Annotated in this window: 52 protein-coding genes and 2 pseudogenes; 6 read left to right on the plus strand and 48 right to left on the minus strand. The window is 52.7% G+C overall.

The window, feature by feature from the left end; translation table 11 throughout:
- From gltD to A0129_RS09015, 11 genes and pseudogenes are all read right to left on the minus strand, one after another.
- Positions 1–252 (minus strand): annotated as a pseudogene (gltD, locus tag A0129_RS08965) (glutamate synthase); the annotation flags it as partial.
- 29 nt (positions 253–281) lie between these two features.
- Positions 282–5,006: a glutamate synthase-related protein gene (locus A0129_RS08970; protein WP_291714337.1), complete on the minus strand. Its 4,725-nt coding sequence runs from the start codon at positions 5,004–5,006 to the stop codon at positions 282–284.
- A gap of 146 nt (positions 5,007–5,152) precedes the next feature.
- Positions 5,153–5,857, minus strand: coding sequence for a hypothetical protein (locus A0129_RS08975; protein WP_291714339.1), 705 nt, complete (start codon positions 5,855–5,857; stop codon positions 5,153–5,155).
- A gap of 9 nt (positions 5,858–5,866) precedes the next feature.
- Positions 5,867–7,000, minus strand: a complete 1,134-nt coding sequence (locus tag A0129_RS08980) for a deoxyguanosinetriphosphate triphosphohydrolase (protein WP_291714341.1) — start codon at positions 6,998–7,000, stop codon at positions 5,867–5,869.
- Positions 7,001–7,002: 2 nt separating this feature from the next.
- On the minus strand, positions 7,003–8,097 hold the full coding sequence (gene aroB, locus A0129_RS08985; protein WP_291714342.1) for a 3-dehydroquinate synthase: 1,095 nt from the start codon (positions 8,095–8,097) through the stop codon (positions 7,003–7,005).
- The gene (locus tag A0129_RS08990; protein ID WP_291714398.1) at positions 8,094–8,621 is read right to left on the minus strand and encodes a shikimate kinase; all 528 of its coding nucleotides are present in this window, start codon (positions 8,619–8,621) and stop codon (positions 8,094–8,096) included. Before A0129_RS08990 ends, aroB begins: the two co-directional genes overlap by 4 nt.
- A gap of 79 nt (positions 8,622–8,700) precedes the next feature.
- Entirely contained in the window at positions 8,701–10,782 is a 2,082-nt protein-coding gene (locus tag A0129_RS08995; protein WP_291714344.1) for a type IV pilus secretin PilQ, read from the minus strand.
- A complete protein-coding gene (locus A0129_RS09000) occupies positions 10,779–11,297 on the minus strand; it encodes a hypothetical protein (RefSeq protein WP_291714346.1) in 519 nt (172 codons plus the stop codon). Before A0129_RS09000 ends, A0129_RS08995 begins: the two co-directional genes overlap by 4 nt.
- The gene (locus A0129_RS09005) at positions 11,294–11,908 is read right to left on the minus strand and encodes a type 4a pilus biogenesis protein PilO (RefSeq protein WP_291714348.1); all 615 of its coding nucleotides are present in this window, start codon (positions 11,906–11,908) and stop codon (positions 11,294–11,296) included. The genes A0129_RS09000 and A0129_RS09005 overlap by 4 nt, the downstream gene beginning before the upstream one ends.
- A complete protein-coding gene (locus A0129_RS09010; protein WP_291714350.1) occupies positions 11,895–12,473 on the minus strand; it encodes a PilN domain-containing protein in 579 nt (192 codons plus the stop codon). Before A0129_RS09010 ends, A0129_RS09005 begins: the two co-directional genes overlap by 14 nt.
- The gene (locus tag A0129_RS09015; RefSeq protein WP_291714351.1) at positions 12,464–13,432 is read right to left on the minus strand and encodes a hypothetical protein; all 969 of its coding nucleotides are present in this window, start codon (positions 13,430–13,432) and stop codon (positions 12,464–12,466) included. The genes A0129_RS09010 and A0129_RS09015 overlap by 10 nt, the downstream gene beginning before the upstream one ends.
- Positions 13,433–13,611: 179 nt before the next feature.
- Between A0129_RS09015 and A0129_RS09020 the strand changes: the two genes are divergently transcribed.
- Positions 13,612–16,089, plus strand: coding sequence for a penicillin-binding protein 1A (locus tag A0129_RS09020; protein ID WP_291714353.1), 2,478 nt, complete (start codon positions 13,612–13,614; stop codon positions 16,087–16,089).
- 5 nt (positions 16,090–16,094) lie between these two features.
- On the opposite strand, the gene cyaY is transcribed toward A0129_RS09020, so the two are convergent.
- Positions 16,095–16,421, minus strand: coding sequence for an iron donor protein CyaY (cyaY, locus tag A0129_RS09025; RefSeq protein WP_291714354.1), 327 nt, complete (start codon positions 16,419–16,421; stop codon positions 16,095–16,097).
- Here cyaY and A0129_RS09030 point away from each other — a divergent pair.
- Together A0129_RS09030 and lysA are read left to right on the plus strand one after the other, a co-directional pair.
- Positions 16,420–16,572, plus strand: a pseudogene (locus A0129_RS09030) (lipoprotein); the annotation flags it as partial. The gene cyaY and the pseudogene A0129_RS09030 sit on opposite strands and share 2 nt — an antisense overlap.
- Before the next feature lie 33 nt (positions 16,573–16,605).
- On the plus strand, positions 16,606–17,913 hold the full coding sequence (lysA, locus tag A0129_RS09035) for a diaminopimelate decarboxylase (protein ID WP_291714356.1): 1,308 nt from the start codon (positions 16,606–16,608) through the stop codon (positions 17,911–17,913).
- Between the two features lie 80 nt (positions 17,914–17,993).
- Here the strand turns inward: lysA and ccsB are convergent, their stop codons facing one another.
- The 3 genes from ccsB to A0129_RS09050 form a co-directional block, all read right to left on the minus strand.
- Complete coding sequence (gene ccsB / locus A0129_RS09040) at positions 17,994–19,334, minus strand: c-type cytochrome biogenesis protein CcsB (protein ID WP_291714359.1); 1,341 nt, start codon at positions 19,332–19,334, stop codon at positions 17,994–17,996.
- A complete protein-coding gene (locus A0129_RS09045; protein WP_291714361.1) occupies positions 19,331–21,508 on the minus strand; it encodes a cytochrome c biogenesis protein ResB in 2,178 nt (725 codons plus the stop codon). Before A0129_RS09045 ends, ccsB begins: the two co-directional genes overlap by 4 nt.
- A 105-nt stretch (positions 21,509–21,613) precedes the next feature.
- Positions 21,614–22,216: a c-type cytochrome gene (locus tag A0129_RS09050; protein ID WP_291714400.1), complete on the minus strand. Its 603-nt coding sequence runs from the start codon at positions 22,214–22,216 to the stop codon at positions 21,614–21,616.
- Between the two features lie 224 nt (positions 22,217–22,440).
- On the opposite strand from A0129_RS09050, the gene yihA reads away from it, so the two are divergent.
- Genes yihA through A0129_RS09065 form a run of 3 tightly spaced genes read left to right on the plus strand, consistent with a single transcriptional unit; the run spans position 22,441 to position 25,145 of the window.
- Positions 22,441–23,088 (plus strand): ribosome biogenesis GTP-binding protein YihA/YsxC, encoded by a 648-nt coding sequence (gene yihA, locus A0129_RS09055; protein WP_291714363.1) that lies wholly within the window; start codon positions 22,441–22,443, stop codon positions 23,086–23,088.
- A gap of 12 nt (positions 23,089–23,100) precedes the next feature.
- Positions 23,101–24,096 (plus strand): porphobilinogen synthase, encoded by a 996-nt coding sequence (gene hemB / locus A0129_RS09060; protein ID WP_291714365.1) that lies wholly within the window; start codon positions 23,101–23,103, stop codon positions 24,094–24,096.
- A 5-nt stretch (positions 24,097–24,101) separates the two neighbouring features.
- Positions 24,102–25,145, plus strand: coding sequence for a magnesium transporter CorA family protein (locus tag A0129_RS09065; RefSeq protein ID WP_291714367.1), 1,044 nt, complete (start codon positions 24,102–24,104; stop codon positions 25,143–25,145).
- A gap of 13 nt (positions 25,146–25,158) precedes the next feature.
- Here A0129_RS09065 and dsbD read toward each other — a convergent pair whose 3' ends face one another.
- The 33 genes from dsbD to rpsJ form a co-directional block, all read right to left on the minus strand.
- Complete coding sequence (dsbD, locus tag A0129_RS09070; protein ID WP_291714368.1) at positions 25,159–27,060, minus strand: protein-disulfide reductase DsbD; 1,902 nt, start codon at positions 27,058–27,060, stop codon at positions 25,159–25,161.
- Positions 27,053–27,397 (minus strand): divalent-cation tolerance protein CutA, encoded by a 345-nt coding sequence (cutA, locus tag A0129_RS09075; protein WP_291714370.1) that lies wholly within the window; start codon positions 27,395–27,397, stop codon positions 27,053–27,055. The genes dsbD and cutA overlap by 8 nt, the downstream gene beginning before the upstream one ends.
- Positions 27,394–28,161 (minus strand): ABC transporter permease, encoded by a 768-nt coding sequence (locus A0129_RS09080; protein WP_291714372.1) that lies wholly within the window; start codon positions 28,159–28,161, stop codon positions 27,394–27,396. The genes cutA and A0129_RS09080 overlap by 4 nt, the downstream gene beginning before the upstream one ends.
- Positions 28,154–29,083, minus strand: coding sequence for an ATP-binding cassette domain-containing protein (locus tag A0129_RS09085; RefSeq protein WP_291714374.1), 930 nt, complete (start codon positions 29,081–29,083; stop codon positions 28,154–28,156). Before A0129_RS09085 ends, A0129_RS09080 begins: the two co-directional genes overlap by 8 nt.
- Before the next feature lie 170 nt (positions 29,084–29,253).
- The gene (gene rplQ, locus A0129_RS09090) at positions 29,254–29,652 is read right to left on the minus strand and encodes a 50S ribosomal protein L17 (protein ID WP_008249425.1); all 399 of its coding nucleotides are present in this window, start codon (positions 29,650–29,652) and stop codon (positions 29,254–29,256) included.
- 33 nt (positions 29,653–29,685) lie between these two features.
- On the minus strand, positions 29,686–30,666 hold the full coding sequence (gene rpoA / locus A0129_RS09095; protein ID WP_008249422.1) for a DNA-directed RNA polymerase subunit alpha: 981 nt from the start codon (positions 30,664–30,666) through the stop codon (positions 29,686–29,688).
- A gap of 72 nt (positions 30,667–30,738) precedes the next feature.
- Positions 30,739–31,362, minus strand: a complete 624-nt coding sequence (gene rpsD / locus A0129_RS09100) for a 30S ribosomal protein S4 (protein ID WP_291714376.1) — start codon at positions 31,360–31,362, stop codon at positions 30,739–30,741.
- 76 nt (positions 31,363–31,438) lie between these two features.
- Positions 31,439–31,834, minus strand: coding sequence for a 30S ribosomal protein S11 (rpsK, locus tag A0129_RS09105; protein ID WP_008249418.1), 396 nt, complete (start codon positions 31,832–31,834; stop codon positions 31,439–31,441).
- Positions 31,835–31,861: 27 nt separating this feature from the next.
- Positions 31,862–32,227, minus strand: a complete 366-nt coding sequence (gene rpsM / locus A0129_RS09110) for a 30S ribosomal protein S13 (protein WP_008249417.1) — start codon at positions 32,225–32,227, stop codon at positions 31,862–31,864.
- A 15-nt stretch (positions 32,228–32,242) separates the two neighbouring features.
- The gene (gene rpmJ / locus A0129_RS09115) at positions 32,243–32,356 is read right to left on the minus strand and encodes a 50S ribosomal protein L36 (protein ID WP_008249416.1); all 114 of its coding nucleotides are present in this window, start codon (positions 32,354–32,356) and stop codon (positions 32,243–32,245) included.
- 24 nt (positions 32,357–32,380) lie between these two features.
- The gene (gene infA, locus A0129_RS09120) at positions 32,381–32,599 is read right to left on the minus strand and encodes a translation initiation factor IF-1 (RefSeq protein WP_008249415.1); all 219 of its coding nucleotides are present in this window, start codon (positions 32,597–32,599) and stop codon (positions 32,381–32,383) included.
- A gap of 3 nt (positions 32,600–32,602) precedes the next feature.
- Positions 32,603–33,931 carry a preprotein translocase subunit SecY gene (gene secY, locus A0129_RS09125; RefSeq protein ID WP_291714378.1) on the minus strand — a complete coding sequence of 443 codons (1,329 nt, stop codon included), beginning with the start codon at positions 33,929–33,931 and terminating at the stop codon, positions 32,603–32,605.
- An 11-nt stretch (positions 33,932–33,942) separates the two neighbouring features.
- Complete coding sequence (gene rplO, locus A0129_RS09130) at positions 33,943–34,377, minus strand: 50S ribosomal protein L15 (protein ID WP_291714380.1); 435 nt, start codon at positions 34,375–34,377, stop codon at positions 33,943–33,945.
- On the minus strand, positions 34,377–34,562 hold the full coding sequence (gene rpmD / locus A0129_RS09135; protein ID WP_198006812.1) for a 50S ribosomal protein L30: 186 nt from the start codon (positions 34,560–34,562) through the stop codon (positions 34,377–34,379). The genes rplO and rpmD overlap by 1 nt, the downstream gene beginning before the upstream one ends.
- Positions 34,562–35,077: a 30S ribosomal protein S5 gene (gene rpsE / locus A0129_RS09140; RefSeq protein WP_291714402.1), complete on the minus strand. Its 516-nt coding sequence runs from the start codon at positions 35,075–35,077 to the stop codon at positions 34,562–34,564. Before rpsE ends, rpmD begins: the two co-directional genes overlap by 1 nt.
- An 18-nt stretch (positions 35,078–35,095) precedes the next feature.
- Positions 35,096–35,458, minus strand: a complete 363-nt coding sequence (gene rplR, locus A0129_RS09145; RefSeq protein WP_291714382.1) for a 50S ribosomal protein L18 — start codon at positions 35,456–35,458, stop codon at positions 35,096–35,098.
- An 18-nt stretch (positions 35,459–35,476) separates the two neighbouring features.
- On the minus strand, positions 35,477–36,010 hold the full coding sequence (rplF, locus tag A0129_RS09150) for a 50S ribosomal protein L6 (RefSeq protein ID WP_291714384.1): 534 nt from the start codon (positions 36,008–36,010) through the stop codon (positions 35,477–35,479).
- Positions 36,011–36,022: 12 nt separating this feature from the next.
- Entirely contained in the window at positions 36,023–36,418 is a 396-nt protein-coding gene (gene rpsH, locus A0129_RS09155) for a 30S ribosomal protein S8 (protein WP_138516976.1), read from the minus strand.
- A gap of 12 nt (positions 36,419–36,430) precedes the next feature.
- Positions 36,431–36,736, minus strand: a complete 306-nt coding sequence (gene rpsN, locus A0129_RS09160; protein ID WP_291714386.1) for a 30S ribosomal protein S14 — start codon at positions 36,734–36,736, stop codon at positions 36,431–36,433.
- Between the two features lie 8 nt (positions 36,737–36,744).
- Positions 36,745–37,284: a 50S ribosomal protein L5 gene (gene rplE / locus A0129_RS09165; protein ID WP_105028070.1), complete on the minus strand. Its 540-nt coding sequence runs from the start codon at positions 37,282–37,284 to the stop codon at positions 36,745–36,747.
- Positions 37,285–37,294: 10 nt separating this feature from the next.
- Complete coding sequence (gene rplX, locus A0129_RS09170) at positions 37,295–37,609, minus strand: 50S ribosomal protein L24 (RefSeq protein WP_105028069.1); 315 nt, start codon at positions 37,607–37,609, stop codon at positions 37,295–37,297.
- 7 nt (positions 37,610–37,616) lie between these two features.
- Positions 37,617–37,985 (minus strand): 50S ribosomal protein L14, encoded by a 369-nt coding sequence (gene rplN / locus A0129_RS09175; RefSeq protein WP_008253348.1) that lies wholly within the window; start codon positions 37,983–37,985, stop codon positions 37,617–37,619.
- Between the two features lie 108 nt (positions 37,986–38,093).
- Positions 38,094–38,366 (minus strand): 30S ribosomal protein S17, encoded by a 273-nt coding sequence (gene rpsQ, locus A0129_RS09180; protein WP_008253346.1) that lies wholly within the window; start codon positions 38,364–38,366, stop codon positions 38,094–38,096.
- The gene (gene rpmC, locus A0129_RS09185; RefSeq protein WP_008253344.1) at positions 38,363–38,557 is read right to left on the minus strand and encodes a 50S ribosomal protein L29; all 195 of its coding nucleotides are present in this window, start codon (positions 38,555–38,557) and stop codon (positions 38,363–38,365) included. Before rpmC ends, rpsQ begins: the two co-directional genes overlap by 4 nt.
- A 3-nt stretch (positions 38,558–38,560) precedes the next feature.
- Positions 38,561–38,977, minus strand: coding sequence for a 50S ribosomal protein L16 (gene rplP / locus A0129_RS09190; RefSeq protein WP_008253343.1), 417 nt, complete (start codon positions 38,975–38,977; stop codon positions 38,561–38,563).
- A gap of 14 nt (positions 38,978–38,991) precedes the next feature.
- A complete protein-coding gene (gene rpsC / locus A0129_RS09195; protein ID WP_291714388.1) occupies positions 38,992–39,798 on the minus strand; it encodes a 30S ribosomal protein S3 in 807 nt (268 codons plus the stop codon).
- Positions 39,799–39,807: 9 nt separating this feature from the next.
- A complete protein-coding gene (rplV, locus tag A0129_RS09200) occupies positions 39,808–40,137 on the minus strand; it encodes a 50S ribosomal protein L22 (RefSeq protein ID WP_130557584.1) in 330 nt (109 codons plus the stop codon).
- Between the two features lie 10 nt (positions 40,138–40,147).
- Complete coding sequence (gene rpsS, locus A0129_RS09205) at positions 40,148–40,423, minus strand: 30S ribosomal protein S19 (protein WP_105028066.1); 276 nt, start codon at positions 40,421–40,423, stop codon at positions 40,148–40,150.
- A 15-nt stretch (positions 40,424–40,438) separates the two neighbouring features.
- Positions 40,439–41,266 (minus strand): 50S ribosomal protein L2, encoded by an 828-nt coding sequence (rplB, locus tag A0129_RS09210; protein ID WP_291714390.1) that lies wholly within the window; start codon positions 41,264–41,266, stop codon positions 40,439–40,441.
- 1 nt (position 41,267) lies between these two features.
- Positions 41,268–41,564 carry a 50S ribosomal protein L23 gene (rplW, locus tag A0129_RS09215; protein ID WP_291714392.1) on the minus strand — a complete coding sequence of 99 codons (297 nt, stop codon included), beginning with the start codon at positions 41,562–41,564 and terminating at the stop codon, positions 41,268–41,270.
- Positions 41,561–42,181: a 50S ribosomal protein L4 gene (rplD, locus tag A0129_RS09220; protein ID WP_291714394.1), complete on the minus strand. Its 621-nt coding sequence runs from the start codon at positions 42,179–42,181 to the stop codon at positions 41,561–41,563. The genes rplW and rplD overlap by 4 nt, the downstream gene beginning before the upstream one ends.
- 10 nt (positions 42,182–42,191) lie before the next feature.
- On the minus strand, positions 42,192–42,836 hold the full coding sequence (gene rplC, locus A0129_RS09225; RefSeq protein ID WP_291714396.1) for a 50S ribosomal protein L3: 645 nt from the start codon (positions 42,834–42,836) through the stop codon (positions 42,192–42,194).
- A gap of 99 nt (positions 42,837–42,935) precedes the next feature.
- Positions 42,936–43,247, minus strand: coding sequence for a 30S ribosomal protein S10 (gene rpsJ / locus A0129_RS09230; protein ID WP_008253393.1), 312 nt, complete (start codon positions 43,245–43,247; stop codon positions 42,936–42,938).
- Positions 43,248–43,344 lie beyond the last annotated feature (97 nt).

The raw sequence follows: 43,344 nt of genomic DNA on the forward strand, positions 1-43,344 counted from the left end.
GTGCAGTGTTTGCAACGCAGCCTTCCAGTCTTGCTTGTACACCAGGTCGTTGAAGTCGGGGATGATGTTATTGACCGGACAACCGTTGTTACAAAACGGAATACCGCAGTCCATACAACGTGCACCCTGAATTTTGGCTTCGTCGTCGTTCAGTGTAATTACAAATTCTTTGTAGTGCTTGACGCGCTTTTCCGGAGCCTCACTGGCTTCCTTCAAACGCTCAAACTCCATAAAACCTGTGACCTTTCCCATTTTTCAAATCCTCACTAACAGGTTGGTTCTCAAGCGGCCACAGCAGGTTTGGCCTGCGCTGCCACGTACAGTTCTTTCAAGGCGCGACGGTATTCTGTCGGGAACACTTTGATGAACTTCTTGCGTTCAGTGCTCCAGTTTTCCAGAATTTCCTTGGCGCGTTCACTGCCGGTGTAACGGGCGTGACGTTCGATCAAACCTTTCAAAATCACTTCATCAGGCTGACGGTCTGCACCACGTGCAGGGCTGTGCCAAACTTCACGGTTGCCCAGTGCTTCCTGCTCGGTGGCAGGCACCACTTCTTCCAGTTCTACCTGCGCCATGTTGCAACGCTTGGCGAACAAGCCGTCGATGTCGTACACATAGGCCAAGCCACCACTCATGCCAGCAGCGAAGTTGCGACCAGTTTCACCCAGCACCACAACGGTTCCGCCAGTCATGTATTCACAACCATGGTCGCCAGTGCCCTCAATCACCGCCGCTGCACCCGAGTTGCGCACGGCAAATCGCTCGCCAGCCACGCCGCTCAGGAATGCCTCACCGGCAATTGCACCGTACAACACGGTGTTGCCCACAATCATGTTTTCTTCTGACAAACCGCGGAAATCATTGGTGGGGCGCACGATGATGCGACCACCACTCAAGCCCTTGCCCACGTAGTCGTTGCCTTCACCCACCAAATCAGCAGTTACGCCGTGAGCCAGGAAGGCGCCGAAGGATTGACCCGCAGTACCTGTGAACTGAATGTGAATGGTGTCATCTGGCAAACCAGCGTGGCCGTACTTCTTGGCCACTTCGCCCGACAACATGGCGCCGGCTGTGCGGTTCACGTTTTTGATCGGCGTGATGAAAGAGACGCGCTCGCCTTTTTCCAGCGCAGGCTTGGCCAACTGGATCAGTTTCTGGTCCAGCGCTTTGTCCAAGCCGTGGTCCTGACTGCCGTTGTGCAGCAAAGGCTCGTCGGTGCCTTCGGGCACCCACAGCAAACGGCTGAAGTCCAGACCCTTGGCCTTCCAGTGAGAAATGCCTTTCTTCATGTCAAGCAGATTCGCACGACCAATCAGGTCGTCAAACTTGCGAATGCCCAACTGGGCCATGATTTCGCGCACTTCATTGGCCACGAAGAAGAAGTAGTTCACCACATGCTCTGGCTTGCCGGTGAACTTCTTGCGAAGTTCGGGGTTCTGTGTTGCCACGCCCACGGGGCAGGTGTTCAAGTGGCACTTGCGCATCATGATGCAACCTTCAACCACCAGCGGTGCGGTGGCAAAGCCAAATTCATCAGCGCCCAACATGGCACCGATCACCACGTCGCGGCCGGTTTTCATTTGGCCATCAACCTGTACGCGAATGCGACCACGCAGGCCGTTCAGCACCAGTGTTTGCTGTGTTTCAGCCAAGCCCAGTTCCCAATTGGTACCGGCGTGCTTGATGGATGAGACGGGAGATGCACCAGTACCGCCGTCTTGACCCGCGATCACCAGGTGATCTGCTTTGGCTTTCGACACACCCGCTGCAATCGTACCCACACCAACTTCAGACACGAGCTTCACCGACACAGACGCCTGTGGGTTCACGTTTTTCAGGTCGTGAATCAGTTGGGCCAAATCTTCAATGGAGTAAATGTCGTGGTGCGGGGGTGGGGAAATCAAGCCCACACCAGGCACGGAATAACGCAGCTTGCCGATGTACTCGGACACCTTGCCACCGGGCAACTGACCACCTTCACCAGGCTTGGCACCTTGGGCCATCTTGATCTGGATTTGATCGGCAGATGTGAGGTATTCAGCGGTAACACCAAAACGGCCAGAAGCCACCTGCTTGATGCGTGAGCGCAGTGAATCACCTTTCTTCAAGGGGAAGTCTGCAACCACCACATCGCCCAATTCGCTTTTCAGCGTGGCACCTTCGCCAATCGGGCCTGTGCCAGGACCAAACTTGTCCAAGCCAGCGCGCAGCTCGGCGCTGTAACGCTTTTCGTCTTCGCCGCCTTCACCAGTGTTGCTCTTGCCGCCAATGCGGTTCATGGCCACAGCCAAGGTGGAGTGCGCCTCAGTCGAAATCGAGCCCAGCGACATCGCACCGGTTGCGAAGCGCTTGACGATCTCTTCGGCAGGCTCTACTTCCTCGATCGGAATGGCCTTGCTTGGGTCGATCTTGAACTCAAACAAACCGCGCAAAGTCATGTGACGCTTGCTTTGGTCGTTGATGATCTGCGCATATTCCTTGTAGGTGTTATAGGTGCCGCTGCGTGTGGAGTGCTGCAGTTTTGCAATTGCATCGGGGGTCCACATGTGCTCTTCACCACGGGTACGCCAGGCGTATTCACCACCGGCATCCAGGGCGCCAGCCAGCACAGGGTCAGGGCTGAATGCAGCCTGGTGAATACGAATGGCTTCCTCAGCCACCTCAAACACGCCGATGCCTTCCACCTTGGTGGGTGTGCCAGAGAAATAGGCATCCACGAAAGCCTGGTTCAAACCCACGGCTTCGAAAATTTGCGCGCCGGTGTAGCTCATGTAGGTTGAAATGCCCATCTTGGACATCACTTTCATCAGGCCCTTGCCCACTGCCTTGATGTAGTTGTACACGGCCTTTTCGGGGCTCAGGTCGCCCGGCAGGCCTTTGCTCATGTCAGCAATGGTTTCCATGGCCAGGTATGGGTGTACAGCTTCGGCACCGTAACCCGCCAACAAGGCGAAGTGGTGCACTTCACGGGCAGAGCCGGTTTCAACCACCAAACCTGTGGAGGTGCGCAGACCCACTTTCACCAGATGCTGGTGAATGGCGGACACAGCCAACAACGCCGGAATGGCCACATTGTCGCGGCTCATCATGCGGTCGGTGATGATCAGGATGTTCACACCCTGTTTCACGGCATCGCGGGCTTCGGCACACAGGGAAGCGATTCGCGCCTCAATGCCTTCCTTGCCCCAGGCCACTGGGTAACAAATGTTCAGTTCGTGACTGGTGAATTTGCCGCCGGTGAAGGCTTCAATGTTGCGAATCTTCGCCATGTCTTTGGAGGTCAGCACGGGCTGCGACACTTCAAGGCGCATCGGCGGATTGATGTTGTTCAAATCCAGCAGGTTTGGCTTGGGGCCGATAAAGCTGTTCAAACTCATCACCAGGTTCTCACGGATCGGGTCGATCGGTGGGTTGGTCACCTGCGCGAACAACTGCTTGAAGTAGTTGTACAGGGGTTTGAGCTTGTTGGACATGACTGCCAATGGGCTGTCATTGCCCATGGAGCCGGTGGCCTCTTCGCCGTTTTGCAGCATGGGGGCCATCAGGAATTTCAAGTCTTCCTGGGTATAGCCAAAAGCCTGCTGGCGATCCAGCAAAGTTTCGTTCGGCTCGATTGGCTCAGGCTGACCTTCCACTTCATCCAGCTTGACGCGGATGGTGTCGATCCACTGCTTGTAGGGCTTGGCAGCGCTGAGCTGGTTCTTCAACTCGTCGTCGTTGATGATGCGGCCAGCTTCCATGTCGATCAGGAACATTTTGCCGGGCTGCAGGCGCCACTTCTTGACAATCTTGCTTTCTGGAATTGGCAATGTGCCCGATTCCGAAGCCATCACAACCAGGTCATCTTCGGTCACGATGTAACGTGCTGGGCGCAAGCCGTTGCGGTCCAGCGTGGCACCAATCTGCTTGCCATCGGTGAAGGCCATGGCGGCAGGGCCGTCCCAAGGTTCCATCATGGCGGCATGGTATTCGTAGAAGGCGCGACGATTGTCGTCCATCAAGGTGTGCTGCTCCCAAGCCTCGGGCACCATCATCATCATGGCCTGGGCAATTGGATAGCCTGCCATCACCAGCAGTTCCAGACAGTTGTCGAAACAGGCTGTGTCGGATTGACCTTCAAAAATCAAGGGGTACAGCTTTTGCAGATCGTCACCCAACACGGCGCTCTTCATCACACCTTCACGTGCACGCATCCAGTTGAAGTTGCCTTTCACGGTGTTGATTTCACCGTTGTGCGCCAACATGCGGTACGGGTGAGCCAAAGGCCACTCGGGGAATGTGTTGGTGGAGAAGCGCTGGTGAACCAGTGCGAGGGCAGAAACGCAGCGTGGGTCCTTTAGATCAAGGTAATACTCGCCCACCTGGTTGGCCAACAACAAGCCCTTGTACACAATGGTACGGGCGCTCATCGAAGGGCTGAAGTACTCGGTGCCGTGTGCCAGATTCAGGTTCTTGATGGCGTGTACAGCACGTTTGCGAATTACGTACAGTTTGCGTTCCAGCGCATCGGTCACCATGATGTCGCGTCCACGGCCCACAAACACCTGGCGAATCACGGGCTCTTTGGCGCGCACAGTGGGGCTCATCGGCATGTCAGCATTCACTGGCACATCACGCCAGCCCAGCAGCACTTGACCCTCGGCTTTGATGGCACGTTCAATTTCCTGTTCACAGGCAATGCGTGAAGCAGTCTCTTTGGGCAAAAACAACATGCCCACACCGTATTCGCCCGCGGGTGGCAAAGTCACGCCCTGCTTGGCCATTTCTTCACGGAAGAAGGCATCGGGAATCTGGATCAGGATACCGGCACCGTCGCCCATCAAAGGGTCGGCGCCCACAGCACCGCGGTGGTCCAGGTTTTCCAGAATCTTCAAGCCACCTTCGATAATTTCGTGAGTGCGCTTGCCTTTAATGTGCGCCACAAAGCCAACGCCACAGGCGTCGTGTTCATTGCTGGCGGAGTACATGCCTTTTTCTTCGGCAATCTTTCGGATGTCTTGTTGCATGGAAAAGCCCCTGATTTCGGTACGTGGGTCACTTTACTGCAGTGCGGCAACATTCTCAAGGAAAATAAAAGGGGTCTGACCCTATTTAATACACCCCATCAAAATCAGGGCTTATTAATTAGGGACACACCAAAAAAAGAACGCACTTAAATTGTGCTTTTGATTGTTTTGACGGGTCGCCCACGCGGTCGAGGGCGAACCGGCCGGTTCGCAAGCTCTTGAATTTGCGCGCAAAAAGCATCATCACTCCAAAGCCATCCTTTTTGCAAGCACTGTGACAAACCATGGCTGTCGTGCTCACCCAGGCCCTGTTCACTGAACTGCCTGTAGCGGCTTTGACGCTCAAACGGCGTATTACCCAACTGCCAATACACAGGCAGATCACTCAACCAAGCCTCATTGACCACACCAGCATGTGCAGCAAAACTGCTCCAGGGGTAAGTGGCAAGATCCGGTGCACCCGCGGCGCGCGCTGCCAACTGCTCAACAAACAGGCAGGCCTTGAGGCTGTGCAAACCGGGTTGAACCACGGTGGATTTAAACCGAGGTTCCCACAGTGCACTGGAATGCACTGCTTGCACCTGACGCACGGCGGGCGAAAAATGCCGGTTCAGGTTTTGTACAAAACGACCGGCGCAGCTGGCTTCTGAAGCACTAATCATCAGTAAGGAACCAGCGGGCACCATGCAGTAAGCGTGAATAGCCACGGTTTCCTCGACTGCACTCAATGGCAGTTGACTGTGAAACAAGGAAAACGCCTCACGCGTTTTAAATACCTCTTGACCGGCAATGCCCTGCAACTCCAGAACCATGGGGCAATCAGGAATGAAAAGACGGGGCTGCCGGGCCATGAGGAAGAATTATTGAACGCCGGGCACGGTGAGGCGCTGGTGCTCTTTCATGGCATAGCGATCCGTCATGCCCGCAATGTAGTCTGCGATAGCTCGGGGAATGTCGGCTTCCGAACGACGATAAAACTGGGGGGGCAACAAACGCGGATCCCCCATGAAAATGTGGAACAACTCTTCTACGACCCGTCTTGCTTTGAGTGTGGCCCGCAACACCTGATAATGCTGATACAGGGACTTGCGCAAAAACACCTTCAACTCGTGATTCAACTCAGCCATTTCCGGACTAAAGCCAATCAACTTGTCGGCCAGCTGCACATCAGCCACACAGGTGGGTTTCATGGTTTGAATTCGGCGTTCCGATTCATGCAAAAGGTCTTGAACCAAAGCATTGATAATGCCCCGAACTGTTTCATGAATCAGCCTGCGCCCTTCGATGTTCGGATGTCGGGCCTTGACACGGTCCAGATGCATTTTGAACAGTGACACCTCAGCCGCTTGTTCCAGAGTAATCAGGCCTGAACGCAAACCATCATCAATGTCGTGATTGTTGTAGGCAATTTCATCGGCCAGATTGGTCACTTGCGCCTCGAGTACCGGGCGGCGATTGCTCAAGAACCGGTCCGCCACATCACCCAGCTTCTCTGCATTGGGCTTCGAACAGTGTTTCAAAATACTTTCGCGTGTTTCGAAACACAAGTTCAAGCCATTGAACGCCGCGTACTTTTCCTCCAGCTCATCAACCACCCGCAGGCTTTGTAAATTGTGCTCAAAGCCGCCATGTGGTGCCATGCATTCATTCAGCGCGTCTTGCCCAGCATGGCCAAAAGGCGTGTGCCCCAAGTCGTGGGCGAGCGCCACAGCCTCAGTCAACTCCTCATTCAAGCCCAAATTGCGGGAAATGCTACGCGCAATTTGCGCCACTTCAAGGCTGTGCGTGAGGCGTGTACGGTACAAATCACCTTCGGTGTTTACAAAAACCTGGGTTTTGTACTCAAGGCGACGAAACGCCGCACTGTGAATAATGCGGTCGCGGTCACGCTCAAACTCGGTTCGGCCTTCCGGGCTTTTTTCAGGGTGCAATCGTCCGCGTGTATTCGCGGAGCTGACTGCATAAGGGGCCAAACTGAGTTCGAAGTTGCGCACGGTCAGTCCCCTGCCCCCATTTCCTGTAAGGTTTGCCGCACTAGGGCCTCATCGGCGGGCGAGGTCGAGGCCCCACCCAGACCATTCAAGAGCACATATTTAATCGAGCCAGAGTCTGCTTTTTTGTCATGCGCCATCAGCGCCATGAACTTGTCGACACCCAAGCGTGGCGGAATGGCCGGCAAACGGGCATCAATCACAATCTTTTTCAGCCGCGCAGATTCCTCTGCACTTAAACGCCCCATTCGGCGACACAAATCGGCCGCAATCACCATGCCACAACCCACAGCTTCGCCGTGGTACCACTGACCATAACCCATACCGGCTTCAATCGCATGCCCAAAGGTGTGGCCGAAATTCAGAATGGCGCGTATACCGCCTTCACGTTCATCTTTCGACACCACATCGGCCTTGATCTCGCAAGAACGCTTCACCACAAGCGCCAGCAATCCCGGATCTCGGTTCAACAAAGCAGGCATGTTGCCCTCGACCATGTCGAGGTACTCGGTGTCTGCGATCGCACCATGCTTGATGATTTCAGCCAAGCCGCAGCTCAACTCTCGATCCGGCAAGGTATTCAGGGTAGAAATATCGGTCAACACCATCTGAGGCTGGTAAAACGCCCCAATCATGTTTTTGCCCAAAGGGTGATTGATGCCCGTTTTTCCACCCACCGAGCTGTCTACCTGGCTCAACAAAGTGGTGGGCACCTGAATGAACGGAATTCCGCGCATGAAAGCCGACGCCGCAAAACCACCCATGTCCCCAATCACGCCACCGCCCAAGGCCACCAACACGGTTTTTCGGTCACAATGGTTTTGAAGCAAGGCATCAAACACGCGCTGCAGCGTGGGCCAGTCTTTGTATTCCTCGCCGTCAGGCAAGCTGACCAAGTGCACCAGTTTCGCTCCAGCGCTTTGCAAAGTGGCTCTCAAACGATCTGCATACAATGGCCCCACCGTGGTGTTGGTGCAAATCATCACGGTTTTACCGCTCACGTGCGGCTGGAAAAGGTCGGCATTGTCTAGCAAACCCGCGCCGATGTGAATCGGGTAACTGCGTTCGCCCAAATCAACTTCAAGGGTGTATTGACTCATTCTGTTCCGGTGGCCTTCTGTTCAGTGTCGGGTGCCTTCTGACCCAATTTTAAAGCATGGCCGATTTTGTTCACAATTTGGTAAACCGGTTGCCGCCCGGTTTCAATCACAACATCGGCGCACTCTTTGTAAAGCGGAAGTCGTTGTGCCAACAATTCTTCAATTTTTTTTCGAGGGTTGGGGCCTTGCAGCAAAGGACGATTTTTGTCCAGACGGGTTCGCTGATAAAGCTCAGCTGCTGAAGCACTCAGGTACACCACGGCACCTATTCGTCTGAGGATTTCACGATTCTCCGGCGCCAGCACTATACCCCCGCCGGTGGCTATGACCTGCCGTTCCCGGCCAACAAAGCTGGCCAGCGCAGTCGATTCACGTCGACGAAAACCGGCCTCACCTTCAATCTCGAAGATAACGGGAATGCTGACACCTGTTTGATGCTCGATCAGGTGATCGGTGTCAGTGAATTCCCAGGACAGATGCTTGGCCAAGGCCTTGCCGACTGTGCTTTTGCCGGCACCCATCATGCCCACCAGCACAATGCATTGATTAGACACTTCGTTAAATCTTTGTGAACAATCAAATCATTGTACGGTAAAGCTTGTGCTATTGGCTTGTGAGCACAACCGGCGTCAAAAAGATTAACAATTCGGCCCTGCGCTTGGACTCATTTTTGCCGCGGAACAACACGCCCAATCCCGGCACATCCCCTAAAAATGGTGTTTTGTCATTCAACACATTGTCGTCCTCTTCAAAAATACCGCCCAACACCACAGTGCCCCCATCACTCACCAAAACTTTGGTTTTTACTCGTCGGGTATCAATAGCGGGCCCGTTGGACGTTTCGATTCCGATCGAGTCCTTCGCTACATCTACATCCAGTAAAATTGTGCCGTCCGGCGAAATTTGAGGTGTGACAGCAAGCTTCAGATTGGCCTCTTTGAATTCGGTGGCTGTCGCCCCACTGCTGGTGGCGATTTGATAGGGAATCTCCGTACCTTGCTCAATCAGGGCGGGTTCCTTGTTGGATGTAATCACGCGTGGATTGGACACGGTGCGCACCTTGTTTTCAATTTCAAGGGCCCGAAGTTGCAAATTAATCAATCGCGTTGAATTCGCATTGAACAGCGTGTAGCCAAGATTGGTCGCATTTTCAACGCCGGTGTTCACAAAATTGCCGCTGCCAAACTGATCGCCGACATCATCAAAACCCGGATCTGCCCGTGCTGACAAAGCCCTTAGCCTGACCCCCAAATCCTTGGATACAGTGGTATCCGCCAGTACAACACGTGCCTCGATCATGACCTGCTTCACAGGCTTGTCCAGGCCATTGACAATCATGCTGATTCGCTCAAGCCTGCTGGGTGTGTCTTGAATGAAGATCTGGCTGGTGCGCTCATCTGAAATCAGGGTGCCTCGCGCTGACAAGAGTTTGGAATCCTCTGATTTGATCAACGTCACCAGGTCGGATGTTTTTTGATAGCTCACCTGAAACACCTTGGACACCAAAGGTTCCATTTCGTCCTGAGCACGCCGATTGGCGGTTTGAAACTGGTCGTTGGTGACATCGGTGGGCGTGGAAACCAACAGCACATTGCCCGACTGACTTGACACCAACCCTTTGGAGCGCATCACAATATCCAGCGCCTGGTCCCATGGCACATCTTTAAGAAACACCGACACCTTGCCCTGAACCGAGTCGCTTAACACTAGGTTCATTTTTGTGAAGTCTGCAAACACCTGCATCACAGTTCGTATGTCTGCATCTTTGAAATCCAAAGTAATCGGTCGGCCGGTGTATCGGGCCACCACACTTTGCTCAGAAGTTGCAGGCTTCAGTTCAATCGCCTTTGTTTGCTCAGTGGCCTTTCTCGTCGGGTTGAGCTCTACCTCCACCACCTCTCCACGTTGGCGTACCAAGTGGGTAGCACCATTCAACTTCATTTGAACGGTGAGTGCCAAATCGCCCGGCTTCAACTCAACTTGGGCAACTGGAACGTCCGCAGTGATTGGTAGCTTTAATGGAACCCCGTCCGCCATGCGTGCATGTGCAAACCTGACTTTCAACTGGTCGTTCATCAGCACCGCATCCGCGATCAGATCGGGCCGATCAAACTCCAGCCGAAGCACCCATTTTCCGCCCGTCTTGCTCAGATTCCAGGTTTTCATGACCGGCCCTTCTGCAATCAGGGCAGGCTTGCCCATCAACTGTGCAACAGTGTCTTTGAGCTCACTGTGCTCAGACAACACAGCAGCCTGCCCACCATCGGGCTGAAAGGGTTTTGGCCCGGAGAATGTCAAATCAATAAGGCGATCTTGCTGATTTAACCGTACTTCGTAATTTTGCGCCAACTCCAACACCAAGCGGGTCTTGCCTCCCGCAGCGATCAGCTGAGCCTTTTTGATTCTGCTGTCGGTGGGGAAAATCACGGGCAATGTGCTGTTGCCCAACTCCACCGGAAAATCAAGTACCTGTCTTGCAGGGTTCGTCATCCGAAACAGGCCCAATTTGCCATCCAAAGCCTGATCGAAGAACAGGAGAATTCGAGTCCGGTCAGCCCTCTCTTCCAACTTGGCATCCACCACAGCCAAGGCGTGAACTTGCACATGTATCAGCAAACACGCAATCAGCGCCACTGCTTTAAACCGCGTTCGCAGTAACCCGGTAACAATTGGTTGAGTGTTCATTGGCTAACCTCGAGTGAATTCACGGGCATGAAGCTCAGCTCAAGGCGCTTGCCTCCAGCCCTGGGGTCTAGCGGCGACAGTACAACTTGACCGGGTCCAAACGAGGTCACTCTGTATGTGTCCAATACGTAGCTGCCAACCCCGACAACATGGTCTACCTGACCGTCATTCAAAATGGCGACCTGTTGACCAGCCGATTCAATCAAACCCGTCAGACGTAACGATTGCAGCGACAAATTGACGGCCGCCTGTCGATTGGCCTCATGACCCGACTGGGTGCCCGACCACTGAAACAAACGACCAGTAATCGGCGGCAAATCCATGGCGCGAACACTCAAGGCACTGTCAAGCTGAACATCACCTGAATCCTTGGGCTCAGCTACACTGCCAACTTGCCTCTGACCCGCATTCAGGCGTTGCTCCAACCTGTCCATGGTTGCTGCGTAATTCTCTTGGGGATCGTCCAACTGTGGGAAAAAGGGAACCAGAAGTATTCCAAACAGAAAGTCCATCATGGATTCTTGACCTCCTCAACTGGCGGTGTATTCGTAGGCAATTGTGCAAAGGCATTGAGCTCGCCGGTCATTTGCCAGCCCCCTTCATCGGGCAGATAAGCCATGTCAAACTCCTTCAAACTGACCTGGCGGCTCAGCGCAGCGATGTGATTGGGCAGACGTGATATTGCATCGCCATCACCGCGCACACTGACAGTCACGGGCACTACTCGCATCACCTCACGGTTCAGTGGCTCTTTGGGCGTAAATTCAGACAGCTTCAACTCATGATCCAGAATGACGTCATTAATCCGCGCCAGCAGTGAGGCCAGTTCTCGCTCGGACGGCAGGGCCATCTTCAACAAAGGCAGCTGCGCCTCAAGCTCGGCCAGCTCAGCCTCAATGACAGGCCGATCCAGCAGGAGCTGAGATTGCGCATCCAGTCGCCCCAACGACTCCTGAATATTGGTTTCAAGTTGCGTGCTGATGGTCAAACTGTCTTTCCAGAACAGCACATAACCCAGCACCAGAAACACCAGCCAGAGCACAGCAATCAACAACAGCCTTTTGGAGAAAGGAAGCAAAGGCAACTCATCGACCAAGTCCCGAAAACTCATCTCATCCAGACGCATGCTGAGCACCCCTTAAAATCGCTTTGATCTCAAACAGGTGACGGTTGTCGATCACCCCCTTCACCGTCTTCTTCGGCTCAGTCACAGAGACGAGATCGACCGACTCGAACAAACTATTGCCAGCCTCCATTTGATCGACCCACTGCGCCAAGCTAGACACCGCATCAGTGAACCCATTGATGATCAACACGTCTTTGCTGACAAACAAACGTGTCATCGACACATTGGAAGGCACCGTGCCATCCAGGTATGAAACCCAGCGGCTTGCCAGAATGGATTCTTTTTCCACCGCCTCTAGAGCGCTTACCTGACGATTCAGCACCACAACCTTGTCCTTCATGGCTTGAACCTCCGCCACACGCGTAGCCATTTCTGACTCCATGGCGCTCAAATGTCCAAGAAAAACTTCCTGTCTTGCCGCTCGCTCGGCGAATTCGCTTCCAATCGCATAACAAGCCGCCAAACCAATCACGACACCTACTGTCAACTCTGCAATCAAGCGACGTCTCCTGCGCGTCTCCCGCAGGGCCCGGTAGGGGTAAAGGTTGAATAAAATCACTCGCATGGCATGGCCTCCAAGGCGCCAAATGGCACCACATCGTCATGCCAACGGCCCTGCAGCTCTTTTCGGGGAGAAATGTCAATTAAACGGGGCGACAGGGTCTGACTGCGCTTGACTGTAGACTCACACCCTTTGGCGTACATCAGTTCGCCCCCAAGAATCAGGCGAACCGAGGCCACCTCCTCTGGAGCCCCATCCCTTGTCCAGGTTGACACCAGGCGCTCCAGCGCAGACACGGCCTGCACCACCGAGAAACCATCTTCGCTGTGCTCCCAGCTTTCATTGAACAACACACCCTGTGAAAAAACGGCCAATCGCACATGGTGGCGAGACAATTCACCGTGTAAGAGAAATCGAACATCTGCCGACTTCCACGCAGCAGGGGCCATCTGCCAATAGCCGTTCATGGCAGCCACTGTGTCCAGCGTAATACCCAGACAGGTCACGCCACTGGACTGGCATGCACGGAGGATTTCATCGACCTGTTTTTGATCGATGCCCGCAACAGCCAGACTCACACTGCCGTCGGACAGCTCTGCCTTCACCTGCCAATCGAAAGCCGCTTCTCGCTCCGATTCCCCTGCAGCGGCCTCCATCAACTCCTGAATCTGGAAACGAATCAAATTCTCGCGCTCATCCTTGGCAACCCCAATCTCGCCCAGGTAAGCATGTTTGGAAGGCACGGAGACCACCACGAACTGGGGCTTGACGAAGGCGGCAGGGAGAGCCCCGATTGCATCGACCATCGCTTTTCCAAGTGATTGCGCATCCAACAAGGCATCCCCCTGAGGAGCAACCTCGAAATTGCCCCCACCCGATGCACGAATCGACTTGAACGACAGTCGGCTCTGACGTTCAATTTCACCGTAAACCCAACGCCATCTCGCCCCACTGAAGGAGATCGACAATGCATGGGCGGCGCCTGCGTGCAAACTGAAAATCCAATTTCGAAGTAATTTCATGGATAAACCCTGAGCAAGGTAGAGCTTCAGGGTAGAGAATTCGGCGGGGCCAGCTAACCCTCATTGGAGGGGACAACCACAAGGGGGAGAGTACGAATTCAACACTAGAGTCAACGATCGGAAATTCCCGTGCGTTGGCAGATACAATGTAGCCACCAACACCAATCCTGTTCCGACCTGTGAATTCAAACAAAATCCGCCTCAAGCATCACTCCGATGGCTTTATCGCGACTACGCTCACCGTACTCATCGGCCTTGGCGTGTCTGGCGCACTGCTTGTGGGTGTTGCCCTGGCACTCATTTTCCCGAAGTTGCCCGACCTCGACACCTTGACTGACTACCGGCCCAAGGTACCTTTGCGCGTGTTGACCTCAGATGGCGTACTGATTGGTGAATTTGGCGAGGAACGTCGCCGGCCAGTCGACATCACTGAAGTGCCCTTGGTCATGCAACAAGCGATCCTGGCGGCTGAGGACGACCGGTTCTACGAACATGGCGGCATTGACTTCATGGGCGTTGCGAGGGCCTTGGTGACCAACGTCACCTCGGGTGGGCGCACACAGGGCGCCAGCACGATTACCATGCAGGTTGCCCGCAATTTCTTTCTGACTCGAGACAAAACCTGGACCCGCAAACTGTATGAAGTGCTGCTGGCCTACAAAATTGAAGACAATCTGAGCAAAGATGAAATTCTGGAGTTGTACATCAACCAGATTTATCTGGGTCAACGCGCCTACGGGTTTCAATCTGCCTCGCAGGTTTATTTCGGCAAACCTCTGCGCGACATCAATGCGGCAGAGGCAGCCATGTTGGCTGGTTTGCCGAAAGCACCCTCTGCCTACAATCCGATCGTCAATCCAAGCCGTGCACGCGTACGCCAGGAATATGTGCTGCGGCGCATGAACGACCTCGAGTATCTGGATGATGCACAGTTTGAGGAAGCCTTGAACACCGAGTTGGTGTACCGCAATCGCAAAGCCAACGGCGATGACATCGAGGCCACCACCGGACTGACCATCAATGCCGACTATGCAGCAGAAATGGCACGCCAGGCTGTGGTTGAAATGTATGGCGAAGAGGCCTACACCTCGGGTATCACCGTTACCACAACCTTGATCGCCAAAGAACAGCGCGCTGCCCAGCGCGCCTTGCGCAACAGCGTGATGGATTACGAACTGCGTCAATTTTTCCGTGGTCCTGAAGGCTACATCGAACTGCCCAACGATCCCAAAGAAGCTGAAGAAGTCATCGGTGACAACATCAGTGACTACACCGACTACGGCTTTTTGCAGAGCGCAGTGGTGTTGTCAGCCAGCCCCACTGAAGTGGTAGTGTCGCAAGGCGCTGGTGAACCCCTGAAACTCACTGGGGCAAGCCTGAAGCCTGCAGAAAGCTGGTTAAATGAACGTGCCCCAGCCAATAAACGACTGAAACGCGGTGCGGTGGTTCGCATTCTGAAACGCAAAGACCAGCCACCCATGCTGACACAATTGCCTGAAGTGGAAGCTGCATTCATTGCCATCAGCACCAAAGACGGTGCAATCCGCGCCCTGTCCGGCGGGTTTGAATTCTCCCGCAACAAATTCAACCATGTCACCCAGGCTACTCGCCAACCGGGTTCAGCGTTCAAGCCGTTTGTGTATTCTGCTGCACTTGAAAAGGGAATCACACCCACCACACTGGTGGCCGATGAGCCCATTTTTGTGCCTGCCGACACCCCGGGTGGCAAGGACTGGAGCCCGAAAAACTACGATGGCAAGTACGATGGCCCCATGCTGCTGAAGGAAGGCCTGGCCAAATCGAAAAACATGGTGTCCATTCGTGTGCTGCAAGAAATTACCCCGCAATACGGCCAGCGGTGGGCCACGCAATTCGGATTTCCTGCTGCCAATGTGCCCCCTTACCTCACCATGGCCCTGGGTGCTGTCACCACAAACCCATTACAAATGGCGAGCGCATTTGCCGTATTTGCCAATTCTGGCTACCGGATAAAACCCTATTTAATTGAAAAAATCACCGATGGCACCGGTCGAATTGTGGCGCGCGCGCGCCCCGCTGTGGCGGGTGAAGAAGCCAATCGTGTGATTGACGCCCGCAATGCATTCCTGACCACCCGCCTTCTGCGCGAAGTGGTTGAGCGCGGCACTGCCACCCGGGCCAAAGTGCTTAATCGTGGAGATATTGTGGGTAAAACGGGTACGACCAACGACAGCCATGACGCCTGGTTTGCCGGCTACAACACCGACATTTCAGCCGTGGCTTGGGTCGGCTATGATCAGCCTCGCAATCTGGGCGCCCGCGAAACCGGTGGTGGTCTGGCATTGCCAATCTGGATTGACTACATGAAAGTAGCGCTGGCTGATTTGCCAGAGAGGCCCCAGGTTGTTCCTCCTGGCATTGAATACATCGACGGAAATTATTATTACTCCGAATACACACCCGGCAACGGTGTAGCCCGCATTGATGTGAACGGTGGCGGTGACGACATTCCGAGTCTGTTTAACTTCCTGAAAGGCTTGGGAGGGATGCTCGAGGGTAGTGGTGAAGCACCCATCAGTGGCAATCCCACGGCGGGTGATGGCACTAGTCACGCAGCACCTGTGCGACCACGTGAACAGCCGCGGGATGACATTGAACGATTGTTTGGCAATAATTAAATGGCCTAAAACTTGGGGCAGTGTTGCCCCAATTGGCCGCTTAACAGCTCAACAAAATGAGTTCTGAACGGAGTTTTACTGCGGGTGTCTAACCATTCACCATTGGCGTATTGGTAATGAAAACCACCCGATTTTGCAGCAAGCCACAACTCGTGGTTGGCCACTTGGCTGTTCAAAATCATCTTGCCTTTGTCTTCAAAATCAAGGGTTAATACATTGCCCGAGCGCATTGAATCTGCATCAAGGTCCAGCGTATCGACCAAGGATTCAATATACTCTTCTACTTGAACCAAAGTGGCATCCACCACCGCCTGGAATTCCGTGTCTGTCATGAAAAAATCACCTCTAAGAATATTGGCCATTGTCACCTTGTTTGCCCTGGGCCTGAGTGCTTGCGGTCAACGCGGGCCACTTTATTTACCCGAGCCACCAGCCCCCCTGCCCAAGCCTGCTGGCTACGACAAACCTGAACAACAGCAAAACCGCTAAACCTACAATTTTCGAGCAAATTTTACCGTGCAAAACAACTCAGTGAATCCAAGCGATCTCAACCCTTACTTGCAGTTCGATGCAGCCAGTGGTGAACTTCAATTTGAGAACACCGAACTGTCCGGTTTGGCACAAGAATTCGGAACCCCCCTGTATGTGTATTCCGCCTCGTCGATCAAAGCGGCTTACCATGCATATGCCAGTGCCTGTCAGGGTCTGGCCCAAGTCACCATCTGCTACGCGGTCAAAGCTAACTCCAACATTCACATTCTGAAGTTGCTGGCCCAAGAGGGTGCAGGGTTCGACATCGTCTCCGCCGGAGAACTGGCCCGTGTCATTGCGGCCGGTGGCGCACCTGAAAAGGCTGTATTCGCTGGCGTGGGCAAATCCATGCAGGAAATTGAATACGCACTGGGTCAAGGCGTGGGCTGCTTCAACGTTGAATCTGAGGCCGAAATGGAGCGCGTGGCCCTGGTTGCCGAAAAATTGCAACGGAAAGCCAATGTGTCGCTGCGCGTGAATCCCGATGTCGATGCAAAAACCCACCCTTACATTTCCACGGGCCTCAAAGAAAACAAATTTGGCGTGTCGATGAACGCGGCCAAACGGGTTTATCAATTTGCCAATTCTCACCCATGGCTGAATGTGCATGGCATTGATTGCCACATTGGCTCTCAACTCACGGATGCAAGCCCCTATTTCGATGCGCTTGACCGGGTATTGGCGTTGCTAGACCAATTGGCAGCCGAGGGCATTGAAATCAATCACCTCGATCTGGGCGGCGGTATTGGTATTCGATATCTGGACGAAACCCCACCGACGCCAGCCGAAGTACTGCCCAAATTAATCAGCAAAGTTCAAAGCTGGGCTCAAGCCAAGGGTCGCGGTATGCCCACCCTGTCATTCGAGCCGGGACGCTCCATTGTAGGCAATGCAGGGGTTTTGCTCACCCAGGTTGAATTCCTGAAAGAGAATGAAGGCAAACACTTCGCGATTGTAGACGCCGCCATGAATGACCTGATGCGCCCGGCAATGTACAAAGCATTCCATGGTGTGGTGGCTGTACAAAACAACCCCCATGCCGCTGTGCAGGATTATGACGTTGTGGGGCCCGTGTGCGAGTCGGGAGATTGGCTGGCAAAAAACCGCACACTGGCGATAGAACAGGGCGACTACCTCGCCATTTTATCGGCGGGTGCGTACGGCCAAACCATGGCCTCGAATTACAACAGCCGCGGCCGTGCAGCCGAGGTACTTTTGGAAAACGGCAAAGTTACCTTGATTCGCCGGCGCGAAACCATCGAAGACCAGCTTCGCCCGGAACTCGACGTTTAATTACATCCACGTATGAAAAAAGCCCCGATTCCAACGAACCGGGGCTTTTTTATTGCTCGCTGCGCCAATCGCCGACCTGATTACAACTCGCCATAGGAATGCAAACCGGACAAGAACATGTTCACGCCCAGGAAAGCAAATCCGGTCACCAGCAAGCCCACCAGAGCCCAATAGGAAGCGACCACGCCACGCAGGCCTTTCACCAGACGCATGTGTAGCCAGGCAGCATAGTTCAACCAAACCACCAGCGCCCAGGTTTCCTTCGGGTCCCATTGCCAATATGCGCCCCAGGCCTCCGCAGCCCACAATGCGCCCAAAATGGTGGCCACTGTGAAAAATGCAAAACCCACGGCAATCGACTTGTACATTACGTCGTCAAGTACTTCCAGCGGGGGCAGGGCATCTGCAATGCGCTTGCGCGCCAGCAAAATCGCACCCACCACGGCGCAACCAATGCCCAGGTACAGTGCCCAGTAAATCGATATCCCTTCGGTGCGAAATACCATGGGCTCCAGGAACATCAACACACCCAAAATACCCGTGGGAATTAATGCCTTGATACTGGGCGCATGGGCATACACCTTCAACAGGTAAGCGAACGCCACCATCGCCGCGATCGAGAAAGTGCCATAACCAATGAAATTGGCTGGTACGTGAATTTTCATCCACCAGCTTTGCAGGGCAGGCACCAAGGGCTGGATTGCATAGGCCTGGCGCTCCACGCCGTACCAGGCGAGAAAGCCCACCGCGGCCACCACCACCAACATGACAAAAGCACCCAACTGCCGGGTTTTATACACCTGCTCGTAAAACAGGTAGTAGATCGCCGTAATCAGGGCAAACAGCACAAACACTTCATACAGGTTTGACACCGGGATATGGCCCACGTCCGGTCCAATCAGATAACTCTCATACCAGCGAATGAACATGCCGGCAAAACCCATCACCACCGCGCCCCAAGTCAACGCCGTGCCTACAAAACCCGCTGTGGGTGAACGTCCCACCAAACCAATCCAGTAGGACACAGTGGCTACCACAAACATCACACCCATCCACAAGATGGCGGATTGACTTGAAAGCAGATACTTCAGGAAAAACTTCTGCTCAGCGGCTGCCAAATCACCGCCATAACTTGAAATCGCCAGCAAGCTCAAGCCCGCTACGGTCAAAATCAACCATTTCAGTGATCCCCAGCGATAAGCCATGTAGGCAGTCACTGGCACACAACTCCACAAAATGGTGATCTCGTAAATATCCATGAAGCTGTGGTATTGCTGCGAGGCATAACCCGCAGCAGCCACCAACAAAGCGGCAAACGCAAAGTCGCTCCAGTGAAATGATTTTGAAAACCAACCCGCCTTTTTCGTGGGCAAGCCTGGCTTATCGCCCGCTGGGGTTTGATTGATCCAGGTCGAACTCATACCGCATCTCCTGCCGAGGCTGCTTTAGGCGCAGCCCTGCTGTTCAATTCATTTACAAACTGCTCGTACTCTTTTTCAAAATCCATGGTCTTTCGAGTGGTGGACATGCCCATCATCACTTTAGAACCGTCCTCATCCTGCGTGACCCAGAAAAATGCCCTGCGCTCACGGATGTAGAACATCGAAAATACCCCGATGCACAAAAACAAACAACCCAGATAGACGATCCATTGCCCCGGGGCTTTGGCCAACTGAAACACACTGGCCTTCACCTCGTCGAACTGGTCAAGCTGAAACATTACTGGCGCGCCATACAACGACAAATCAGACAGGGCAATTTGCGAATCCTGTACAAACCGTCCATGCACCTCATCAGGCACCGCCGCAGGCAAGTTGGCGGTGGTGCGTGAAAGTTGATAAACCTCCCACATCGTACCTTGTAACAAACGAATAATCACGTCACTGGCTTTCTCGCGCTCGCCCTCTGGCACCGTGCTTTCGATGAACTGGGCAATCGCAGGCAAACCAGACAGATCGCCATTCACACCAGCAAACCGCTCGAGCGCACGCTGAGCGCTGTCAGCCACACTGGCCACCAATTGGGCTGAATCCGGGCGATCGCCAAAGGCCTGCTTCGCAAATCGCCGGGCAGCAAGCTTTCGTATTTCGTCATTTTGAACTGCAGCGCGAAACCGCATAAAACCATCCAGCTGACCATTGTCATCCACTGGGATTCGCAAATACTTGAAACCATCCGCAGGGGTTTCACGAACACCCGCCAGATAATAACGTCCGCCGTCCAGGTTTATCGGCAACATGTAATTGTGAAACTCCCTGGCCTGCCCCGCCTGGTCACGCAGCTTGTAAGTAATGCTGGGGCCAATATTTGTGAATTTGGTCTTGGCATCTTCTTTCACACCCGGACCCAAGACGCTGGCCAGGTTGGTCTCGAAAGGCGACAGCGCGTCGGCATTGCCCAAAGCCAGATCATCCACACTGACCTGCTCCGAATTGTCCACCGGCAATGCCTCAACATTAATTGATTTGAACGCAGTAAACTCCACTTTCAAATCCTGTCTCAGATCACCTTGCAACTGGCTGAGATCTCGGCCACCGCCCACCACTCCATCGAGGTCAAAGCGATAATCACGCTCACCCGTCAGCGGAATGCCTTTGAGCTGAACTTTGGTGCCACCATCATCAAAGCTGGACTGATACACCGTCACACCCTTGTAGATCAAAGGTTTATTCACCTCAATGGTGGCCTCGAACCGCTCCTGAGTGTCTGGGTCAAAAACCTCAACATCGCTGGCAAACAGTTTGGGCATGCCCGTGCTGTAAAAATCAATCCGGAATTCTTTCAGGGTCAGCTCAAACGGCAGGTCTTGCACCAGCAAACCATCATCGGTGTTCAACACAGCCACTCGGCTGGTTTCACCCTCTGGCAAGAGCAAATTGGCTCGGTAACTTGGGTTCGATTCAGCCAGGCGCGCTTTTTCCGGTATCCCCGCGGTGATTTCAGCGCCGGTCACAGGCGTTTTGCCAGTTGCCCACACTGCAATCTGCAAAGGTACGCCACTGTCCAATAGCCCACCGATGCAAATGACAATAATCGACAAATGTGCCGCAATGTAGCCAAAACGATTTGCACTGCCGGCCTTGGCGGCCACCATGGTGCCGTTCTCACGCACCGACTGCTTCACTTTGAAACCTTTGTGCTCCAGCCACTCGGTGATGATGCCCGGGAGTGCATCAGGTCTTTCGCGGAAATGACCCTCCCACCGGTGGGCAAATGCCCTCAGGCTGTTCTCGCGAATGTTCTCGCGATACACCCGCATTTCCTTGATCATCTTCGGCGTATTGCGGTACACACAGAGGGAAGTAGACACCACCAAAAACGCCATCACAGCGATAAACCATGGCGCGTTGTAAATTCGGAACAAACCCATGGGCTCAAAAAAAGACGCCCAGAAAGGCCCAAACTGGTTCACGTAGTTCACCCAGGGATCAGCCTGACCAACCACCGTACCAATCGCGGAGGCGATACAAATCAGCGTCAGCAGGCTGATTGCAAAACGCATGGAGCCCAGCAACTCCATCAAACTGACCCAAAATGACTGTCTGCCCATTCTTTGTGGGTTCAAACTGTTCGCGATGTCCCCTGAACTACTCACACGCTTCCCCGCTGTTAACTCTGTGTACTTTTCTGACTTTTGCCCATGTCGAAAAAAAAGGGGCTATTCTCTAGCCCCTTTTTGACCGGCAATTGCGTCAAATGTTCAACGCAAACCTGCGATGTAATCGGACACCGCTTTCATTTCCTTGTCCGACATCCTGTTTGCAATCACCGTCATTTGTTCACTGTTGTTGCGCACGCCGTCACGGAATGCAATCAACTGGCTTTCTGTGTACTGGGCGTGCTGGCCGCCCAAACGTGGGTACTGGGCCGGAATGCCTGCGCCATTCGGGCTGTGGCAACCTGCACAGGCCGGAATCTTCTTGTCTGCAATACCGCCACGGTAAATCTTTTCACCCAAGGCCAAAGTGTCTTTGTTCTTGGCAGAACCCAAGGTCTGCTTCTGGGCAGCCAGGTAAGCGGAGACGTTCTTCATGTCTTCATCAGACAAAGCAGCCGCGAAGCCTGCCATGATCGCATTATCGCGTAGCGGCTTTTCACCATCCTTGCCTGGCTTGAAATTTACCAGTTGCTTGTACAGGTATTCCGCATGCTGACCCGCAATTTTGGGGTAAATAGAGGCAGAGGCGTTACCATCGGCACCGTGGCAAGCCACACACTGCTGCATGATTTCCTTGCCTTTGGCCAAGTCGGGCTTGAACACTTCAACGGGGCCGGCAGCCTGGGCCACAGACATTGAAAACATCAAAGCGGCAAACAGAGAACTCAGTTTAAGCGTCGTCAGCTTGTTCAGCATGGTCAAACCCATCAAAAAGTGCATCAAAAAATAGTGCGGCGATCCAAAAAACCCTGTCAACTCCGGCCCAATCAGAGCACAAGCACGTCAAACAAAGGCGCAACCGCGGCAAAGTTTTCACAAACCCTAGATTATAACCACTCAAGCGGCTGTCTTGCATCTAAAATGTGCGCATGACAATCAATTTCCACAACACGCATTTCGAGATCTCTGCGTCTCGCATGGTCGAATGCCCGGGCGCCAGCGTCCCCGAGATCGTATTTGCCGGGCGCTCCAACGCCGGCAAGTCCACGGCCATTAACACCCTGTGCAAACAGCGGCAATTGGCCTACGCCAGTAAAATGCCCGGCCGCACCCAGCTTCTCAACTTTTTTCATGTCATTGAGCAGGCTGAGCCAATTGCGCGCCTGGTCGATCTTCCCGGCTACGGCTTTGCCCAATTGGCGCAAACCAGCCAAAGCGTGTGGGACAAAGAGCTGGGTAGCTACTTGGCTGAACGCCCCAGCCTGGTGGGTACGGTGCTCATTGTAGATTGCCGTCGCGGTCTGCTTGAACTTGATTATGCTTTGATCAAATGGGTGGGGCATCGCCAGTTGCCGGTGCATATCCTGCTTTCCAAGGCCGACAAATTCAACCGTCAAGAGCAGGTACTTGCCTTGCGTTCCACACAAAAAGCCCTCGATCCGTATCGGGTGAATGGCCATGAAATCACGGTTCAACTCTGGTCCGCATTGAAAAAGATCGGTATGACCGAGCTGGAAACCCAGCTGTCGAACTGGGTTCGCCCCCCCAGCACCCACCTCCGAAACACCCGCAATTGAGCCACCGACATCATGACCCAACACCTTTATCATCGCCCACGTCGCTTGCGCCGAACCGATGCACTGCGTCGCCTCGTGTCTGAGCACACTTTGAGTGCAGCCGACTTCATTTATCCAGTGTTTGTCGTACCCGGCAGCAACAAACGTGAATCCGTAGCCTCCATGCCCGGCGTAGAACGCCTGTCCCTCGACCTGTTGTTTGCCAAGGCCGAACAATGCCTCGAATTGGGCGTGCCGGTTATGGCCTTGTTCCCGGTCATCGAAACCGACAAAAAAACCGCTGACGGCCAGGAAGCCACCAACCCCGAGGGTCTGGTGCCGCATGCAGTGAGAGAACTGAAAAAGCGTTTTCCCGAATTGATGCTGCTGACCGACGTCGCGCTCGACCCATTCACCAGCCACGGCCAGGACGGCCTGATTGACGAACACGGGTATGTTCTGAACGACGAAACCGTCGAAGTGCTGCAAATGCAGGCTTTGGTTCAAGCGCAGGCCGGTGTCGACATTGTCGCGCCCAGCGACATGATGGATGGTCGAATTGGCGCCATTCGCGAAACCCTCGAAGCCAACCGCTGCATTCACACCAGCATCATGGCCTACTCCGCGAAATACGCCTCGGCTTTCTACGGCCCCTTCCGAGACGCTGTGGGATCAAGCGGCAACTTGGGCAAGAGCAACAAAAAGGTGTATCAAATGAACCCAGCCAACAGCAACGAGGCGCTGCTGGAAGTCGGCATGGACCTGGATGAAGGCGCCGACATGGTCATGGTCAAACCAGGCATGCCCTATCTGGACATTTTATGGCGCGTGAAAGAGAAATTCGCCCGCCCCACCTTCGCTTATCAGGTCAGCGGTGAATACGCCATGATCAAGGCGGCCGCACAAAATGGCTGGCTGGATGAAAACGCCGTCATGCTTGAATCCTTGCTGGCCTTCAAACGTGCGGGTGCAGACGGCATTCTCACTTACTTCGCACTCGACGCGGCAAAACTTCTGAAACAGGGTTAATTCGAATGGGAATCTGGACGCATCTGACTCAAGACAAGATCAAGAAGTTAAGTGATGCGCCCAGCCAACTGCCCGAGAACGGGTTTCTGTGGCTCGACACACAACTCGATGAAGAGCTGTCTTGGCTGCCGGCGGTTGAATCCCTGCTTGGCTTCAAATTGGACGAACTGCACCTGGAGGACCTTGCCAACACCTTTCATCCCAGTCACTTCGACATTGGTGATGGTTACAACATTCTGATTATCCGGTCTCTGTCCAGCAAACCTCTGTTTGACGAAAACAACCGACTCAGCATCAAGACACGCCCGGTGTTCTTTGTCATCACTCCAAAACTGCTGGTCACGTTCCGCCCCAAAGACAGCCGCACATTCGCAATGGCCCGCAAGTTCGTGGACAGTACGCCTGAAAAATCGCTCAATGAAATTGAGAATTTCCTGAAGTTCAAACGTGCCCCAGCAGGTACAGATGAACTCATGATCCAGCTGGTCAGCAATTTGGTGGACCGCTTCATGGAAACCCGGGTCGAAATTTCCGAACAACTGGATCGCTGGCAACGTGATTTGCTCAATCCGCGTAAACGCTTTCAAGACTGGAATGCCTTGCTCGCCGCTCGCAATGAAATGAATCGACTGGAATCAGTCGCTCAAGACCAGCGCGATGCGCTCACTGACTGGCAAGACGACCAAGAACGTGAAGGCCGCATGGCCGCCGCCCTGCAAGTGAACGCACGCGACACGCTTGAACACCTGGAACGAGTCGTCAGTCTCACTCGCCGCTTGGGTGCAAATACAGAAACTGCGGTGCAACTTCACTTCTCCGCCACGGCCCACAAAACCAATGAAATCGTGACAGTTTTGACCATGCTGACCGCCTTGTTCATGCCGCTCACGCTCATCAGCGGCATTTTTGGCATGAACTTCGAAGAAATACCTTTCTTGAATAATCCGAATGGGTTCTGGATCAGCCTGGGTCTCATGGGCCTGTCCAGCATCGTTTCAATCGGATTGATCTTCTGGATCAAAGGCCGTAATCACCTCGGCAAACCCTGAATCGTGTTCCGGCTTACAAACCAAGGCTGGGACGGATCTGGCTCAAGGTCTGCTCAAAACGCTTTGCATTCTGAAAGCCGATCACCTGATGAATAGACTCTGTTTGCCCAGCCGGAAAAAACAAAATTGCCGGTGGTCCAAACAGGCTGAATTGTTTTAGCAAAGCCTGATCACCCGCGGTGTTGTCAGTCACATCTACCTGCACCAAACGAATACCTTCCAGCTTCTTTTTAACCGCGTCATCAGTCAATGTGAACAGCTCAAACTCTTTGCAACTCACACACCAGTCTGCGTAAAAGTCGAGCATGACAGGCTGCTGGCTCGAGTCAATCAAACTCACAACCTCCTCACTGCGCACCTTCTCGAACGCAGGCTTGCCTGTCGCAAGTTGTTGAGACACTCCGTTGGCACCCATTGGCTGCCCATTCAAGCCAGCCAATGGCTGAAGCAGGCTGCCTGAGCCGGAAAAAAGGCCCATCAGGTAAATCAAAGCCAAGAGCGTAAACAACAAACCAAATGTCTTGCTGATCACCTTGCCTCGTGAGCCCATGGTCGCCATGCTACTTGCGCCATGAAACAAGGCCGCTGCAGTCATACACGCCAGCAAAGCCCACATCGCCATAATGAGCCACACCGGCGTCACTGGCGTAATTGTCCACACCGCCACAGCCAACAACACAAAACCGAATGCGGCCGACACCCAACTCATCCAGGCACCGGCTTTTGGCAAGGCTGCACCTGCGCCTGCGGCAAACAGCACCAGCGGTAAGCCCATGCCCAGGGCCAGCAAAAACAAAGCTGCGCCACCCAAAACTGCGTCACCAGTTTGTCCGATATACAACAAGGCGCCAGCCAAGGGCGGCGCCACACACGGACCCAACAACAGAGCCGACAACACGCCCATGACCAACACAGGAATGAATTGCCCACCTTTCAGACGACCGGTTTTCTCTTGCAGCCAACCCTGAAAGCTTGCCGGCAATTGCAGCGAATAACCCATCAAGAGAGCAACCCCCAGCAAAGCCAGCACACCGCCAAAAGCCCACAACACTGGAGGCTGTTGCATCGCCATGACCAGACTTTGCCCCGTCAGTCCGGCCAGCACGCCCAACAAAGCGTAGGTCATGGCCATGCCGAGTACATACACCAGGGCCAAAGCCATTGGTCTTGCCTTACCCACTGCCCCCTGACCACCAGCCTGTTGCCCTACTACGAGACTGCTGACAATAGGCAACATCGGCAAAGTACAAGGCGTAAAAGCCAACAGCAAACCCAATCCAAAAAACACCGGCAGCACAACCAGCCATGACTGGGCTGCCAACCTGCTTGCCAGGTCGCCCGCCTCATCTGCTGGCAAACCAGCGCTGGATTGCCGGCTGTTCGTGGAAGAGGAATCCGGTTTCTTCCCGAAGAACGTGCTGACTCCCCCACCTAACACACCACCGAACAAACCACTGTCCTTGAATGCCACCGGCGTGGCCATCGGCGGGTAACACAAACCTGCGTCCGCGCACCCTTGAGAAATCATGACCGCCTTGGCCAGATCCGCCGGGTTATCACCCAAACCATAACGAATTTGGAACACCATCTCGCCACGCAGCGCCTCAATCTCCTGATTCAGGAACTCATCAAACTTACGATCCCCCCGCGGTAACTGGACAAATTCGAACACTGGCAAATTCATCGGGTTCTCAAGCGCAAAACGCTCACGGTACAGGTAATACTCGGGCGCCACCTTGGCGCGCACATCGATCAGGCAATCCTCAACACAGGCGGGATCTTGCACACTCAAAGTAAACTGAAACGCTTCTTCGGGCGGTAAAAAATCATTGGCACGGGCGTGGCTCAACCCCATCCACAAATTTGTTAGCAACAACAACGCAGGCAACATCCAGCGCACGTTTCGCTCAATCATGCCCAAACTCCTTGCCACTCTCGGCAATCCAGTTCAGGTACGGCATGTGCCCATCGGTTATAGGCAACAGAATCAACTCAGGTACCTCATAACCGTGCAGATTGGTCAGTGCACGTTTCAATTCCGCACATTGCGATTCGGAACACTTCATCATCAACATCCATTCCTTGGCCTGCTCGACCTTTCCCTGCCAGCGATACACCGACTCCACCGGACCCACAATATTCACACAGGCCACCAACTGCTCATCCACCAAACGATGTGCCAACGCCGTGGCATGCACATGTGAGTCGACCGTGGAGTAAGCCACCCAACATCGTTCCGCATTATTCTTCATGCGCCTTTCCGTCTAAACCTGCGTTCGGTCAAAAATATCGCCAACCCTATACCCACTGTGGCGTAGACAGCCATTTGCGCCAAAAGTGCCGGCAACATGCTGAAATCACGAGCATAAATTCCCCTGAGTGCATCGACCACCACCGAAAGTGGCATGTAGTCAGCCACCACCTCCAACCACTCAGGCAACTGCTCCCTGGGGAAAAATGCACCTGACAGGAATGTCATGGGTGTTACCACCAAAGTGAAATAAAACATAAAGAAATCGTAGCTGGGCGCCCTGGCATTGATGCACAGCCCAAACCCGGCAAACATCAAACAAGCAAGAATCAGCACAAGCCAGGACAAAACCCAGAATTGCGCATCACCAATACCCAAGAGTGCGACGATCAACAACATCGCCCCCGTACTGATTAAACCTTTGCTGGCAGCCCAACTACATTCACCCAACACCACCTCGCGCAGGCGAACCGGCGTGTTCATGATCACCTGCCATGTTTTCTGAGTGTGCATGCGTGAAAAAGCAGAGTACAAGGCTTCAAAAGTGGGCGCATTCATAGCGCTAATGCATACAGCCCCCACGGCCAGGTAGTTCAGGTACGGCATACCTCCCACATTGGGCAACATTGATCCAAGCCCCAGGCCAAAAGCCATCAGTGCCATAACCGGGTCAACCACATTGCCAAGCAACGATGGGAGCGCCAGCTTGCGCCACACCAAGAAGTTTCGCCGCCACACCTGAAATACCGCATGAAAATTAATCATCGCGCAAAGCCCTGCCAGTCAAACTGAAAAACACATCCTCCAGATTTCCCGGACGATAAATATAATCCACATCAGATTGTGGCGAACGTTTCAATGCCTCCAACATCTCGTCGGCTTTTTCATTCCTGAAATAAAAAGTCTCGCCTCGCTGCTCAATCGGCTCACCCTTTGAACTGACATGCTGCGACACGCAACGTGCTGCGCCAGTCCCCCACAATTCCAGTACTGCGTGGCCAACTACCTTGCGAATCAACGTGAGGGGTTTGTCACAGGCCACAATATTTCCATGATCCAGTACGGCCACCCGGTCCGCCAAGCGCTGTGCCTCATCCATGTAGTGGGTCGTCAACAACATCGCCATCCCTTGACGCTTCAGGTCCACCAATCGATCCCAAATCACATGTTTCGCTTGCGGGTCCAGGCCCGTAGTTGGCTCATCAAGAAACAATACTTTTGGCTGATTGATTAAGGCACGAGCCAGCATCAAACGTCTACGCATACCGCCAGACAGCGTGGCTACTGAATCATTTCTGCGATTGACCAACTGAGAGAAACTGAGCAGCAATTCTGCACGCTCACGCAATCGTTTGCCGTGCAGACCGAAATAGCGACCAAACACCATCAAGTTCTCGAATACCGTGAAATCGGGGTCCAAAGCGTCGTATTGGGGCACAACGCCCACATCCTGCCTGGCAATGTGCCCTGCGTCGGGAAGTCTATTCCCAAGCAGTTCCACCAGGCCTGTGTCCGCTTGAGCCAAGCCCAAAGCCAAAGCAATCGTAGTGGACTTTCCAGCACCGTTCGGTCCCAGTAAAGCAACACACTCGCCCGCATTCAGCGAAAAGTTCAAACCCGTCAGTACCGCGCGTCCACCGTAGGTTTTGCGTACATCATTCAAGTTCAAAACGGTAGAGCCAGCCACTTACTAAAATTCCCAGCAATTTTCGACACAAAACAAACCCGTCAACGACAATAAAAAAGCCGCGCTAGCATAAGCTAACACGGCTTTCTTAAAACTGATTCCGCGGCACTCAAATTCAGCATCACTTGAAGTGGCAACACAGCCACGACAAAAAGCAATGCCGAATGGTTTTAGGCCTGCTCTTCAGCGATTTCTACAATCTCAGCAGTTTCGGGACGATCCACCAACTCTACCAAAGCCATTGGTGCATTGTCGCCTTTGCGGAAACCAAACTTCAAAACGCGCATGTAACCACCTGGTCGAGCCGCGTAACGAGGACCGATCTCGTCAAACAACTTCACAACCATTTCACGGTCACGCAAGCGGCTAAATGCCAGGCGCTTGTTGGCCAGTGTGGGGGACTTGCCCATGGTGATAATGGGTTCTGCAATCTTGCGCAGTTCCTTGGCCTTTGGCAGCGTTGTTTTGATCACTTCGTGACGCAACAAAGCGTTGGTCATGTTTCTAAACATTGCGAGGCGGTGGCTGCTGGTGCGATTTAGTTTACGCAATCCATGACGGTGACGCATTTTAAATATCCTTCAATCTAACAAACGCTAAGCTCAGGGCTTATCGAGACCGGCGGGTGGCCAGTTTTCCAATTTCATACCGAGTGTCAAACCGCGTGCGGCCAACACCTCCTTGATTTCGTTCAACGACTTGCGACCCAGGTTCGGAGTCTTCAACAACTCGTTTTCCGTGCGCTGAATCAGATCGCCGATGTAATAAATGTTTTCGGCTTTCAAACAGTTCGCTGAGCGCACCGTCAGTTCCAGATCATCTACCGGACGCAACAGGATTGGATCAACCTGTGGAGCACGCTGAGAAACTTCAGGTTCAGCCGTATTCTCCAGTGCAGCAAACACAGAAAGTTGCTCAACCAGAATACGTGCGGCCAGACGAATCGACTCCTCAGGTGACAACACACCATTGGTTTCAATCGACATCACCAAACGGTCCAAGTCTGTACGCTGTTCTACACGCGCACTTTCCACGGCGTAAGAAACTCGTTTAACCGGGCTGAATGATGCATCCAGTACGATGCGGCCAATCGCCTTGCTCGGCTCGTCAGGGAAACGACGAACTGAACCTGGAACATAACCACGTCCTTTCTCAACCTTGATTTGCATGTCCAACTTGCCGCCTTGAGACAAGTGGGCAATCACGTGATCCGGATTGATAATCTCCACATCATGGGGAAGCTCAATGTCGCCCGCCGTCACTACACCTTCAACCTCGCGCTTCAGAGTCACAGTCACCACATCGCGTGACTCCAACTTAAAGACGATTCCTTTCAGGTTCAACAACAGGTCTACAACGTCTTCCTGCACTCCATCCAGTGTCGAGTATTCATGCACAACACCGGCGATCGACACCTCAGTGGGTGCATAACCAATCATGGATGACAACAACACGCGACGCAGAGCGTTACCCAGAGTGTGGCCATAACCACGCTCAAAGGGCTCCATGACTACTTTTGCACTGTTGGGGGCGACTGTCTCGACCTCAACAATACGTGGCTTCAGCAAGCTAGCATTAAACATTCAAAATCCTTTTCAATACCCTCGGCTCGTTACACCGATAAGGCTGGGGATCCCTTGGATCAGTTAATCAAATTAACGTGAGTACAATTCAACGATCAAACTTTCGTTGATCTCTTGAGAAAGGTCAGCGCGCTCAGGAATGCTCTTGAAAGAACCTTCCATTTTCTTCGCGTCGACATTTACCCACAGCGGGAAACCCATCTGTTCTGCCAAAGTTACAGACTCAACAATACGCGCCTGAGTCTTCGACTTTTCGCGAATGGAAATCACGTCATTCAACTTCACGGAGTAGGAAGGAATGTTAACGGCCTTGCCATTCACCAAAATCGCCTTGTGGCTTACCAGCTGACGTGCTTCGGCGCGAGTGGAACCGAAACCCATGCGATAAACCACGTTGTCCAGACGGGATTCCAACAATTGCAACAAGGTTTCACCGGTGTTGCCTTTGCGGCGTGACGCTTCAGCGAAGTAGCGACGGAACTGCTTTTCCAGCACACCATACATACGCTTCACTTTTTGCTTTTCACGCAATTGTTGACCGTAGTCAGAGGTACGAGCACCTGAGGTGCGACCATGCTGACCTGGCTTTGAATCCAGCTTGCACTTGGAATCGAGACTACGGCGTGCGCTTTTCAGACTTAAATCTGTGCCTTCACGACGTGACAACTTACACTTTGGAGCTGTATATCTAGCCACTTGAAACCTCTTTCATTACGCGATTTGACTCGCTTCAGTCCGCCAAACGATCTGGCGAACAATGGTCTTAAAAAAATTAGATGCGACGACGCTTGGGAGGACGACATCCGTTGTGTGGGATCGGAGTGATGTCAGAAATACTGGTCACTTTGATACCCAATGCATTCAAAGCACGTACGCTGGACTCACGGCCTGGGCCTGGTCCTTTGATGAGCACTTCAACTGTCTTGATACCGCATTCTTGCGCGGCCTTGCCTGCCACTTCAGCAGCCACCTGAGCAGCAAAAGGAGTCGACTTGCGTGAACCCTTGAAGCCCTGAGCACCCGATGTAGACCAAGCCAAGGCATTGCCTTGACGATCTGTGATCGTGATGATGGTGTTGTTGAATGAGGCGTGCACGTGCGCAATACCGTCAGAAATATTCTTTTTGACTTTTTTGCGTGCGCGGTTATTCGCTGTTCCTTTGGCCATTTGGCTAACCTTCCTATGATTACCTGATTATTTCTTCAGTGCGATACCAGCACGCTTCGGACCCTTGCGAGTGCGAGAGTTTGTGCGAGTACGCTGACCACGTACAGGCAGACCCTTGCGGTGACGAAAACCACGATAGCAACCCAAATCCATCAAGCGCTTGATGTTCATGGTTACTTCACGGCGCAGATCACCTTCAGTCAGGTACTTGCCCACTTCGTCACGCAGCTTTTCCAAATCTGCGTCGTCGAGGTCTTTAACCTTTTTGGACTCAGGAATTGAGGTCACTGCACAAATCTTCTTGGCGGTGGAACGACCAATGCCGAAAATAGCAGTCAGACCGATAACGGTATGCTGGTGGCTTGGAATGTTAATGCCGGCAATACGAGCCATTTAAATCCCCTTTTATTAACCTTGACGCTGCTTGTGGCGCGGCTCAGAACAAATCACGCGAACAACGCCCTTGCGCTTGATCACTTTGCATTTTCTACAAATCTTTTTTACAGATGCCTGAACTTTCATGGCGAAACTCCAAAAAGAACCAATTCATTTGGCTCGAAAAACAATTCGTGCTCTGGACAAGTCGTACGGCGTCAACTCAACCGTCACCTTGTCACCAGGAAGAATACGAATGTAGTTCATCCGCATCTTGCCTGATATGTGACCAAGCACCACGTGACCATTTTCCAATTTCACTCGAAAAGTGGCGTTAGGGAGGTTTTCAACTACCTCTCCCTGCATTTGGATAACGTCGTCTTTAGACAATCACTACCTCGTTAATCCAGAACCCTTGAAGCTTGATTTCTTCAACAGGCTGTCGTATTGCTGGGACATCACGTAGGCCTGAACCTGTGCCATGAAATCCATCGCAACCACTACAATAATCAACAGAGATGTACCGCCAAAATAGAACGGAACACTCAATCCCAAAACCAGGAACTCCGGCAACAAACACACCAAGGTGATGTATGCCGCACCGATCAGAGTAAGACGAGTCAACACCTTATCGATGTAACGGGATGTCTGCTCACCGGGGCGAATTCCAGGCAAAAATGCACCACTTTTTTTCAAGTTGTCTGCTGTCTCTCTGCTGTTAAACACCAATGCAGTGTAAAAGAAACAGAAGAATACAATCGCAGCTGCGTAGAGCAACATGTACAGGGGGTGTCCGGGAGAGAGAGTCTGTGAAACCTCTTTCAAGAAACCCACCACAGCACCGTCACCGGACCCGAACCAACTTGTCAAAGTCGCGGGCAGCAAAATGATGCTTGACGCGAAAATCGGAGGAATCACACCGGCCATATTCAACTTCAATGGCAAATGTGAAGTCTGTCCCTGATAAATCTTGTTGCCGACTTGTCTCTTTGCGTAGTTGACAGTGATCTTGCGCTGACCGCGCTCTACAAACACCACCAAATAAGTCACCGCCACGGCAAGAACCACAATCATCAGAGCAACGAGAGAGTTCATTGCACCGGTTCTAACCAGCTCAAACAACCCACCAATCGCCCCAGGCAAGCCCGCCGCAATTCCCGCGAAAATCAGGATCGAAATACCATTCCCTAAGCCTCGCTCGGTAATCTGCTCGCCCAGCCACATCAGGAACATGGTACCGGTGACCAGCGAAACGGCGGTGGTGAAGCGAAATGCCATTCCTGGGTCAATTACCAAACCAGCTTGTGACTCCAGAGCGACCGAAATACCAATCGCTTGGAAGGTGGCCAAAAAGAAAGTGCCGTAGCGAGTGTACTGGGTAATCTTTCGACGACCCGCTTCACCTTCCTTCTTCAAGGCCTCCAGCTGCGGTACAACCACACTGGCCAATTGCATAACAATCGACGCAGAAATGTAGGGCATGATACCCAACGCAAAGACGGTAAAACGGGACAAAGCCCCGCCCGAGAACATGTTGAACATGCCCAAAATACCGCCTTGCTGGCTGTCAAACAGCTGCTTAAGCTGCGTAGGATCGATTCCAGGTACCGGAATATGTGCGCCAATACGATACACAATCAGAGCCAGCAACAAAAACACCAGACGCTTACGCAGGTCAGTGAATTTGTTGGATGACGCCAATGTAGATGGATTAAAGGCCACGCGATGCTCTCTTAAGCGTTAATGGAGCCACCAGCTGCCGCGATGGCCTCTGCTGCGCCTTTCGTTGCCTTAATGCCGTTCAATACCACAGCACGCTTGATCTCGCCAGCCAGAATGACCTTCACGGACAAGGTTTGAGCAGGAACCAAACCAGCCTGCTTCAAAGTCAGGATGTCAATGGTGTCTACGGCCAATGTGTCCAAATCTGTCAAACGGATCTGAGCGTTAAAGGCAGCAGTGCGTGAGGAGAAACCACGCTTTGGCAAACGGCGGTGCATCGGCATTTGACCGCCTTCAAAACCAACCTTGTGAAAACCACCACTGCGTGACTTCTGACCCTTGTGACCACGGCCAGCAGTTTTACCCCAGCCAGAGCCAATACCACGGCCCACGCGCTTTCGGTTGAACTTACTGCCTGGTGCAGGTGCAAGTGTATTCAATTCCATTATGCAGCCTCAACTTTCAACAGGTAGGACACCTTGTTAATCATTCCACGCACCTCGGGTGTATCAACCAGCACTCGGCTGTGATTCATACGACGCAGACCCAAACCACGCACGGTAGCGCGATGAGTTTCTTTGGTTCCGATGATGCTCTTAACCAACGTAACTTTTACAGATCCGCTCATGATTAAGCCTCAAATAACTTTTCAACTGACAAGCCACGCTTGGCGGCAATCTCAGCTGGGGTTTGCAACTTGCCCAAGGCATCCAAAGTTGCGCGAACCAGATTATACGGATTCGAAGAACCGTGGCTTTTGGCCACGATATTGCGAACACCCACAACTTCCAGAACAGCTCGCATTGGACCACCTGCGATAATACCGGTACCCTCTTGCGCTGGTGCCAGGAAAACCTTGGAGGCGCCGTGCTGTCCGAAAACGATGTGATGAATAGAGCCATCGCGCAGCGATACTTTTTCCATCTGGCGACGAGCCTGCTCCATGGCCTTCTGAACTGCCACCGGCACTTCACGGGATTTGCCTTTGCCCATACCCACGCTGCCGTCGCCGTCACCTACGACAGTCAATGCGGCGAAGCCCAGAATACGACCACCCTTAACAACCTTAGTCACGCGGTTAACCGCGATCATTTTTTCCTTAAGGCCGTCATCACGCGCTTCAGGCGCGGCATTTTTACCTTGCATTCTTGCCATGATCACTCCTTAGAATTTCAAGCCAGCTTCACGCGCAGCGTCAGCCAGTTCTTTAACGCGACCATGGTAGGCAAAGCCTGAGCGGTCGAAAGCAACTTCGCTGATGCCGGCAGCCAAAGCACGCTTGGCGATTGCGGCTCCGACCAGCGCTGCTGCAGCTTTATTTGAACCAGACTTTCCATCCAGCTGGGCACGCAACTCTTTATCGTTCGTAGACGCAGCCGCCAATACCTGACCGCCGTCTGCAGAATGAACAGCAGCGTAGATGTGAGAATTGGTACGGAACACACACAGACGTGTCGCGCGGGCAAGCGCAATGCGACGTCTGGTTTGTTTTGCACGACGGACACGTGCTTCTTGTTTAGTTTCCATGATTTACCTCTTGGTGCCTTATTTCTTCTTGGTCTCTTTGATAACCACACGCTCATCGGAATAACGCACACCCTTGCCTTTGTATGGCTCTGGCGGACGGTACGCGCGAATTTCTGCTGCGGTTTGACCAATCACTTGTTTATCGGCACCCTTCAGAATGATCTCTGTAGGTGTTGGCGTTTCGGCCTTCACGCCGGCTGGCAACTTGTGAATGACAGGATGAGAGAAGCCTAGCGCCAGGTTGATGGAATCACCCTGAACTGCTGCTTTATAACCCACACCAACCAACTGCAACTTGCGCTCGAAACCCTTGCTCACACCATTAACCATATTGGCCAACAATGCCCTGGCCGTACCAGCCTGTGCGTTCGCATCAGTCGTATCAACAATCGGTTTAACCGACAGAACGCCATTCTCAAACACCGGCATCACCAATGAATTCACATTCAGCTTCAATTCAGCGTTGCCGCCCTTCACTGAAACCACCTGTCCATTCACGGTAACCTGCACGCTCGAAGGCACAGAAATGGGAGCTTTCGCTACTCTTGACATTTCATTACCCCTTTAAGCCACATAGCAGATAACTTCGCCGCCGATACCAGTGGTACGGGCCTTGCGATCAGTCATCACGCCTTTGGAAGTTGAAACAATTGCCACACCCAAGCCGTTCATCACCTGAGGAATGTCGTCTTTACCTTTGTAAATGCGCAAGCCTGGCTTTGACACACGCTCGATCTTCTCGATCACAGGGCGGCCAGCGTAATACTTCAACTCAATTTTCAATACAGGCTTTGCAGACTCACCCACAATTGAGAAACTCTCAATGTAACCTTCATCTTTCAAAACTTGCGCAATAGCTACCTTCACTTTTGAGGAAGGCATCTCAACCGAAACCTTGTCAACACCTTGAGCATTGCGAATGCGGGTCAACATGTCGGCGATTGGATCACTCATACTCATAATTAGAACCCCTTACCAACTTGCCTTAGTGATTCCAGGAATCTCACCACGCATGGCAATTTCACGGATCTTGTTACGGGCCAAACCGAACAAACGGAATGTGCCGCGGGGACGACCAGTCAATTCGCAGCGGTTACGCTGACGAGTTGGGTTCGCATTTCTTGGCATCGCCTGCAACTTAAGACGTGCCTCATAGCGGTCTGCTTCACTGACCGACTGATCTTTCACAATCTTGTTCAAAGCTTCGCGCTTGGCTGCGTATTTCTTAACCAATGCTGCGCGCTTTTTCTCACGATTAATCAAAGCTAGTTTTGCCACGTCACACCTCAGTTACGGAACGGGAACTTGAAAGCGGTCAACAAAGCCTTGGCTTCATCGTTGGTACGCGCTGTCGTAGTTACACTGATGTTGAGACCCCGAAGTGCGTCGATCTTGTCGTACTCAATCTCAGGGAAAATAATCTGTTCTTTGATGCCGATGTTGTAATTGCCACGGCCATCGAAGGACTTGCCAGATACGCCACGGAAATCGCGCACACGAGGAAACGCGATAGTTACCAAACGATCCAGGAATTCATACATGCGATCTCCACGCAGAGTCACCATGCAACCCACAGGATAACCTTCGCGAATCTTGAAACCGGCGATCGCCTTCTTGGCCTTGGTAACCACAGGCTTCTGACCCGCGATTTTTGTCAAATCGCCCACAGCATGCTCAATGATCTTCTTGTCGTTGACAGCCTCACCCACACCCATATTCAGGGTGATTTTGGTAATGCGAGGCACTTCCATCACAGACTTGTAACCAAACTGTTTGGTCAACTGACCAACCACTTCGTTTCTATAAAACTCTTGAAAACGTGACACGACGGCCCCCTTAGTTTGCCAACTGAGCGCCGGTTTTCACCAGGACTCGCACGGACTTCCCATCAACTTCCTTGATGGCTACACGAGATGGCTTACCTGTCTCTTTGTCAAACAAACTGACATTGGACTGGTGGATGGGCATTGTCTTGTCAACAACACCACCAACATCTCCCTTCATAGGATTTGGCTTTTGATGCTTCTTAACGATGTTGACACCCTCTACCAAGAGGTACTCATCATTCACGCGGGAAAGTACAACGCCTTTCTTTCCCTTGAACTTGCCGTTAAGAACCAGCACTTCATCGCCTTTGCGAATTTTGTTCATATTTACCTCACAGAACTTCTGGTGCCAACGACACGATTTTCATGAACTTTTCATTACGAAGCTCACGTGTCACTGGGCCAAAAATACGGGTACCGATGGGTTCGAGTTTTGCATTCAACAAAACCGCTGCGTTGCTATCGAATTTGATCAACGCGCCATCTGGACGACGAACGCCCTTGGCAGTGCGAACCACTACTGCGTTGTAAATTTCGCCTTTCTTGACACGACCGCGTGGGGCCGCATCTTTAATGGAGACCTTGATGATGTCACCAATGCCCGCGTAACGGCGCTTGGAACCACCAAGAACCTTGATGCACATTACAGAACGCGCACCCGTGTTGTCGGCCACATCTAGCCGTGATTGCATTTGTATCATGGATTGTCAAACCAACTTAATTGCTTTCGCAACCAGTTTTGGTCCCGCAAGGGTTGAAAAGATAGCCTGCTATGGTAGCAGGCTTGAATTACTTGAGCAAGACAAAAATCAAATGATTTTTGCTTTCTCCAACACTTTGGTCACACTCCAAGATTTTGTCTTGGAAATCGGACGACCTTCGCAGATCTCGACCAGATCACCCTCACCGACTTCATTGCTTTCGTCGTGGGCTGTGTACTTGTGAGACTTTACGATGTACTTGCCATAAATCGGGTGCTTGATACGGTTCTCGACCATCACGACCACCGATTTGGTCATTTTGTCACTTACCACGCGACCCACCAGGGTTCGCTTCAAACTTACTTTCGCTTCGGTGCTCATGCGGACCTCTTCGATTGAGTCATCACTGTTTTTACACGAGCGATGTCTTTACGTACTTTTGCCAACTGGGAGTTGTTGGTCAACTGCTGCGTGGCAGCCTGCATACGCAAAGAAAACTGCGCACGCAACAACTCTTCCAACTCTTTTGTCAATTCTGCAGCGCTTTTGCCGCGCAATTCAGAAGCTTTCATTGCTTAACTCCCAATCTGACGTGTCACGAACACGCAAGGAAGAGGCAACTTGGCTGCCGCCAAGCGGAACGCCTCACGCGCCAACTCTTCACTTACACCGTCCATTTCGTAGAGAACCTTACCAGGCTGAATTTCAGCCACGTAGAACTCAACGCTACCCTTACCGTTACCCATACGAACTTCGGCAGGTTTATTGGTAATTGGTTTGTCCGGAAACACGCGAATCCAAATCTTACCGCCACGTTTGATGTGGCGAACCATGGCTCGACGGGCCGATTCAATCTGACGCGCAGTCAAACGACCGCGGCCAGTAGACTTCAGACCGTAAACACCAAAAGAAACACTTGCACCACGCGTGGCCAGACCGGTGTTGCGGCCTTTGTGTTCTTTTCTATATTTGCGACGTGATGGCTGTAACATCATGCGCTCCTAGATTACTGTTCTGAGGAAGTGCTGGCAGCGCCTTCCTCTTTGTTTGAACCACTAGCTGCTGCGCTAGCACCTTCGGGTTTACGCGCCTTGCGTGCACCGGCTCCGGCTGGGCGAGTAGAAGGACGACGCGGGCGACGCTCTTCCTTTTCTGCCTCAACTGGCGCTGCCGCAACATCTCCACGACCCAATGTGTCACCTTTGTACACCCAAACCTTGATACCGATAATGCCGTAGGTAGTTGCCGCTTCACTTGTTGCGTAGTCAATGTCGGCGCGCAGAGTGTGCAAAGGCACACGGCCTTCACGGTACCACTCGGTCCGAGCAATCTCGATACCGTTCAAACGACCAGACGACATGATCTTGATGCCCTGGGCACCCATGCGCATGGCGTTTTGCATCGCGCGCTTCATAGCACGACGGAACATAATGCGACGCTCGAGCTGCTGGGAAATACCGTCTGCAATCAACTGCGCATCAATTTCGGGCTTGCGAACTTCTTCAATGTTCACATGAACAGGCACACCGACCAATTTTTGCAAGCTGGACTTCAACAACTCAATGTCTTCACCCTTCTTGCCAATCACTACGCCTGGACGTGCAGAATAAATCGTTACGCGAGCGTTTTTGGCAGGGCGCTCAATCAGCACTCGACCGACTGACGCGTTTTTCAACTTCTTCTTCAGGAAATCACGAACCTGGATATCTTCAAGAAGCATCTTGGAAAAATCACGATTCGATGCGTACCAGCGAGAAGCCCAATTGCGTGATACCGCGAGGCGAAAGCCCGTAGGGTTAATCTTCTGACCCATGTAACCCCCTTAGTTTCCAACCGTCACATAAATGTGACTGGTCTTCTTAGTGATACGATTGCCACGGCCCTTGGCTCGCGCTGTGAAGCGCTTCAACACTGGCCCCTCTTCCACGTAAATGGTTTTTACTTTCAATTCATCCACATCAGCGCCATCATTGTGCTCAGCGTTGGCGATTGCACTTTCCAACACTTTTTTCACAATCAAAGCCGCCTTCTGCGGAGAGAAAGCAAGAATGTTCAAGGCTTGATCAACCTTTTTACCGCGAATCAGATCAGCGACCATACGGCCACGCTGAGGCGACAAGCGAACACCCTTCAAAATTGCACGAGTTTCCATTTCTTACCCCTTATCGCTTGGCCTTCTTGTCAGCCGCGTGACCCTTGAAAGTGCGTGTCAACGCAAATTCGCCGAGTTTGTGACCAACCATGTTTTCGTTGATGTACACCGGCACATGCTGCTTGCCATTGTGTACAGCGATTGTCAGACCGATGAACTCAGGGAGCACAGTCGAGCGACGGGACCAGGTTTTAATTGGACGCTTGTCCTTGGATGCTGCAGCAGCCTCTACTTTTTTGATCAAGTGGGCGTCGCAGAAAGGACCTTTTTTTAATGAACGAGACATATCTGTTTACCCCACTTAACGCTTGTGACGACGCTGAACAATCATCGAATTGGTACGCTTGTTGTTGCGAGTGCGGTAGCCCTTGGCCGGCTGACCCCACGGGCTCACTGGCACGCGACCCTCACCGGTCTTACCCTCACCACCACCGTGCGGGTGGTCAACCGGGTTCATCGCCGTACCACGCACTGTTGGACGAATGCCCTTCCAGCGAGTTGCACCAGCCTTACCAACCTTCTTCAAGCTGTTTTCTTCGTTGCTCACCTCACCAATGGTGGCGCGACACTCGATGTGAACTCGACGAATTTCGCCAGAGCGCAAACGCATTTGAGCGTAAGTACCATCACGGGCCAGCAACATTGCAGAACCACCAGCCGAACGCGCAATTTGCGCCCCCTTACCTGGCAACATCTCTACGCAGTGAACAGTTGTTCCCACTGGAATGTTGCGGATCGGCAAAGTGTTGCCAATCTTGATCGGCGCTTCTGAACCGTTCAGAACCGTTTGGCCTAGTTGCAAACCACGAGGCGCAATGATGTAGGCACGCTCGCCGTCTGCGTAACAGATCAAAGCAATGTGAGCTGTGCGGTTTGGATCGTACTCGATCGTTTCCACTTTCGCTGGCACACCATCCTTGTTGCGCTTGAAGTCAACCATGCGGTAATGCTGCTTGTGACCACCACCCATATGACGGGTTGTGATGCGGCCATTGTTGTTACGACCCGCAGTCTTTGACTTCTTTTCAAGCAGAGGCGCGTAAGGCTCACCCTTGTGCAGATGCGGATGAACCACTTTCACCATGGCACGACGGCCTGGCGACGTTGGCTTTAATTTAACTAATGGCATGTTACGCAGCCTCCGAGAAATTAATTTCCTGACCAGCTTTCAGCGCAACATAGGCTTTGCGCACATCGGACCGACGTCCCATGGTGCGGCCAAAGCGCTTCTGCTTGCCAGCGATGTTAACCACACGCACAGCATCAACCTCGACCTTAAACAGCAGCTCTACAGCGGCCTTGATCTCTTGTTTGGTTGCAGTGGTGCAAACCTTGAAAGCAATTTGTTCATGTTTGTCGGCTAGCATGGTGCTCTTTTCAGAGACGATGGGTGCCAACAAAATTTTCATTAAGCGCTGAGTGTTCATGCGTACATCTCCTGCAGTTTGTCGATTGCAGCACGAGTCGCAACCACCCTCTTGAAGTAAATCAAAGAAAGAGGGTCAGCGTAGCGTGGCTCAACCACTGCCACATTGGGCAAATTTCTAGACGCCAGGTACAGATTTTCATCCACTGAATCAACAATCATCAGAACAGAATCCAAACCCATACCTTTCAATTTCTGATCGAGCAACTTGGTCTTCGGGGCTTCCAAGTCCAAGGACTCAACCACCACCAATCGACCTTCGCGACTCAATTGAGACAGGATGGAGCACACACCAGCACGGAACATCTTTTTGTTCAGCTTCTGCGTGAAATTCTCATCTGGAGAGTTCGGGAAAGTTTTACCGCCTCCGCGCCACAATGGGCTAGACACAGCACCGGCACGCGCACGACCAGTACCCTTCTGCTTCCAGGGCTTGCGCGTGGAAGCACGCACTTCAGAACGATCTTTTTGTTGACGTGTACCCTGACGCGCATTGGCCTGGTATGCAACAACCAACTGATGGATCAGCGGCTCATTGTACTCACGACCGAACACAACATCGGAAACCTGAACAGTTTGAGAGGCCTGCCCAGAATCACTAATGACTTTCAATTCCATCTGGTTCCCCTTACGCCTTTGCCTTGACAGCTGGCTTAACCAACAATTGGCCACCTTTGGATCCGGGCACCGCGCCCTTGATCAACAGCAGACCACGTTCGGCGTCAACACGAACCACTTCCAGATTCTGAGTGGTACGGTTTACGTTACCCAATTGACCCGCCATGCGCTTACCAGGAAACACTCGGCCTGGATCTTGAGCCATACCGATTGAGCCGGGCGCATTGTGCGAGATTGAGTTACCGTGAGAAGCACGCTGCGAGCTAAAGTGGTGACGCTTGATGGCACCGCTGAAACCCTTACCTTGAGTCACGCCACTCACGTCAACTTTTTGACCAGGCGCGAAAATCTCCGCGGAAACGGCTGCACCAACCTGCAACTCTGCAAGTTTGGCCGTGTCAACACGGAATTCAACAAGGGATGATGCTGCCTCGATAGAAGCTGCAGCGAAGTGGCCAGCCTGCGCCTTGACAACGCGAGAGGCTCGCTTTGACCCGTAGGCCAACTGAACGGCTGTGTAGCCATCTTGTTCGAGTGTTTTGAGCTGCGCAACACGGTTAGAAGACACATCCACAACAGTCACGGGAATAGAAACACCCGCTTCCGTAAAGATGCGCATCATGCCGATCTTGCGACCAATAAGGCCTAGACTCATGATTTCTCCAATTTCGGCTACGATTGGCCGAATGATTAAATTCTATCTAAAGCTAACCTTTTGAAAAGGTTAGCCAAAGATTATATGCGTTAATTAAATTTATTGCAACTTGATTTCAACATCCACACCAGCCGGCAGATCCAGTTTCATCAAAGCATCCACAGTTTTGTCTGTTGGGTCTACGATGTCCATCAAACGCTGGTGAGTGCGGATCTCAAACTGATCACGCGAAGACTTGTTCACGTGGGGAGAACGCAAAATGTCGAAACGCTTGATTCGAGTTGGCAACGGAACCGGACCTTTCACTACTGCACCGGTGCGCTTGGCTGTTTCTACGATTTCGAGAGCCGATTGATCAATCAGCTTGTAGTCGAAAGCTTTCAAGCGAATGCGAATTTTCTGATTATTCATGTTTATTCCTAAAGAGCTGAAAGAGTGTGACCAAACTTGACTTTTGGCTCACCTCAAAATTACCCGCATCAATCAATTGATGCGGGCTCATTCCAAG

Source organism: Limnobacter sp. CACIAM 66H1, from assembly GCF_001601825.1.
GTDB lineage: Bacteria > Pseudomonadota > Gammaproteobacteria > Burkholderiales > Burkholderiaceae_B > Limnobacter.

Bases quoted from the DNA above. Each gene is read 5' to 3' on its own strand.
- rplB (WP_291714390.1), bottom strand. From the start codon at position 41,266: ATGCCATTAGTTAAATTAAAGCCAACGTCGCCAGGCCGTCGTGCCATG.
- A0129_RS09065 (WP_291714367.1), top strand. From the start codon at position 24,102: ATGGGAATCTGGACGCATCTGACTCAAGACAAGATCAAGAAGTTAAGT.
- A0129_RS09010 (WP_291714350.1), bottom strand. From the start codon at position 12,473: ATGCGAGTGATTTTATTCAACCTTTACCCCTACCGGGCCCTGCGGGAG.
- A0129_RS09050 (WP_291714400.1), bottom strand. From the start codon at position 22,216: ATGTTTTCAATGTCTGTGGCCCAGGCTGCCGGCCCCGTTGAAGTGTTC.
- rplR (WP_291714382.1), bottom strand. From the start codon at position 35,458: ATGGAAACTAAACAAGAAGCACGTGTCCGTCGTGCAAAACAAACCAGA.
- ccsB (WP_291714359.1), bottom strand. From the start codon at position 19,334: ATGAGTTCGACCTGGATCAATCAAACCCCAGCGGGCGATAAGCCAGGC.
- rpmJ (WP_008249416.1), bottom strand. From the start codon at position 32,356: ATGAAAGTTCAGGCATCTGTAAAAAAGATTTGTAGAAAATGCAAAGTG.
- rplD (WP_291714394.1), bottom strand. From the start codon at position 42,181: ATGGAATTGAAAGTCATTAGTGATTCTGGGCAGGCCTCTCAAACTGTT.
- rpsJ (WP_008253393.1), bottom strand. From the start codon at position 43,247: ATGAATAATCAGAAAATTCGCATTCGCTTGAAAGCTTTCGACTACAAG.
- rplV (WP_130557584.1), bottom strand. From the start codon at position 40,137: ATGGAAACTCGTGCAATTTTGAAGGGTGTTCGCTTGTCGCCTCAGCGT.
- A0129_RS09000 (WP_291714346.1), bottom strand. From the start codon at position 11,297: ATGATGGACTTTCTGTTTGGAATACTTCTGGTTCCCTTTTTCCCACAG.
- A0129_RS08990 (WP_291714398.1), bottom strand. From the start codon at position 8,621: ATGATGGGTGCCGGCAAAAGCACAGTCGGCAAGGCCTTGGCCAAGCAT.
- aroB (WP_291714342.1), bottom strand. From the start codon at position 8,097: ATGAGTCAATACACCCTTGAAGTTGATTTGGGCGAACGCAGTTACCCG.
- rpsC (WP_291714388.1), bottom strand. From the start codon at position 39,798: ATGGGTCAGAAGATTAACCCTACGGGCTTTCGCCTCGCGGTATCACGC.
- cutA (WP_291714370.1), bottom strand. From the start codon at position 27,397: ATGAAGAATAATGCGGAACGATGTTGGGTGGCTTACTCCACGGTCGAC.
- rpsK (WP_008249418.1), bottom strand. From the start codon at position 31,834: ATGGCCAAAGGAACAGCGAATAACCGCGCACGCAAAAAAGTCAAAAAG.
- rplW (WP_291714392.1), bottom strand. From the start codon at position 41,564: ATGAACACTCAGCGCTTAATGAAAATTTTGTTGGCACCCATCGTCTCT.
- A0129_RS08970 (WP_291714337.1), bottom strand. From the start codon at position 5,006: ATGCAACAAGACATCCGAAAGATTGCCGAAGAAAAAGGCATGTACTCC.
- rplX (WP_105028069.1), bottom strand. From the start codon at position 37,609: ATGAACAAAATTCGCAAAGGCGATGAAGTGCTGGTTCTTAACGGCAAG.
- rpsE (WP_291714402.1), bottom strand. From the start codon at position 35,077: ATGCAAGGTAAAAATGCCGCGCCTGAAGCGCGTGATGACGGCCTTAAG.
- rpsM (WP_008249417.1), bottom strand. From the start codon at position 32,227: ATGGCTCGTATTGCCGGCATTAACATTCCAAGCCACCAGCATACCGTT.
- rpsQ (WP_008253346.1), bottom strand. From the start codon at position 38,366: ATGAGCACCGAAGCGAAAGTAAGTTTGAAGCGAACCCTGGTGGGTCGC.
- cyaY (WP_291714354.1), bottom strand. From the start codon at position 16,421: ATGACAGACACGGAATTCCAGGCGGTGGTGGATGCCACTTTGGTTCAA.
- yihA (WP_291714363.1), top strand. From the start codon at position 22,441: ATGACAATCAATTTCCACAACACGCATTTCGAGATCTCTGCGTCTCGC.
- rplC (WP_291714396.1), bottom strand. From the start codon at position 42,836: ATGAGTCTAGGCCTTATTGGTCGCAAGATCGGCATGATGCGCATCTTT.
- A0129_RS09015 (WP_291714351.1), bottom strand. From the start codon at position 13,432: ATGAAATTACTTCGAAATTGGATTTTCAGTTTGCACGCAGGCGCCGCC.
- rpoA (WP_008249422.1), bottom strand. From the start codon at position 30,666: ATGTTTAATGCTAGCTTGCTGAAGCCACGTATTGTTGAGGTCGAGACA.
- A0129_RS08975 (WP_291714339.1), bottom strand. From the start codon at position 5,857: ATGGCCCGGCAGCCCCGTCTTTTCATTCCTGATTGCCCCATGGTTCTG.
- A0129_RS08995 (WP_291714344.1), bottom strand. From the start codon at position 10,782: ATGAACACTCAACCAATTGTTACCGGGTTACTGCGAACGCGGTTTAAA.
- A0129_RS09005 (WP_291714348.1), bottom strand. From the start codon at position 11,908: ATGCGTCTGGATGAGATGAGTTTTCGGGACTTGGTCGATGAGTTGCCT.
- rplN (WP_008253348.1), bottom strand. From the start codon at position 37,985: ATGATACAAATGCAATCACGGCTAGATGTGGCCGACAACACGGGTGCG.
- dsbD (WP_291714368.1), bottom strand. From the start codon at position 27,060: ATGATTGAGCGAAACGTGCGCTGGATGTTGCCTGCGTTGTTGTTGCTA.
- rpsS (WP_105028066.1), bottom strand. From the start codon at position 40,423: ATGTCTCGTTCATTAAAAAAAGGTCCTTTCTGCGACGCCCACTTGATC.
- rplF (WP_291714384.1), bottom strand. From the start codon at position 36,010: ATGTCAAGAGTAGCGAAAGCTCCCATTTCTGTGCCTTCGAGCGTGCAG.
- rplO (WP_291714380.1), bottom strand. From the start codon at position 34,377: ATGGAATTGAATACACTTGCACCTGCACCAGGCAGTAAGTTCAACCGA.
- hemB (WP_291714365.1), top strand. From the start codon at position 23,101: ATGACCCAACACCTTTATCATCGCCCACGTCGCTTGCGCCGAACCGAT.
- rplQ (WP_008249425.1), bottom strand. From the start codon at position 29,652: ATGCGTCACCGTCATGGATTGCGTAAACTAAATCGCACCAGCAGCCAC.
- rplP (WP_008253343.1), bottom strand. From the start codon at position 38,977: ATGTTACAGCCATCACGTCGCAAATATAGAAAAGAACACAAAGGCCGC.
- rpmC (WP_008253344.1), bottom strand. From the start codon at position 38,557: ATGAAAGCTTCTGAATTGCGCGGCAAAAGCGCTGCAGAATTGACAAAA.
- rpsH (WP_138516976.1), bottom strand. From the start codon at position 36,418: ATGAGTATGAGTGATCCAATCGCCGACATGTTGACCCGCATTCGCAAT.
- A0129_RS09080 (WP_291714372.1), bottom strand. From the start codon at position 28,161: ATGATTAATTTTCATGCGGTATTTCAGGTGTGGCGGCGAAACTTCTTG.